A 55,640-nucleotide genomic window follows, 5' to 3' on the forward strand; every position below is an offset into this window, starting at 1 on the left:
AAGAGAGAACCTTTATTTGTCGCTTTGAGCAACCAGAAAGGCGGTGTGGGAAAATCCACGTTCACCGTGTTGCTCGCCAGTTATTTCCATTACCTGAACGGATATAACGTACTTGTGGTGGATTGTGATTATCCACAGCACAGCATCAGTGCCATGCGGGACTGGGAAGTGGGGAACATTGAAAAGAACGTGCATCTGCAAAACTTGCTGGTGGAACAGTTCGGAACAAGCGGCAGGAAAGCCTACAGCATCCTGAACTCCACCCCGGAGGAAGCCAGGGAGACGGCCGGCCTCTTTCTCGAAAAGTCGGAGCTGGATTATGACCTTGTCCTTTTTGACCTCCCCGGTACCGTGAATGTGCCCGGTGTCTTCCAATCCGTGATCAATATGGACTATGTATTCACTCCGATTACACAGGAAAGGATGGTAATGCGGAGCAGCATGTCTTTTGTCCTTGCCATCAGGGAATACATGCACCGGCATGCGGACGTACCCTTGCGTGGCATCCATATGTTCTGGAACCGGATGGACAAACGGGTGTCCAAAGGCCTGTATAACGGCTATACCGAAATTTTCCGCTCTCTGAAACTACCGGTGCTGGAGACCGTCATTCCCAGTGCGGAACGCTACAACAAAGATTCCGGGATGAAGGGGCCTCTGTTCCGCAGCACCTTGTTCCCTCCATCTTCCTCCGCACTGAAAGGCAGCAACCTGGACTTGCTAGTATCGGAGATGGAAACCATACTGAAACTTAAATAGATAATATTATGACTACCAAGAGAAGAATGGATTACCGGGTGGACGAGGATGCCTTGAAGCGCATGATGGCAGGGGATGTCACGGCATTGGAGGAAACAGTTCCACCGGCTGGGGCTTTGGAAAAAGAGGCCGTCCCTTTCCGGGAGACGCAAGATAAAAAGGCTTCTGTCAGTCCTTCTAAAAAGCAAACGAGGAAATTTCCGGATGAAGTAACCGGTACCAATGAATACCGGCTACGTTTTCTGGAAGCAAAGCTGGCGGGTACAAGAAGGCAGACCTATGTTAACGATACATTATACAGGACTGTTGCCAAAGTATTGCCGGTCATTGCTCCGGATATGTCCGTCCCGATGTTTTTAAACAGTGTCCTGTCAGACCATCTGGAAAGGTATCAGGACATCATCAACGAGATATATAACCAGGAAGCTACACAAAAACCGATAGAATGGAAGAAATAGTTTATTTATCGATACGGCTCGGCTGTACCGCTTATCTATTATATAAGGTATGGGAGCAGAAGAAGAGAATAGGTAAGATATGTGACCTGCTTTATACTCCCCGTAAGAAACCGGAAATGGAGAAGGACCACCACCGGAATCCGGAAAATGCGGCAGATGTGATGGGTGCCACTCGTTTTGTCTATCTGGATGAGAATGCAGGAAAGACCGTTGCCCCTTACATGAGCCAGCAATTGGAAATGGGAAGCGACCTTATCGGCAAGGATGAGGATATTCCGGAAGATGAAGTGGAATGCAAACTGCCTTTGGAGGAGATGAGAATGCTGAAAGACGAACAGGAAAAACTGGACAGCCGTTCTCCCGAGACGGAAGCCATTGTTCCGGCAGTTACTCCCGCCGACTTGCTCAATGTAGGTGACGTGCTGTTCAATTTGGATGGTGCCGGTTCAGATGAGAACAAATCATACCGGGCCGCCATGACACTGCGTGCCATCCAGGAAACGGACATGTTCGAGTTGTTCTCCTCCCAGATGGAGAACAAGAAACTGATAGAGGAGCTGATGGAAAAGTATGTGGATGAGGAAGGGAATGCTCTGCCTTTAAAAAAAGAGAGGAACGTTTCCAAACCTGTCGCAGACTGGAGGAAGCTGGTCTGAAAAGGCAATATCATGTCCGGAAAATCCTGTACGCGTTGAAGTGTACGGGATTTTTTTATCATGTGCAACGGGGGTATCCTGAATTTGACCGGCTTTGCCGCCCATATCCTTCTCCATTCACTTTACATAAAGCCGTACGATGGATGACATTTGATGACATCTGGTGACATATGATGACACCTCTGAATCACAGCGTATTATTCCCTTTTATCTTCGCCGTCGAATTCAAATTTATGTCTTACCCAAACGATTCGACAATGAAGAAAAGAATCCTTTTTTCAGTGATGTGCGCGGCGATTGCCGCCAGTGCTTTCGCGCAGGGCCAAGGCCAGGGCCTTGCCGGTATCAACGAGGCGACCAGCCTCATGACCTCGTATTTCGATCCCGCCACCAAACTGTGCTATGCCATCGGTGCGGTGCTCGGCCTGGTGGGCGGCATCAAGACCTACGGCAAGTTCTCCAGCGGTGATCCCGACACCTCGAAAACCGCCGCCAGCTGGTTCTTTGCCTGCATCTTTCTGATTGTAGCCGCCACCATCCTGCGTTCCTTCTTCCTCTAAGCGGTATGGAGTATCCTGTAAATAAGGGGGCGGGCAATCCCGTCGAGTTCAAGGGGCTCAAGTCACAATACCTGTTCGTCTTTGCGGGCGGTATGGTGACGGTGCTTCTGGCGGTGGTCATCCTCTACCTGGCAGGCGTGGACCAATGGATATGCATCCCTTTCGGGACCGTATCCGGCGGTCTGCTGGCATGGGCGGTGTTCCGGCTGAACGCCCGCTACGGCGAACACGGTCTTATGAAGCTGCTGGCGGAGAAACGCCATCCGCGCTACCTGATCCACCGCAAGAGAGTTTTCAGATTATTTGCAAAAAGAAAAAAACGACAATCATGAGAAATGTATTGAAAGCGGAAACGCTGGAACGCAAGTTCCCCCTGCTCTCGGTGGAGAACGGCTGCATCGTGAGCAAGGATGCCGACCTGACCGTGGCCTTCGAGGTGGAGCTTCCCGAGCTGTACACGGTGACGGCGGAAGAGTATGAGGCCATGCACTCCACCTGGATAAAAGCCGCCAGGGTACTGCCCGAACACAGCATCGTCTGCAAGCAGGACTGGTTCACCAAGGAGAGCTACCGTCCCCAAAACGGCGGGGAGGAACAGAGCTTCCTCTCGCGCAGCTATGAGCGGCACTTCAACGAAAGGCCGTACCTGAACCACCGCTGTTTCCTGTATCTGACAAAGACCACCCGTGAGCGCAACCGCCGGCAAAGCGACTTCAGCACCCTCTGCCGGGGATTCCTGCTGCCCAGGGAGATTACCGACAAGGACATGGCGGCCCGTTTCCTGGAAGCGGTGGAGCAGTTCGAGCATATCGTGAACGACTCCGGCCATATCCGGCTGCGCCGCCTGGAAACGGAGGAGATTACCGGCACGAAGGAACGTCCCGGGCTGGTGGAGAAATACCTCTCCCTCTCGATGGAGGACGAAACCGCCGTGCTGCAGGACATCTGCCTCAAGCCCGGACGGATGCGTATCGGGGACAAGCGGCTCTGCCTGCACACACTTTCGGATACGGAAGACCTGCCGGGCAAGCTCTCCACCGACATGCGCTACGAGCGTATGTCCACCGACAGGAGTGACTGCCGTCTTTCCTTCGCCGCACCCGTGGGGCTGCTACTCTCCTGCAACCACATCTACTCGCAGTACGTGTTCATCGACAACGCGCAGGAAATCCTGCAGATGATGGAGAAGAACTCGCGCAACATGCTCTCTCTGTCACGGTACAGCCGGAGCAATGCCGTGAACCAGGAATGGACGGAGATGTATCTGGACGAGGCGCATACCAAGGGAGTGCTTCCCGTCAGATGCCACTGCAATGTCATTGCCTGGGCGGAGGATGCGGAGGAGTTCCGCCGTATCAGGAACGACACGGGCAGCCAGCTTGCCATGATGGAATGCACTCCCCGGTACAACACCGTCGACACCCCGGTGCTTTACTGGGCGGGTATTCCGGGCAATGCGGGCGACTTTCCTGCCGAAGAGTCATTCTACACGTTCCTGGAGCAGGCGGTCTGCCTCTTTGCCGGGGAGACCAATTACAGAAGTTCGCCCAGTCCGTTCGGCATCCGCATGGCGGACCGGCAGAACGGCATTCCGGTGCACGTGGACATTTCCGACCTTCCGATGAAGCGCGGCATCATCACCAATCGCAATAAATTTATCCTGGGACCAAGCGGCAGCGGCAAGTCCTTTTTCACCAACCATCTGGTGCGTAACTATTACGAGCAGGGAGCGCATATCCTGCTGGTGGACACGGGCAACAGCTATCAGGGATTGTGCCGGATGATCCACGAGCGCACACGTGGCGGGGATGGCATCTACATCACGTATGAGGAGGACAATCCGATATCCTTCAACCCGTTCTACACCGATTCCGGACAGTTCGATGTGGAAAAGCGCGAGAGCATCAAGACTCTGATACTGACCTTGTGGAAACGGGAGGACGAGGCACCGAAACGTTCGGAAGAGGTGGCGCTCTCGGGAGCGGTGAACGCCTATATCCGTAAAATTACCGGGAATCGGGAGGCAAGGCCGGACTTCAACGGCTTCTACGAGTTCGTTGACGGTGACTACCGCCGGATGATAGCGGAAAAGAAGGTACGCGAGAAGGATTTCGACATCGACGGCTTCCTGAACGTGCTGGAGCCTTTCTATAAGGGGGGCGACTACGACTTCCTGCTGAACTCCGACAAGGAACTGGACCTGACAAACAGGCGGTTCATCGTGTTCGAGCTGGACAACATCAGCGGCAACAAGGTGTTGCTGCCTGTGGTGACGCTGATCATCATGGAGACCTTCATCGCCAAGATGCGCCGTCTGAAAGGAATCCGCAAGGTAATATTGATAGAGGAATGTTGGAAAGCCCTTATGTCCGCCAACATGAGCGGCTATATCCAATATTTGTTCAAGACCGTCCGTAAATATTTCGGTGAGGCCGTAGTGGTGACCCAGGAGGTGGACGACATCATCAGCTCCCCGATTGTGAAGGAGGCCATCATCAACAACTCCGACTGCAAGATTCTTCTGGACCAGCGGAAATATATGAACAAGTTCGAGCATATCCAGCGGCTGCTCGGCCTGACGGAGAAAGAGAAAAGCCAGATACTCTCCATCAACCAGGCGAACCATCCCGGACGTTTTTACCGTGAAGTCTGGATAGGGCTTGGTGGCACCCGTTCGGCGGTCTATGCTACGGAAGTGAGTGCGGAAGAGTATTTCACGTTCACGACGGAAGAGTCCGAGAAGCTGGAAGTGCAACGGCTTGCCGAGGTGCTGGACGGCAACCTGGAACTTGCCATCCGCCGGATGGCAGAGAGAAAACGAGAGGAACAAAGACAAGTATCAACCCCAAAAAGAGAACAATGAGAAACAAATCCCTTATGAGACTGGCGGTGTGCCTGATCGGTATGGCCGCCATGGTATTGCAAGGCTGCTCGGAGAGCGGCACCGACCGTGACAAGCTCTGCGGCTCGTGGAGCAGCGTGGAAGGCAAGCCGGACGTGCTGGTATATAAGGAAGGGGAAGCCTACAAGGTGACGGTGTTCGCCCGCAGCGGAAAGATGCGCCGTCTCAGGCCTCAGACCTACCTGCTGGTTGAGGAGAACGGGAACCTGTTCATCAACACGGGGCACCGCATCGACATCTCCTACAACGAGGCCGCCGACGTGCTGACCTTCTCCCCGAACGGTGACTATGTGCGGAAGGAGGAACGCCCATGAAAGCGAAGTCACTCCTGATCGGAACGGTACTCGCCCTGTGCGGCACCGGCGCCAATGCCCAGTGGGTGGTGACCGATCCCGGCAACCTTGCCCAAAGCATCATCAACATGTCTGACAACATCGCCCATACCTCGAAAACGGCGGTCAATACGGCCGACAGCTTTGCGGAGACGGTGAAGATTTACGAGCAGGCCAAGAAGTATTACGACCAGTTAAAGGCGGTGAACGACCTGATACAGGACGCCCGCAAGGTGCGTGACATCATCCTGATGGTGGGCGACGTGTCCGACATCTATGTAACGAACTTCGGCAAGATGATGAACGACGGGAACTTCTCGCCCCGCGAGCTGGACGCCATCGCCTTCGGCTACACCCGCCTGCTGGAGGAGAGCAACGGCGTGCTGCAGGATCTCAGGCAGGTCATCAACGTGAGCACGCTCTCCATGACCGACAAGGACCGCATGGACGTGGTGGACCACTGCTACTATGAGATGCGCCGCTACCGCAACCTGGTAAGCTACTACACGAACAAGAACATCGCCGTGAGCTATCTCCGTGCCAGAAAGAAGAACGACCTGGACCGGGTGATGCGGCTTTACGGGAATGAAACCTCCAAATACTGGTAGCCATGATGCCGTTGTCGATAGATTTTGCCAACCTGCATACCATACTGGCGACCCTGTATGACGATATGCTGCCCCTCTGCAAGGACATGATGGACGTGGGAAAGGGACTTGCCGGGCTGGGTGCCCTGTTCTATGTCGCCGTCCGCGTGTGGCAGTCGATGGCCCGTGCCGAACCGATAGATGTCTATCCCCTGCTGCGTCCCTTCGCCATCGGCATCTGCATCCTGCTTTTCCCCACGCTGGTGCTCGGCACGCTGAACACCGTGCTCAGCCCGATAGTACAGGGTGCGCACAAGATGCTTGAGGGGCAGACGCTGGATATGGAACAGTACAGGGCGCAGAAGGAGGAACTGGAAAGGGAGGCCATGTTGCGCAATCCCGAAACCGCCTACCTGGTGAGCGACGAGGAATTCGACCGTCAGCTGGACGAGCTGGGCTGGTCAACGGTGGACACCGCCTCCCGCCTGGGCATGTACGTGGAGGTGGGGATGTACAATCTGGAGAAGAAAATCCGTGACGCCTTCCGCAGCCTGCTGGAACTGATATTCGCGGCGGCATCGCTGCTGATAGACACCGTGAGGACCTTTTTCCTTGTCGTGCTCTCCATACTGGGACCGGTGGCGTTCGCCTTCAGCGTATGGGACGGTTTCCAGTCCACGCTCGGGCAGTGGTTTACGAGGTACATATCCGTTTATCTCTGGCTTCCGGTCAGCGACCTGTTCAGCACCCTGCTCGCCAAGCTCCAGGTGCTGATGCTCCAAAATGACATTCTGGAATTACAGAACAACCCCGACTACTCGATAGACAACTCAAATAGCGTCTATATCATATTCATGCTGATAGGGATTATCGGGTACTTCACCGTCCCGACGGTAGCGGGCTGGATCGTACAGGCGGGCGGAGCCGGAAACTTCAGCCGTAACCTGAACCGCACGGCCACGAAAGCGGGCGGTTTCGCTGCCGGGGCGGGCGGTGCCGTACTGGGGAATATCGGGGGAAGACTGCGGGGCAAATAGGCTCTATGGCAACCCGTTTCCGTGAGTCGGGCAACTTGGATTACCGGGTTGGGCGACTTGTCGGAAGGAGCCGCCCGGTCATACCGGAAACATTTATTTATTCATTCAAACCAATCATTCGCTAAATGGAATTCAAGTCATTGACCAACATTGAGAGCAGCTTCAGGCGTATCCGGTTGATGCTGGCTGTCTTTACCGGCTGCTGTGCGCTCGTCACCGGCTATGCGTTGTGGAGCTCGTACCGTTTCGCCGAGAAGCAACGGGAAAAGATCTATGTGCTGGATAAGGGCAAGTCGCTGATGCTCGCCCTCTCGCAGGATCTTTCACAGAACCGCCCCGCCGAGGCGCGGGAACACGTCCGGCGCTTTCACGAGCTGTTCTTCTCGCTCTCCCCGCAGAAGGACGCGATCGAGCACAATATAGGCCGTGCCCTGCAGCTGGCGGACAAGAGCGCCTATCACTACTATGTGGACTTTGCCGAAAAGGGATATTACAACCGGCTGATTTCGGGCAACATCAACCAGGTGGTACACGTGGACAGCGTGGTGTGCGACTTTGCCGCCTATCCCTACAAGGCGCATACATATGCCCGGCAGCTGATCATCCGTGAGAGCAACGTGACCGAGCGGAGCCTTGTCACCTCCTGTTCGCTCCAGAATACGGGACGTTCGGACGACAATCCCAACGGGTTCATCATCGAGCAGTTCACCATACTGGAGAACAGGGATATAAGGAGTGTGGAACGATGAGAAGGAAACCTGCCGTCTTAAAACGTGCGGACAGCCGTATCCGGCTGTTCTGCCGCCGGCTGACCGGAAAGCAGCGCATTGTCTTGACAAGTGTCGTCTCGCTTCTGTTCACGGCAGCTTGTCTGTACTCGGTTGTCTCTTCCGTGTCCCGTTTGGGGGAACGGAAGGGCGACATGAAATCCGGGCATATCCGGCCCGTCATGTTACGGCCGGAAACAACAACCATTCATTCAAACATCCAGAAACATGAAAATGGACTTTCAGAAAATCAGGGAACGGCTGGGGCTGTCGAGTGACAAGCCGCTGACTCCCGAGGAGAAGCGCCGACGCGCGAGGTATATTGTCTATCCGTTCTTCTGCCTGCTGTGCGCCGGATTCCTCCTGCTGGTATTCAGCCCGTCGGAAAAGGAGAAGGCGGAAAAGGAAAAGGGCAAGGGATTCAACGTGGAGATGCCCTCGCCGAAAGATTCGGAAATGGAGGGCGACAAGGTAAGTGCCTACGAGCAGGAAGCACTGGCGAAAAAGGAAAAATGGCGCAGGGGAACCTTCCAGGAGATGTCCGAACTGCTCAACAAGGACAGTCAGGATACTGCCGGCCTTACCGCAGGAAAAGCCAACACGGAACTTCCGCCGGAACTGGAAACGGGGAAATCCCCCGGCTCCGTCCATTCCTCTGCGGAAGCCTACCGGAATATGAACCGCTCGCTAGGTGCTGTATATACCCGGAATGAAAATCAACAAGATGCCGATCTGCTCCGCCGTATAGAGGAACTGGAAAAAGAAAAGAGAACGGCGGAAGGACAGCCGGAAGGACAGACCCTGGAAGAAAAGATGGCACTGCTGGAAAAGTCTTACGAGCTGGCCGCCCGGTACAACGGGAAGCAGCCGGATGCCCCGGCTGCCGTGAATGGCCGGAGCGCCCGGAAAGACAGGACAGCCGTCCGCCCGGTGAAACAGGTACAGAATCAGGTGGTGTCATCGCTTGCACAACCTATGGGCAATGAGGATTTCATCGCCGAATTTGCGGGAGAGAGGAATACCGGTTTCCACACCCCTATAGGCAGGACACTCCCTTCCGGCAGGAATACCATCGCCGCCTGTGTACATGGTACGCAGACCGTATCGGACGGGCAGGTGTTACGCATCCGGTTGCTGGAGCCGATGGCGGTGGACGACCGGCTCATTCCCCAAGGGACGGTATTGACCGGCGGTACACGCATCCAGGGGGAGCGGATGGACATCCTTGTAGAGACGGTGGAATACAAAGGCACGCTGTTTCCTGTGGAACTGGAGGTATATGATGCCGACGGACAGCAGGGAATCCTCGTGCCGAACTCGATGGAGTATGACGCAGCTCGTGAGATAGCCGCGGGTATGGGCACCTCAATGGGGAGCAGCATCAACATCTCGACGGATGCCGGGGCGCAGATTGCCTCGGACGTGGGCAAGGGGGTAATACAGGGCGTGTCGCAATATGTGGAAAAGAAAATGCGTGCGGTGAAAATCACCCTGAAAGCCGGACACCGGCTGTTGCTGCACTCTCCCGAAAAATGAAAAGAGAAAAGAAACCAACCATTTATTCACCAACCAATCAAGAACGCACATGAAGAAGATTCTGATGATGTTTGCCCTGATTATGGGCGCAGTGGCTGCATACGCGCAGCAAAGCAGCGGAGATTATTACGAGGGATTGAGCCGCAAGATCGGCTTCAACCAAATGATTCCCCCGCATGGTCTGGAAATCACGTATGACAAGACCGTACATATAATTTTCCCCTCTCCCGTAAGATACGTGGATTTGGGTTCCCCCAACCTGATAGCGGGCAAGGCAGACGGTGCGGAGAACGTCATCCGTGTGAAGGCGACCCGGAAACATTTCCGCAGTGAAACCAATATGAGCGTGATAACCGAGGACGGCAACTTTTACACATTCAACGTCAAGTATGCCGACGAGCCGTTGCTGCTGAACGTGGAGATGTGCGACTTCATCCATGACGGGGAGTCGGTTAACCGTCCGAACAATGCGATGGAAATCTACTTGCAGGAACTCGCCGGGGAGTCTCCCCGTCTGGTACGGCTGATCATGAAATCCGTGTATAGGCAGGACAAACGCAAGGTCAAGCACATCGGCAGCAAGCGGTTCGGGGTTCAATACCTGCTCAAGGGGCTTTACGCACATGGCGAGCTGCTCTATTTCCATACCGAGGTGAAGAACGCCACGCACGTGCCTTTCGATGTGGACTTCGTAACTTTCAAGATTGTAGACAAGAAAATCGTGAAGCGTACCGCCATGCAGGAGCAGATCATCTATCCGCTGCGTGCCTTCAACTATGTGACCCGTGTGGACGGGAAGAAGAACGAGCGGACGGTGTTCGCCCTGCCCAAGTTCACCATCCCCGACGGCAAGAAGCTGGTCGTGGAGATGTACGAGAAACAGGGTGGCCGCCATCAGTCGTTTGAGGTGGAGAACGAAGACCTGGTACGCGCCGGGACTGTCAATGAACTGAAAGTAAGATGAGTGCCATGAAAAGAAACTTCATCTTTATTATCCTCCTGCTTGCCCTCTTTACGGGGCAGGCGGAAGCCCAGCGCCGGCTGCCGGGGATGAAAGCCGTCCGCTTTACCGCTGAAATGGCCGACGGCTTTTACAGCCGGGCAGACCGCCATGATGCGGGCTACGCCTTTTCGCTGGCTGTTGCCACTTACACAAAGAAGGGGAACCAGTGGGTGTTTGGCTGTGAGATGCTACAACGTAATAACCCTTATCGGAACACGTATGTCCCACTGTCGCAGTATACAGGGGAAGGCGGTTATTATCATACAATCCTTTCCACATCCGGCAAGTCTTTCTTTCTGAACCTCGGCGCTTCCGCCTTGTTGGGCTACGAGGCCGTGAACAACGGAAACCGCCTGTTGGATGACGGAGCCGCCTTGCGCAAGTGTGAGTCCTTCATCTATGGAGGCGCGGTGACACTGGAAGCGGAGGGATACCTGTCGGACAGGATAGCCCTGCTGATACGCCTGCGTGAGCGTTTCATGTGGGGTGGCGCATCCGGCCGCTGCCATTTCCAGTATGGAGCCGGAATCAAATACATTTTCTAACCTTAAAAAGAACAGATACCCATGAAAAGAAGAATCCTTGATATGGTGATGGCCGCCTGCTGCATGGCGGTTTCCTTCCTTGGTCTTGCCGCTTGTGACAATGAACTGGACATTCAGCAGGAATACCCGTTCACGGTGGAGTCCATGCCGGTGGCGGATGAGATAGCCGATGATGAGACGGTGGAAATCCGTCTGGAAATCAAGCCGTCTGGAAATTTTACCGGAACGGTCTATACACTGAGGTATTTCCAGCCTGACGGAAAGGGCAGTCTGAAGATGGAGGACGGCACGGTACTGAAGCCCAATGACCGTTACCTGTTGAACGAATGGAAATTCCGGCTCTACTATACCTCGCAGAGCGACAAGGAGGCGCAGACCATTGACCTCTATTTTGAGGACAACTGGGGAAACTTGCAACAGCTGACGTATGATTTCAATGGAAAGGAAGCGGAGGAAGACAATAATAATACGGAGGCCGCATGAAAAGAATACCGGTTATTATGATTTTTCTGTCACTTGTTCTGTATGGCAAGGCAGAAAATCCCCCGTCTGACAAGGATAAGGCAGTAGCCTGCATCAAGCGGTGGGAAGGCTGGCACCGGGGGAAAATGCCTTACATCGGTTACGGACACCGCCTGCTCCCCCATGAGAAGCTGACCGAGAACCTGAGCGAGGCACAGGCGGACTCGCTTTTGAGATGCGACCTTGAACGGTGCCTGAAGGTATTCCGTAAATATGGAAAAGACTCGCTTCTTTTAAGTCTGTTAGGCTTTAATGTGGGCTGTTACCGTCTGGTTGGAGACGGGAAGATACCCAAAAGCAGACTGATTCAAAAACTGGAAAGTGGCGATCGGGATATTTACAGGGAATATATATCGTTCCGCTGTTATCGGGGAAAAGTCATTCCAAGCATAGAGAGAAGAAGGAAAGAGGAGTTTGAACTGTTCTATATACCTAGATTGAAATTATGCAAAGCCGTGAACGGACGCTTGCCATCGCCGTTCACGGCTTTAGTCTTAGCCACTCTTAATTTACCTTTACCCGGTTCATCAGCTGCCCCGATATTTCGTGCAGCTCCCGGCAGCGTTCCGGCTGCTGTTCCCTCGCAAAGGCGGTGATTCCCTGTGTCAGTTTCCAGAGCGTGGCCCCGCCTGTCACTCCGTCGTCAGGATTGTTGTTCATCAGCAGTTTTTCCACCTCGCGTCCTTCGTTTTTCAACAAGGCTCCTTTCTGCACCAGATTCTTCAGTTCCTTGTCGAAATCCACGTCAATTTCCGATGCGCCTTGAATTTCGATGGCCTTCTGCATGATGGTGTCTTTGCTGTACAGCCCTTTGGTCAGGTCGGAAACTGCCGATACGGTGGTCTGCGTGTCCAGTTCATAGGTCTTTTGGGAAAGGGACAGGGAATCCGGCAGTCTGCCTCCAAGGTGCACCTGCCGCATGACGGATTCCCGGACCATCCCGTTCAGGCACGCCCCGTTGAGCAGGAACGACCGCATGTCCACCGAGCCGTTGCCATAGTCGGATGTGGAGAAGCGTGCTCCTGCGAAGATGATGACCGTCCCGTTCTTACGGGTGGGTATCTCTATCGGAGTGGGCAGGATCGTTTCGCACCATACTTTCGTGTCGCTCATATAGGCGTCGGACACGACCGCCCCCTGTCCTCCCGCCTCACGGATGAAAGCGGTCAGGATGTCCACCGAGTTGAGCCGGCGGTAGGAGTCCGACAACACGCCCCGGACCTCCATGCCTACCGCACGTATCAGTACCCGTGTGCGCTCGGTCCATCCCGAATGTTCGTTCAGGATGGTGGCGCACAACTGTTTCTGCCAGGCATCTCCGGCGGAAAGCTCGCGCAGGTATTTGGCGGGAATGCCCATCTTCTCCGAAATCTGGCTTATGGCGTTGCCGTGCAGGTTGAAGTTCCCTTCGGGCATTGCCATCTGTACCCTTCCTTCCGCTTTGAAGGAGATAACGGGGCGTTCCTTGCTACGTTGGCTTACCCCGATGGGAGCGATGAAATCCTGTGCGATCCGCCCCTCACTGAGCAGACGGTTGATGGTGTCCATGACATCCCCCTGCCTGCCTTCTATCATTCGCCGTACCTTGTTGATGACTACCTGGTTGAGTCCCTGCTGTTTCTGTACCGGTGCAGTGGCCGGCATGACTGTTGCTTCCATATTTTTTGTTTTTAAAGTTGATAAATCACAATTTGTTCTTATGGCTTGTCTTGCTTGTTTTAGTAAATTCAGATCTGTACTCTTCTGACAGACGGATATAATCCTTTTCGCTATATCCGGCCGGTCCGAACAGTTCATAATATCCGGGGAAGGGTTTTCTTTCCGTTTCCGGTATATGCGTGCTGGTTTCCTTATGGCAACAGATGATGTGCCGGACAAACCGGTAGCACTTGCAAAGATCCGCCAGGATGGTGTACTCGTTGTCCGTATGAGGTTCATAATATCCGCAGGAGAGATTGACGCAGGATACTTCCAGCCCGTTCCTTTTCAAGGCCGCCACATCCGTAGCCAGTCCCTGTGCCGGCTTGTAGCCGTACCTCCGGAAATCTATAGCTGAAATGAAGTCATTGGAGCAGAGCTTCATTCCGTTGATTTGTGTTACCATATCCCCGTTCCCTTTCCGGTCACACTGAATCACGAAACGGCAGTCGGAAAAGAAGGACATATCGGCATGGCCGCTGCCTATGCATCCCACCTCCTCCTGTACGAAGAAGGCGCATTTCACCGCCTTGAAATCCTCCAGGCATTTCAGGCAGATCCAGATGCCGTTCTTGTCATCCGCGCCGATTCCAGTCATCCGTTTACGCTTGTGATCATAGCCGACAATCATCGAGTCCGCCACAAGATGGGCCGCATAGGAGCCTGTCTTGCGCCGGTGTACCTCGTCCATGTGCGCCACGACACAGGGGTAGCTTTCCCGGTTGCCTTTGACCGCGTAGATGTTTCCGTGCCGGTCTTGCCGGAAAGGAATCCCCATCCGCCTGAGTTCCCCGATGATGAACCCGGCTATCTTCCCCTCCTTGCCGGAGGGGGAGGAGATGTTGTAAAGAGCCATTAATTTTTCCATGATACTGACTTTTTAGGAGATGAACAACTTTTCGATTTGCAGGTACCGTCTGAACTCCGGTACGGGACGTCCCTTCTTGAAGAGGAAGGACGGATATTTCTTTCCCTTGTATTCCACCGACGTGCCTTTCAGTACTTTTCCGAATACGGTGAATATATAGAACATGTCCTGACAATTCTTGCAGAATGCCATATCCGGAAAGGGATGTATTTTTCCGCATTTGGGACATACATATTTTCTCCTGTTTGCGCACCCTTCCGTGCTCCGGCAGGAGGCTATGCTCGTGTCGCCCTCCGTATTTCTCAGTTCCAGGTTGCCGTCCGTTAGATGGAGGCTGTAGAACGTGTCGAGGTAAGGCACCCCTTTCTTGTGCCACCTGCAGGCGGGCACTTTCACCGTCAATGAAACCTGTATATTGTCTCCGACCGCCCATTCCTGCCCCTCAATGGGATTCAGTACGGTGAAATCTGTTGTATGTGTATAATCGTTGTATCTGCGTCGCAACAGGATGCCCGCCTCCTGCGCCTGCTTGCGGATCAGTTCGGCGACGAATGCGTGTGAGGAATAGATGCGGTCCAGCAGGGAGGCGGCAATCGGTGTGTTTATTGATTTCCACAAGGTTACCTCGTTCCATACGACAGCCCGTCCGAGTATGTTGTTGCTCTCGTCCCTTGCCACAAGGATTTTAGCGCCGGCGAAGTTGGTATAGAAGTCAGCGGCGTTGCGTGCCTTGTCCTCATACCGCATACAGGAACTGTGCAGGCTGGATGTGTCACTGTCGGCGATGGGGCTGTAGTTGCTTTCCAGATAGGCTTCCATGAAGTCGTTCATGCTTTCATGCAGCCTGACCGTGACCTTACTGTCCAGTGAAATGGCGCTACAGAAATAGCTGATCTCATCGGGCTGGTACGGTCCTAGGTTTTTGAACAGCTCGGCAAACGTAGACGGTTCCAGATCTGTTCGGTTCTCCGGAAACCAGGGTGCCTGCGGATTGTTCCGGTCCGGGAAATTGGGATGGCCCAAATCTTTGTTGCATGCCGTGAACACGATCCGGATTTTCTTGAACGTGCCGGCTTCCGTCCGTTTGCGTTTGGTGGAGAAGCAGTTGTAGGTACCGCGTATGATCTCTTCCACCGGTACGTTCTTTTTTACTTCCAAAAGGATGTCTTTGGCTATCACACTCCCGTTTTCCGCCGCATGCATCAGGCGGGATTTCAATTCATTGCTAACATTCAGTTTCATACATCATTCGGTTTATTGTTTATAAATTCTGCCATGTTTATATGGCGATTGTTTCTTGTCCGGCTGCATTTGGCGCAATTTCTCTTTCCGCTTTCTGAGCAGGTCAACGGACATGTTCCTGCTTGTCCGATATTCCTCCTCGCTCATCCGGCGAATGGAAGGAATGCCCGTCTGGGTCAGTGTATGGTTTACCATCCAGCCGTCCATGAAGTTTTCGGGGAAGAGGCTGTCATGGTGGATGACCTCACCTATGCAGCCATGTACGAGCATGTTGCAAACGGTCATCAGGCAACAGGTACGGTTGACATCTTCTGCAACCAGATAATTACCTAGGTGGCGTACATGATATGCCAGCAGTAGCCTTCCGCTTCCGCATGTCGGGTCACAGATACGTTTTCCTGTCGCTGTCTCCCCCGAATCGGTACATAAGACCATCAGGTCGCAGATATCCGGCGGGGTAAAGAACTGTCCGTTCACCTGCCGACCGATTTTGGAAGATATTGCCATGAAGAGGTCACCGAACGCATCAAACCATCCGCCGGATTGCAATTCCCGCTGCATGAGCCGTATCCATCCGGTAAGCATCTCCATAAAATGCCTGTTCTGCTGCCGTTTGTATTTCCAATCCATAAGGGGCGGTGCGCCGGGAGAGAACCCGTGAATGACATAACGCAGGAAATCGTTGAAAACGGATATCGGATCGTAGCCGTTCGAATAGGCGAAATCACAGATCGTTTTCTCAAGCGGACGTATCGCCTGCGGTGTGTTGTATGGTGCCATATTACTCTGATTTTTTATAGATTGTTACTATATGTCTTTTATGGTCAGTCTGTATCCTGACGGGAGAAATGTCAAGGAAAGAGAGATGGGTGTCCGCTTTCAGCATGTTCCATTCCCATGCGGGAAGTTCCTTCCATTCCATACGGTATGCCCAGAGTATGAACAGACCGGGACGGAATCCGTTGAAAAGTTCTCCGTGCAGAATCCCGACCAGCCGCTCCAGTTCTTCCCGCGAGTAAAGGGTGAATGACTCATTCCGATAGACAAAGGCATCAGCCGGTTCAATATCCGGCTGACACTCGATGATGTATCTCGTCCATTCTTTTGTGGTGTACTTTCCGTACAGAGGATCGGGTTCCGTGTATTTCCATGCCCTGACGAATGTGTGGAAGAGGACGGCACCGTTCTTGTGCCTTCCGGTATGCCCCCACATCCGGAACTGTTTGCTGCGTATGCCATCGGGAAGCAGCAATTCCGGACCGGTTATAACCCAAGGGCCTCCTTCCGTATTGTAACCGGTACACTTTTCATTTTCATGGCAGAAAGGTGTCTGTGGGAGAAGGCAAATATGGACTTCCCGGTCATCGCCCCTTTCAATGTGTGCCTGCGGATAATAGTCACCGCCACGGGTGATATAAGTGACAACATCTCCTGCGGTCGGTAAACTGACTCTTTCCCTGTCCTCCCGCATCCTTGAAATCAGCCGGTTCACTTTCTCCACATCACATTCCTTTATGGAGCAGGCACACCCTTCATGCCTGTTGAGCCGGGTCAGACTTTCCAGGTCATAAAAATTAGCGTACTTCATATTGAGATCGTTTTTGTTGATACAATTTGACCTGACGGGCAACCATGTCGCAGAACTTCTGTCCGTTCTCCTTCTCACTTCTGAAATAGGCAATCATGTCCCAGAGATTCTGCTTGAAGCAGCCGGTCCATTTTTCGTAATAGTGACTTCCATAGACCTTTCCGAACGTTTCCTCGAAAAGTGCGGGAGTCTGCCCTTCATCCCCATGGTGGTTGTATTGCCACAGGGAGACAAGCAGCAGCCGGTTATAATCCAGTGTTTCCATTTCTGTTCTTTTTTAAGTAAAACATCGGCCTACATGGGTAGGCATTTTTATTTCTTGATGTCTTTTCAGTCTGTTTTCCGGGGATTGCGGCAAGGCTTGGCGAAAGAAAATACCGCAGCGAAGCGAGGATGATTTTCTTTCAGCCAACCCAGCCCCTGAAAGGGGCCGCCTTGCGCAATCAGCCCGGGAAACAGCTATCTTTACAGCAAGAAATGAAAAAGCAGACCTCGGATTCTCTGTTCTGAAGTCTGCTTTTCGGTCATTGTCGAGTCTCATGTTTTTCAGGTATGTATCTGCCATCCGTGGAACGGCTGCAATGTCACGGCAAACGATCTGTCAGGTATTCCATGATAGAGCAGGCCGCCCACGATACCTGTCCTTCCGTCGGGATAGCGCTGTGTGAAGCCGAACGAGTACGGGGCATGGTCATAGTAGAGTGAGATTTCGCAGGGATAATCAGGGTTTTCTTCCCAGCTTTTCAACCGTTCCAGACATTTTTGAAGCGAGGTGTCACCGATGGATTCGGCATAACGTCTTACATTCTCGAAATGTTCTTCATTCAGGATTTTCATGACTTTTGTATTCTTATCTGTTAAACACGTCCGGCTCCGGGAGCCGGTATTTTTATTTCTCGCCTGCCTGACAGTCCCGTGGCCGTACCCGCAAGGTTTGGCGAAAGAAAATACCGCAGCGAAGCGAGGATGATTTTCTTTCAGCCAACCCCGAAGGGGCCTGACCTTGTACGGGTACACAGGACGCGGGACTACCTTTGCAGGGTGAGAAATAAAATATACGGTTGTTTTTTGTTGTGGGATTTTGTGTGGATTCCTTAGATAATCTTCCTGATTTGTTCGCCATTGCCGGACAAATGCTGTATTTTTGCAATTTCTAATTTCAGGATTATGGAAAACTATCTAAAGAAAGCGGCGGATGCTTTCCTTGTGGAGCGTCCGTATGGTATGCGTGTGGATTACAGGAAGAAAGGGTTCGTGCTGTTTAACCGCAACCTAAACGTATTGGGCAATGTGGAGCATGCCCGTCTGGAAGAGCTGCCTCTGGAGCGGTTCAATGTGGAGGAGATTCCGTTGGATGGTGAAATTGTGGAGGAACACGCGGGATTTACCGACGTATTCTTCTATACCGATCTGACCAGTCCCTATGCCGGATATGTGCTGAACCTACAAAAGCTTAAAGCCTATAACCGGTTGATGTTTCCGCTGGCGATGGCGCTGAACCGCGAATTGTGAGGCCGGAAGATGGCAGCGGTAACAGCCGCATGGAGCAGGCCGTTACCGCCAGGTTTTATTATTTGCCCTCTCTTGCTGTTATAAATGCAAGATAATCGTCCACGGCCTTATGACATCCGGTAAAGTCCGGAGTCCGGTGGCCTTTGATTTTCCGGTAGCTGATGGTTCCGTCCTTATTTATGCCCCTCACATGCCTGTAGAGTGTCCCTTTGGTTCTGATATGGATGTCAAAACCGTCCCTTCCGGTGATTTCAAGGAATGTTCCTCCCGTGATCCATTCCCCGTCCAGGAATTTCTGTTTCTGTTCATCGAGCAGCCGCTGATGTTGCTCTTCCCGCGCTCTGCGCTCTTCCGCCTCATTCTCCTCCCGCTCCCTGCGTTTCTGTTCCTGCCTCCTTTTGTATGCCTCACGGGCTTGCATCAAGGGTGCGGTGTCAAGTCCGAGAGCCTCGAACACGCGGACGGAGATCAACCTGACGAAGGCTCCTCTTTCCGCTCCCTGAAGCGTATCCGCGATCCAGTTCCTGCAATAGGCGGCGGCTTCCTCCCTGCGGTTTTCTCCGTTGAGGAACCGGCGTGAATACTGCCCGCTGGAAAAATAAACGTTTTCAATCCGGCAGACCACATGGAAACAGTCATCGTCCTCATTCCCATATTCGTTCTTTCTCGACAGGGAGAGATATACATTCTCCGCGTACGGCTCCAGTTCCATATAAGGAGCCACGACGGTATTCCCGTCAGACTTGTACTTGAATACTTTTGCTTTCATACTATCGCTCAGTTTGTCGGTTGTTGCATATTTCATCTATGATCTCTTTCCCGCTTCTTTCACCCTTCAGGAAAGCAAGGAAGCGCCTCAAAAAGAGCCGGGCACAGTCAGTTCCCAGCTGGGAGCTTTCACCGTCTTTGGTAGCGCATACCGCAAAACGCCCCAGTCCGAAACTGTCCTGTTGCGGTACGATGTGGTAAGACAGGTCCTCGCTTGCGTTGATGTGCAAACCACGACGGAAAACATAGAAAGTTTTCGGGATTCTTCTGTCGGTATCGATTCCCATACGCTTGTAACCGTGATGTTCCAATAACCGGACCAGTTCCCTGTTTGTCGGAATTGTATGTCCGATCCAGTCCGGCCAGCTTATATTTTCTAGTATGTGTCCGTAATTGTCATATAATATATTGAACTGATCCTGGTATTCATCGTAAAATTCCCCGCTCCCGTTGCACATTTCCTCCAACGCGATGCCGTTTTTACGGACAAGGGCAAGGTCGCCCAGTCCGCACGCGATTTCATTGAGCAGCGTGCGTTCCCCGTCCCTGTCCTTTGCCGTTCCGTAAATTCTAAGCAGGGAATACCGGTGTAGCGCCGAACGGGATGGCATATCCAATTTTTCCCATATCTCATCGTTTCCTATAGCCTGTCTGGTGTTTTCCGGAAGTCCGTACCACCACTTGTCCAAATTGTTTGTATCCATAATTTCTGAATCAGATTGTTTTCAAATTCTGTTTTGAGTACCATGCCTGATACGCGGCGGCATACTCCTGACGTTCCCGCTCCAGGGAATCTCTCATCTCAGGGGTGTACCCGAGCAGGCGGATGTATCCTCCGTTATAGCCGGTGAGTTCGCACCTTATTCCGGCTTCCTCCAGTTTGTCGATGCGTTTTTGGGCCATTTTTGCGCTTGAATATTCCTTCGGCCAAAAATAGAGTTCGCCCCGTGAGCCGAAACAGTCTTCCCCCAGAATTATTTCCCCGGCATACTTCCGGCTTTCGATGAAGCCGAAACGCGCTTTGCCCAATGCCCGGCGCATTGCCTTGTGTGCCGGACCTTCCGGATGCTTGAATACCTCCGGCTTGTCTTTGCTGCCGAGTTTGGGTGGTTCCACCTTGTACGGCTGTTTGTAACTTCCGATTCCGAGCGTCAGGTAAAAGTTGGTATGGAAATAGTCCGTCATGGGGTCGCTGTCATCGAAATTGTATGACATGATGAAATCGTAGATATTCATCATTACTTCTTTTGTCCTGTCTGTCAATGATTTGTCTGAAGCGATACGATAGTGGTTGACATCACCTTGAACTTTTCCGGACTCTTTGGTGAACGCCTCGAAATCCGCTTTCATCAACCGGATATGGATGGAGAGGTAATTCTCCCGTCTGACAGAGAACTTGTATCCCGGATAGGTCTCCTTGAGCCATGCCCGTACCAGTTCCACGATTTCCGGTGCGTGCTGTCCCTTGTAATTGCGGCCTTTCCAGCGATATTCGTTATACACGTACTCGGTGTATTCCTTTGCCGTGGCTCCCGGATAGTCATATTCATATCCGGTTGAAGTCGCAAAGACATCCGGTTTGTCTTTCCAAGCCTCAAAAAGCCTTTCAAACTCGGTGTTCACCCGTTGCATGATTGCGGTGTCGCCACCCTTGTCCGGGTGGTGCTGCAATGCCAGTCGGCGGTACTCCTTCTTCAAGTCCGCCAGAGAGTGTATGTTCTGAAAATAGGTCATAGCCATAAGTTTTTTATGCCCCTGCGAGGCGGTTGATAAAATATTCCCGGTAGTCAAGGTCAAGACCGAGGTTGAGACAGGCCGTTTCCATGTCATCTTCCCTCAAATCATCTGCCTCCTGCAATTCGCGCAGATACCGGATTTCGGAGTCCAGGTATTCCCGTGCTTCCGTTTGACTGCAACCGCATGAGCTGCCGATCAGACTGATAATGTTTCCTCGCATACTGTTTGATTTTTGGGGTTACTGTTCCTTTTTCTGAAGCGTCGTCCGTCATATATCGAGACGGCCCGTTCCACCAGAATCCTGCGGTTGTCTTCCGAGAGTTCCAGGTAGAACCGTTCCGCCGCGCCGAATGTGCCCTTGTCTGTCGCCACGCACCATTTTTCCCAGAAATGCGGGTACATGCCGCCATACACGGCTTTGCATTCCTCCTCGCTCCAGGCGTTCCACATGTAGTAGAAGAAACTGGAGACGGTATTTTCCGCTTGATATTTCATGGTTCTTCTATTTGTGATTCTACATTGTTTGTTTCTCTCAGTTGATGCCACACAGCCTCATACATCTCATGAAGCCAGTCTATGTTCTTTGCGCCGAGTTCAAACGGGCTGTGACACTGCACCTCGTCACCGCTTTCTTTCTCTTCGGCAAGGACGGTCAGGCTGTCCGCCGTTACCCGGAGTCCTGTCACCCTGCATTCATATGGTTCTCCGTTCTTGCCAAACCATATCACCCAGACCGGATCATAATCCTCTTCCGGAAGACGAATTTCTTTCATGCAGTGAGCATGGAGCAACTGCCGTATCGCGTCGATGATGTCCCCCCGCAGTTCCTTGATCCTGCCGCTGAAATCAACGGCTTCTGACGGTAAACTTCCTTTTCCGCCTCTTTCCTGCAAGGAGAGAATCCGCGTGTCGGGATGGATACAGAAATCCCAGTCCAACACTTCATCGTCATCGCGTGTCGTGTGGATATCGCCGCCCAAAACAAGACCGCAATCGTCATTTACCATTCTTTTTGCTTCATCGCGGTCTTCTGCCGCTACCGTGTAAGTGCCCTCGAAGGAATACCTTACTCTTATGTCATATCTTTTCATGATTCTTTCCATTTGATTGTTGATACCAGATTCATTGCCCGGAAGGATTACCGGATATTCAATATTGCGCTAAAGGCATGTGGGTCAAGCCTGTAAAACGTCGGAAGGTTAAGTGTGACCATCGGGTAGCTTACCCAGCCGCTCTGACGTCTATAACCTGTATCCTCAGCCAATTTGTTGGACAGAAGGAACTCCATGGCATCAGGATTGTTGTTGATGTCCACGAATGCCCTGTCAGGCAGTGAGAATGCCGCCTTATCTTCTAAGTTGACCGTCAGGACCGTGTATATCTCATGGGTCACGGGATCTTTCAGAGACAATGCCGGCCAGCCGTTATGGTACATTTCAATCACGATTGAGAGACGGCTTTCCTGATACAGGAAAGTCTCTTCCATGGACGGATGGTCGCATTTGACAATTTCAAAATCATCCTCCCCTTTGGTAAATGTCACCATCGGATAGGATACATCGACAAAACATTCCTCTTCCCGGTAACAGAGATGTTCTTTTCCCTCTGAACGGATTATAGCCAATCGGGTGTTCATATTCGTAACTGGTTTTAAAATTATTGACTTGCAAGTTAATTGGCCGGCATTCACCTGCCTGTTTCTTTAAACGTGTGATTGTCACCGCCTGCGGACATTTGGGAGAGTTGCAGTCTCACCGCCTTGATTTTCCCAATCAGTTCGTCCTCCCTTCGGAATGAGGGGGTACATTTGGTACGCCTCATCCCGGCTCCCCAGGGGATGCCGCCGCATACTTTTCTCAGGCGTGCCTTTTCGCTTTCCAGGGCCGACTCCAGACGGGCCGGCCTGCGTCGCAACGATTCTTCGGTCACAGTTCTCATGATCTCATTGTTTTTTTGTATGGTGACGGGTCGGAAAGACAGTCACCATACCGTCGTTATGTGTCACGTTATATTTTAGCTTTTTCCCTTTTGATGCCTCTCAGGACGTACAACAGGTGCAGGAACAGCTCCCTGTCGTAAATTCGGAAGAAGAACGGCTCGCCTGTTTCCCTGACCGTTCCGGTAAACGACACGGACTCCCGGTTCACGGGATATTGGAGGAAGTTGCCATTTGCCAGCAGGATGTGCTTTTTCTTCATCACTTCGCCTAGGAACTTGTCCATATCGTCGTTTTCCTCATAGCCGGAGAAGTAGAGGAAATGATGACGGCGCAGGCTTCGCAGGATTTTGGCGGTTTCCAGCCTTACATCCCTGCCTGACGATTCGTCCGTTCCTCTCATCAGGTTGCAGATGAACTTCTTCTCGCCATTTATGTCAAGAAACAGATAAGGAACTATAATTATAGAGGCATGCCGTGCGTGGTCAGAGATGACCATCGGCTTTTCTTTCAGGATGTCTCCTTTGAAGGTAATGTTCCGGTAATGGTTGTCCATCTGCCGTTCCAGTTCCTTTCTTGGCGTGGTAACGGAGCGGAGTCCCGTGAAGTAGCGTCCGCCCGCCCGGAAGCAGAACCGGTAGATGTCCGCATGATAAGGCTCTCCCAGGAAAAAGAAATTCCGGGTATGGCGGATGGGGGGCAAGACATCCATGTAGTCGAAATATCTTTCTTCCGTAATCTCACTGAACGGGGCGCAGAGGGATTGCAGGTGGATGCGTATCATCTTGCGGACGGTATTTCCGGACACGGCTATGAGGTACGGGTTCTTTTCCCTGTCCCTCAGTTCCTCCAGTGTCTCATGATGGTAGTCGCCGTGTATTCCGTCAGACATGGTGGTCACGCAGCTGCCGTCAAAACTGCGTGAATCGACTACGAATTTCAGTTTGTCGTTATTCATGGTTCAGATGTTTTGAAGGTTCAACACTCTCTTGGCGGCACTGAGGGCGTTGGAGGTGAGCTGCCGTTGCCATGCCTTGTTTCTGGGTGACCAGCGGAATCCGGAGGATTTCAGCTCCTTTCGTATGTTGTCTTCGGGAATCCTGTCAAACAGGATCTGAAGGCGGTCTTCCCCATAGTTCCATACAAGTGTCCCGCCCTCGAACGGCACTTCCTTGTTTTCCCGGCTTTGCACCGCTTTCAGCCTTTCGCGCATCCGTTCCGCAAGTTCCGGCAATTGGAAGAATTTGTTTCTTGGGGTGATGACGGGTTTCCTTACCCTTGCGTTATATTCGGAAATGAAGTCCACGGCCCTGCGGACGATTTCCACTTCCCCGTGATTGGCGAAGGTGGATACCTTGTTCAGGATGCTGCTGACGAACAGGGCACGGTTATAACCCCGGCATTGTCCGGTGTCAATCCCGTGGATGGTGTCGGCGCTGCTCTTGATGTCGCGTTTGAGCGTCTGCCATGCCTTTTCCAGTTTTTCTTCCTCCGGTCGTGCGGCTTCCTTTTTCCGTCTGACGGCTTCAAGAACCTTTTGCCGCCAATTGCGGAACTCCTCGTAGCGGTTCTGATAGCTTCTGTTCGTATTCTCCTGCCTGTGGTAATCAAATCCGCCCCGTCCCGTCACCATCGGGTTGGCGCAGCGTGAGAGGGCCGAGAGCTGGGCGGATAGCTTTTTCCGGTAGGCGGCGATGTATGTATCCCGTTCCTCTTCCTGCATGAGTTGCAGGTCGTTGTGCAGCTCCTCCCCGTAAATCATGATGTCCGTCTCGCCACGAATCTCCGGGTCGAAGGAACTCCAGGCGTATGCGTCGCAAGCCTGTTTCCACATATCCTCCAGATAGCCAGGATGTTTGAACGCTACGGCTTCCCAGTCTTTGAAGTCCCTGGAATGCAATTCATTCCGATCTTCCGGATTTCCGTACAGGTGTACATAGTTGCCCGTTCCATGATGCTCCTTTCTGAAATGGAACGGTACGGGAGGATGGTCCGTACCCTTTTCCCGGATCATCGTGACCCGGTGCGCATTCTCTGCGGTAAGGCCCGTTACTTGTTCTTCCCGGACCTTTGCTGTTGTTGTTTCAGTCATAACCGTTGCCATTCACAAATTATTTCTACCAGTTCTTCGTCCGCCAGTTTTTGGATTTCCTCGTCCGAGCAATAGCAGGCGATTTCCTCGTCCAGCTTGAAAGCTGCCGGGTCAAGGCTTCTGATGCCGTCCAGCAGTTCCGGCACCAGGCTGTCTGCGGCAATCGTATAGCTTCCGTCCCTGCCTTGTACCTTCCGTGCGGGATAGTTCCTTTCCCGATAAACCAACATTCTCATTTTCGGATTGGCACCCTGCTGTCCTTTGTGGACTTTGCTTGTTGTCTCTCTGTTCATACCTTCATTTTTTTAGTTTGTTTGACATGATCGGCTCCGTGGAGCCGGTTTTTCGGTTTCTTACTTGCCGGACTGTCCTTTGCCGGGGATTGCGCAAGGTTGGCAAAAGAAAATACCGCAGCGAAGCGAGGATGATTTTCTTTTAGCCAACCAGCCCCTGAAAGGGGCCGCCTTGCGCAATCAACCCGGCAAAGGGCTATATTTGCAGGTAAGAAATTGAAAGAATGGCTGGGATTTTCAATTTGTCGGATACAACATGTAATAAGTGTAATGAGCAAATTTAAAAGCATACAACGAAGGTTTTTCAAATATTTTCCAAACTATCGGATATCAATATCATATCGTAAAACAAGCGAAGGCGTGGCATTCCGGAATAAATACATATCTTCGCGTCAAAGGTGATTGATTGAAATGAATACATTCTCTGCTTTTGATACGGGTGTCATGGTAGCTCTCTTGCTGGGTATTGAGTTTCTTAGGAGTGATATCCAAACAATTCTCTATTGTAAAAGAAACGATCCCGGGATTTTTAAGAGCTGCCTGTATACATTGTTTATATTGTTGGCAAGTCTTTATTCCATTGTGGCCGGAGCCATGCTTAACCCCGAGCCCGTACCCGTTTATGAATTGATGCCCGGTTTTCAAATAGGAGTTTATGGTTCTTGCTTTTTGTTTATATTTCTTGTCATCGCCGGTCTTTACCGTAAAATATTACCTCTCGTCCTTTTGGGGTACGCTATGGTATATGTAATCGGTGTACTGATACCGTTACTTGGATATGTAGTGTCCATGATGAATTATTTCGCCAGTACAGGATGATTATGAAGACCAAAGATGTTTTCCAGAGAAAATGGATAACAGACAGTATAACAAAAAGAAGGTATCCTTTTCAGATACCTTCAATGACGGGCCGGTTGCATATTTACCATTCCAGACGTTCCTTCACATTGTTCATCGCCTCTTTCAGGCTGCTGTTCATGACCCGCGCATAATGCTGCGTCATGCGTGTGGAAGCATGTCCGAGCATGACGGACACGTCCTGCAAGGGTACATTGTTGGCGAGCGTGACGGTGGTCCCGAAAGTGTGCCTGGCAACGTGCGTGGTCAGATTTTTCTTTATGCCGCAGAAATCGGCGATTTCCTTGAGGTAGCTGTTCATTTTCTGGTTGCACATGACAGGCAGGCAGCATCCTTTCTTTACGCAGATCGGATGTTCCCTGTATTTCTCCAATATGGCCAGTGGAACGGGCAGCAGCGGGATGTTGCTGATGGAAGACGCTTTTCTGCGGTGTTCCAACTTGACCCTTCCCTTCCTTATCCACCAGTCACCGAGATTGTCCTGTACCAGGTTTTCACCACTCAGAGTGGCGACATCGGAGAACGCCAGACCAGTGAAGCACGCGAAGACAAATATGTCCCTGACCAGCTCGAGCCGTGGGATGGTGAATTTCTTTTTCATGACGGCCTGCAACTCGTCGTAGGTCAGGAATACCGGATCGGTCTCGTCCTGTTCCATCTTGTAACCGTAAAAGGGATTCTTGCGCATCCATTCCTTTGCCAATGCCATGTTGGTGAATTTCTTGAAACATTTCATGTAGCGGACTATCGTGTTACGGCACAGTCCCCCCTCCGTTTTCAGGTAAATGTCAAACGCGCGGATGAACTCCGGTGTCAGCTCATGGAAGGTGATATCCTCCTTGCCGTAATAAGAGGGGATAAGCCGCTGCAATTTCTTCACCACGTTCTTGTACCGGTTGATCGTAACGGGAGAGTAGTCTATGCCTGCCAGTGTTTCCATTTCCTTGATGCCATCCTGCATGGAACCGAGCAATGTACGCATTTCGGTGTCTTTCCCGAAAACACGTTTCAGGATCAGTTTCGGGGTAATCAGGGCCTGTTCCAATACCAGTTCCTTGTGTTTCTCAAGGGCACGTGCGTGTAACTCCGCAATATAGGTATTCAATGCGATGGATGCCCTGTCCCTGCCCTTGCTGCATCCTTTGGCCGCATTCCATAAGTTCAGAGGCACGCTTCTTTGGATACGGGCATCGTCGTAGCTCCCGTTGATGGTTATCCGCATCAGTACGGGGGCCTCACCGTTTTTCAACAATTTCGTTTTGAGCACGAAAAAAAGAATGTTCATTGTTCCTTGTTTCATCACTTTTGTTTTTTTAGAGGTGTTACATCCAATTGTTTCGTCAAAACCGGATGGCATGAGGACGTGAAACGAAATGTTAAATTCGGTGGCTTTTTTGAGGGACTTGTGGAATAGCCATAAAAATCCCATTTTTATCAGGTTCGAATTGCCTTTTGTATCCCGGGTTCGATTCCTTTTTTTATCCCGATGGGAAATACCGAATTTTTAAATTTCTTTCACATTTCTAACTCCATCCGGTCATGTGTGCAAAATTACTTTTTCACACCGGAGATTAAAATTGTCAAATAGTTGAAAAACAATGAAGTATGATGCATATTTATGGCTTTTTCAAAAGCCTTAAAAAAAGCCACTGAATTGGCGAAATCCAACTTCACAAATATGTAATGAAATGCGTAGCGAGGGTAAAAAAAGAACCCTTGAACTATCTCTAATTCAAGGGTTTTCATGCGTTAGAAGCAACTATGTACTTTGCTTTGGTGGTGCCACCAGGAATCGAACCGGGGACACAAGGATTTTCAGTCCTTTGCTCTACCAACTGAGCTATGGCACCTTTTTCGTTTGCGGGTGCAAAGATAAAGAGTTTTTTTTATACCGCAAGGCTTTTTGAGGAAAAATATCTAAAAAAGGTGCCTCTTACTCTATGGAGCGAGGCACCTTACTTCTAAAAATCATTTGTTATCGAAGAAATCAGTCGATATTCGGATTGATGCTGTGCCAGTCTTTGATGGCAGGCAGTACACCCATTTCTATCACCTCGTCACGAAGTTTGCAGAGATGGGCATAGCTTTCTTTCAGTTTGGCTTCTTCTTCGGGTGTGCCGTTTAGTTCCTTATAGTGTACACCGTCTTTGGTAATTTCAGTTTCCATTGCCATCATGATGTGGTCGAAGCCGTGGCTGTGTACATATGTACCGGCAGGCCAGCGGAACGGTTTGCCACCCATCGCTGCAGCTATCATTTCGATGGAGACGTATGCCGGGCTCTGGAAGGAAGAGCGTCCACGGAGGGCGATGATGTTGGCACCGCCTTTGGTTACCTTAGTCTGGATTTCGACCCACTGTTCTTTAGTCAGGGCAGGGGTGCCGATGATATCAAGTAACGGTTTGCCGTCCACCTTGGCGGTAGAGGCATATACAGCCATCTGTTCACCATGACCGCCGTAGGTACGGCAATTTTCGATTTTGTCGGGGGCGATGCCGAAGTGCTTGGAAAGTTCACTGCGCAGGCGGGTGCTGTCGAGGGCAGCCAGTGTGGTCACTTGTGAAGGTTTCAGGCCGGAATACAACAAGGTAATCAGACCGGTGATGTCGGCAGGGTTGAAGATGACAACCACGTGCTTCACATCCGGACAGTAAGCTTTTACATTCTTGCCGAATTCTTCGGCAATAGCGGCATTGCCTTTCAAAAGGTCTTCGCGGGTCATGCCGGCCTTGCGGGCGGCACCGCCTGATGATACCACATACTTGGCGCCGGTCAGCGCTTCTTTGATATCGGAGGTAAATGTGATGTTCATTCCTTCGAATCCGCAGTGGAACAGCTCTTCGGCCACACCTTCCAGTCCGGGGGCATAAGGGTCGTACAGACATAGGTTGGGAGTGAGATGCATCATGATTGCAGTCTGTGCCATGTTTGAACCGATCATGCCGGCTGCACCGACGATTGTCAATTTGTCATTTGTTAGAAATTCCATATTTTTTTTATTTAAAAGTGAATAATGCTTTTGCTTATTGATTGTCACGATACAAAGATAACCTTTTTTAAAGGGAGTTGTTCATAGAAAAAAGTTATCTTTTAGAGCGAAAAGTTATTTCTTTCTTTTCAGGCTGCTGCATTGTGTACAAATTGCTTATCTTTGTTGGAAAAACGAAGATAAGCAAGAAATTATGAGCATTGAGTTAGGAAAGTACAATACGCTGGAAGTGGTGAAGGCGGTGGACTTCGGCATGTATTTGGACGGTGGCGAAGAAGGTGAAATTCTGCTCCCGTCGCGTTATGTCCCCCAAGATTGTAAGGTGGGAGACAGACTGAACGTTTTTATATATCTTGATAATGAAGAACGCCTGGTTGCCACTACTTTAGCACCATTGGTGCAGGTGGGACAGTTCGCATGTCTGGAGGTTGCATGGATTAATCAGTATGGCGCTTTTCTCAACTGGGGATTGATGAAGGACCTTTTCGTCCCTTTCCGCGAGCAGAAGATGAAGATGCAGGTGGGAAAGAAATATGTGATTCATGCCCATTTGGATGATGAAAGCTACCGTATCGTGGCATCGGCCAAGGTAGACCGTTATCTTTCCAAAGAGAAGGCCGCCTATGAGCCGGGGCAGGAGGTGGATATCCTGATTTGGCAGAAAACGGACTTGGGGTTCAAGGCAATCATAGACAATGAATATGGCGGCTTGCTGTACGAGAGCGAGATATTTCAACCACTGCACACGGGCATGAGGATGAAAGCCTATGTAAAGCAGGTGCGTGAAGACGGCAAGATAGACCTGCTGCTTCAAAAAACGGGGCAGGCTAAAGTGGAAGACTTCTCGGCTACTCTGCTGGACTATATCCGTGGGCAGGGCGGACGGACAACCTTGAACGACAAGAGTCCGGCAGAAGAAATCTATGCAACTTTCGGTGTCAGCAAGAAAACCTTCAAAAAGGCTGTGGGAGATTTGTACAAAAAACATCTGGTTGTATTGGAGGAAGATGGAATCGGGATTAGGAATTAGTCCCGGTCATTAGGAATTTCCCTACTTGTAAATAGAGACAATCATTAGGGAGGGGAATTTCCTCTCCCTATTTTTGTCGTACAATAAAAAAAGAAAAGTCATGATACGTCATTTGATATTAAGTGTTTGTCTGGTCCTGGTAGCGTTTCCCGCAATAAAAGCGGCGCCCATAGACGGAATCCGTATAGAAAGTCCATACCGTAGAGTAGTGGTGCTGGTCGACGGACAGCAGGTTTGCCTGCCTACTTTCAGTTGTTTTGTAGCCAATCTGCACGGCAGCTGCCGGGTGGAGGTCTATGAAGAACCGTCCCGTGGGAACAATCCTCGAAGCGGGAAACTTCTGTATGAGGAACGTATACATTGTTCTATCAATGAAGTGAAAGAAATCTTCATTCCGGAGGGCAGCGGCCCGGTGATGTCACCCTCTGCCTTCGAGCAGTTTATGGGCTGATGGAGAAACAGAGCTTCGATTCTGACCGTAAGGAAGTTCTCGACCATGCTTTGCTGACTTCCTGGTTCACTACTGACCAATGCATCCGTCTGATGGATTTTTACCGTTTCGACAGTGAAAAGAAGCTGTTGATGAAGAAGATTTATCCTAAAATAGCCGATAAACCGAATTTTTATTATGCGATAGACAAGCTGACCTTTTCGTCGGACAAGAACGAGATAAATGCTTTCATCAAACAATATCATGAGAAGAATAACTAAAAAAGGAGGGATTATGAAACGGATTATATTTATATTTCTTGCCGCTATGATGAGTACAGCTGTTTGCAGTGCGGCAATGAGCAACAGCAAAGTACGTAAAGAGACCCGCTTTCTTACGGACAAGATGGCCTATGAACTGAATCTGAATACAGAACAATATAATGACGTGTACGAAATAAACTATGATTTTATTTCCGGTATACGCTATCTGATGGATGATGTCCTTCGGGGTGAGGAATGGGCCTTGAACCGTTATTACGACTATTTGGATGTGCGCAATGACGACCTCCATTGGGTATTGAGCAATAAGCAGTATAGCCGTTTTATGCAGGCGGCTTATTTCTACCGTCCGGTTTATGTCAGTGGCGGACGTTGGTCTTTCAGGGTTTACATAACCTATACCAATCATAATCATTTCTATTTTCCGCGACCATATCATTACCGCACGTATTGTGGCGGCCACTATCGTACGCATTATAGCAACAGCTATTACCGCGGGCGCTATCATCATCCGCACTATACCGGTTCGTGGAGTATCCGGAACAATAAGTCATACCACACTACCCGCCGTTCCGACTTCGGTGCTGTGAACATCCGTCCCAACTCTGGCCGTCGACCGGCCACCAGGGACGACGTCTACACCCCGCGGCGCAGCAACAGCAGCACCCGTAGCAATGGCAGGAGCAATACCCGCGAAAACGGTACTGTCCGCGAGAACAGCCGCCGGGATAACAGCCGCCGTGGCAACAGCAGCACTGTCCGCGATAACAGTCGCAGCAGCAATAGCGGCAGCCGCACTCGCAGCAAGGCGGGCAACAGCCGCCGCAGCTCCAGCAAGGAAAAGACGGAAAGCGCCAGGACGGAACGTACAAGACGCTGACCAAATCTTTGTTTCATTAGGTTCATCCCCTTCACCGGAGGAGGCGAAAGCCCTGTTCACGGGCGTTGCGGGTGAAAGTAAGCCGGAAACAGACCTTTCAGAGGGGCTTTCCGGCTTTCGCCTTGTTTCACCTCGGAGGAGCGGATGTCTCTTCTTCTTCTTCCCCGGGCAGCGTCCGCTCCCGTTCCAGCGTTTCGGGACGTAGCGCGTCGGCAGGGAAGTACTTGCTGAGCGGGTAGCGGAAGAAGTCCATCTCCGCAGCCAGTTCCCTCGTCAGCCCCCTGTCCGGCTTGAAGTAGATGCGCGACAGCCGCACCTGTCCGGGTGTCACGTCGTCGGGATGCTCAAACCCGTCGCTCGTCACCGCCACAAGGAAGGTGCCCAGTCCCTTGATGGTTACCGACTCGCCTTCCTTCAGCGCGTCCTTGATGAACTTCGGCAGGTCGAGCAGCACACTTTGCACGTCGCCCGCTGTAGTGCCCTTGCGCCGGGCCATGCGCCGGGCCAGGATGTCCGTCGTCACACCCCCGCGCGGCTGCAGGGTGCGCTGTACGGCATAGTACAGTTGCTTCATCCCCTCGGCGGTGTGGAAGAGCTTCTTCCTTACCAGATAAATCATTCCCATAATCAGTTTCCTTTCATTTTAATATCGACAACCTTGAGCCGGATGCACGGATTTCCCCTATACCCGGCACGCGGTTTTCCGGCAACTGCAATTCCTTTCCTCCGGCTTCGGCATATCTTTGCTTCAGCCCCGGCACATCCTTGCTTTCCGGGTGGAGGACTATTGTCTTGTCTGCACAAGATGGTATCTTATGCAACGTAAGATGCATCTTGTACGGTGTAAGATGCCATCTTGTGCAGCAAAGATAAGGTTTCTCGGGATGAAAAGCAAGGATATTACTGCCATTGAAGAAGGAGCTTATGATGGAGGCACTTATCTACTTCTGGTGCATAATGGGATTGGCTGTTGGGAGAGCCTTTGCTGTCTCCTCCCTCAGCACCACGTTACTGATGTCTATCTGCGCCGCTTCTCCCTCGCTGATGATTCCTTTCTTTACCAGCCTTTCCGCAATGAGGCTGAAGTAGTCTGCCTGGTTCTCCTTCAGCCGTCCGTCTTCGGTGAAAGAGTTGCGCCAGTGCTTGGGCTTGGGGATGATGGAGGCGAGGTAGATGCACTCCTCCGTACTGAGCTGTGAGGGGCGCTTGCCGAAGTAGAAGTCGGCGGCTTCACGGATGCCGTAAATCATCGGTCCCCATTCGGCTATGTTCAGATAGACCTCAAGCATGCGCTCTTTGGAGGTCAGCCGCTCGGTCTCTATCAGCCAGACTATCAGGGCTTCTTCCAGCTTGCGGGCGATGTTCTTGTTGCGGTTCAGAAACACGTTTTTTATCAGCTGCATGGAGATGGTGCTACCGCCGCGGGCAAAGCGGTGCTTTTGCAGGTCGTAGACGAGGGCTTCGCGCATGGCGTCGGGCAAGAATCCGCGGTGATGGAAGAATGCCCCGTCCTCGCTCTGCATGACCGACATCTGGAGCCGTTGCGGAATGCTGTCCAGTGACATGAAGTGCTCCCAGGACGGCCCGACGGGGAAGGTGCGCACGGGCTGGCCGTTCTCGTAGGCCGTGTATTCAAATTCGCCGGACATCTTGCCGAGGTTGGCCTTTCCATGGCTCTGGATGCGGAAGCCCTTTTCCTTCAGTTCCGATTCCAGCTTCAGGCTGTCAAGCCGGGAGAAATCAATGTCCAGCAGGAATTGGTAGGCCAGTTGCCCGGAAACCCGTATGCCTTCAAGATTGCCGAACAAGCCTTTCGGCAGGGAGCTGAACAGCTCTTCGGCCGGAAACCAGGGCTTGCGCACGGAGGCGGTGAAGTGCCATCCTTCCTTCCCCGTATCATCCAGCCGGACCCGTTCGGCCTTAAGATAAGGATGGAAAGTCAGACTGTTGAAGCGTACCAGGCTGGCGCTGTCCAGTTCCATGGCTTGCGGGGTGATGTTCAGACGGAAGTCCAGCTTTCCGTGGTCGAGATTGATGGGGGCAGGGGACAGCCGCTTGTGATGTACTTGCAGCCCGGATACTTCCGATTGTCCGGTGAGGCTGTTCGATTTTCCGCTTGCCTTCTCCTGGAACAGGCTGAATTTAAGGCTGTCGAACTGTACTTCGGCACCGAAGCGGCGTTGGATGTAAGGTACTGTCAGGCGGGGGGCGTATACGTTGACGCAGAGCCGTCTGTCAGAAGGGTTGATTTCTCCTTCTGTGTTCCATTGCTGTGTCAGCGTATCTTCCGTGATGGATATTGCGGAATGGAAATGGTGCTTGTCAATGCGGAACTCCGGTATGCGGAGGGTGACGAAGTTGCTGTCTTTGCGCTCGTTGATGCAAAGATGGGTCATGTTTCCGTCACCGGGCAGCAAGCCGAACAGCAGGTTGAGTATTGTATGGGTGTGCCGGGCATAGTCCGTTGGCATGTGTTCCTGGCCTGAGGGCTGTGCCCCTTCTGCAGACGGGGCTGTATGGGGAGGCAGGAAAAGAAAATCATAGTTTGCTGTGGAGTCTTGTTTTATGAAGTCCAGCTTGAGGCCGTCCATCTGTACATTCCTTACTTTGATGTTTCCCCAAAGGAGTTTCCACAGGCTGATGCGGACTTCGAGGGAGTGCAGGCGGAGAAGAGTGTCGCGGTGTTCGGGGACAACGGTAAAGCCGTGCAGGGAGACTGTACTCAGTCCTTTCATGGTCAGCTTGTCATAGGCTATGTCCAGCTTGTACCGTTGCTCCAGCCGGTCGATGCGTCGGTCTGCTACGTGTTGAAGCAGGCTTCCGCGACAAAGGTACAGCGTTGCCATTGCGAGGAAGAGCATTGAAACGATTGCTGCCGGGACAGCAATTCTTGTCTTGGGCTTAATCATCTGATTATTCAATTTTTGCGCCGCAAAGGTAACCAATTAAGCCGTTCCTTGTCCGATATTGCCGGGGAAATTGCAGGATAAAAAAACTCCCCTCCCGCCTGCATGAGGCAGGGGGAGGGAGAATCAAACACAACAACTAAAATTATACTTCGTCTGTCTATTCAATCGGTTCTCCCTTGTAGAAGTCCAGAATCTTGGTACGGAACAGATAGTCATACTTGGCTTGCAGTTCATCGCTCTGGGATTTCATAAGGTTTTGTTTGGCTTCATTGTATTCTACGGCATTCGCTTTTCCGTTCTCATACTTTTCGCTCATCAGCTTGAAGGACTCTTCGCTGGCAACGGTGGCTGTATGGCTGCTGGTATATTTGCTTTCGGCAGCAGCGGCGTTGTACCATGCTTGTTGGATTTCCTTATAAAGTGTCTTCTTGGCATTATCCAGTTGCAAGGCATAGTTCTCACGTTGCAGGCGTGCCGTGCGTACCCGGTTACGGTAGAGAGACGGTTGAAAATAGGCACGCTGAGGTTGAATCCTACATATTTGTTGAAGTTGTCGTTCATCTGCTGGCTGAAGGTACGGTCGATGGTAGAATAGTAATTCGTACCGAGACTGCCGTTCAGGCTCAGTTGCGGGTAGTAGTTGCTCTGGGCAATACGGATATTGTGTTTACTGCCTTCCAAGCGGAACTGTGCAGCTTGTATGGAAGCCTTACTCACCATGGCTGTTTGGAATATCTCATCCGGAGGAGTGAGAGGGACTAAATCCAGATTGACTGCCGGAGATTCCAGATTGAACCCTTCCGGTGTTTCCAGTTCGATAAGCTGGCTAAGGTCGAGCAGGGCCAACTTATAGTTGTTGTTTGTCTGCACTACATTCATCTCGTCTTGTGCCACACGTGCTTTGGCTTCTGCCAGTTCTGCCGGAGAGGCTTTTCCCAAGTCGGCAAGCCGGCTGATGCGGACATATTGCTCTTTGCTCAATTGCACTTGTCCCAACGCCACCTGGTGGAGCTCTTCATTGAACAGCACCTGCAGGTAGGCCGAAGCTATATTGATGGCAATGTCTTCCTTGGCTTTGTCCAGGTCGGCAATGGCAGCTTTGAGGTTTAGTTTGGCCAATGCATACTGGTGGGGAATTTCCAGACCGGTAAAGATAGGTATGCTGGTATTGACAGACATATTAGTGCCGTGGCTGCTGGTGTTGACGTATACAGTGGAATAGTCTCCCGTATCCTCATTTTTGATGGCTGTTTGCGTACGTCCCCAGTTCCAGCTCTGGCCGGCACTGGCATTCAGGTTCGGCAGTCGTGCCCATTTGGCTGTATTTACTTCGACAGCACTCTGTTCGGCAGCGTTGGCTGTTTGGCGGATACTGATGTTATGCTCGATGGCATAGTCTATGCATTGGCGCAAAGACCATCGTTCCTGCGCCTGCACTGAGATACTACCGAATATTGCGAGGTATAAGAATATCTTTTTATTCATATCGTATATCTTTTTAAGCTATTCTGTTTGTTAATCCTTTTTCTCTGCACCGCGAATCTTATCCTGGGCACTGATACCGCTTTTGATGGCAATCTTTATGCCGTCACTCATGCCGACCTGGATGGGACGGCGTTCGAACTTCTGTACCGGTACGCTGTCCGTCATTACATATACAAAGGTGCTGTCACCATTGAATTCAACGGTACTTTCCGGTACGGCAAGCGTTTTCTGGGCACGGTCCAATACGATTTCTGCGTTGGCAGAATAGCCGGAACGTATCTGTACGCTGTCCGGTGCGGCAATGGCAGCTTTGATTTCAAACTGGTTGGCACCGTTTTCTTCCACACCCTTCGGGGATATGTATTCCAGTGTGGCATCGAACGAAAGATTCTGCAGGGCGCCGATTGTCAGTTTCACCGGCATGCCTTCGTGTACACGGCCCACTTCCGTTTCGTCAATGTTGCCGCGGAAAATCAAATCGTTCATGTTGGCAACGGTAGCGATGGTGGTTCCGTCATTGAAAGTGTTGCTCATGATAACCGAGTTACCTACTTTGATGGGTACATCCAAAATCAGACCGGTAATGGTGGAACGGATCAGGGTACTACTGAAAGAGGCACTGTTCTTGGTGATGCCTTCCTTTACAATTTCCAGGTTATCTTTTGCTGTCTGCAGTTCCTCGCGTGCCTGCTTCACGCTTACTTCCCCTTTTTCGTACTCTTCAGCGCTGATAAGCTTGTCGTTGTACAGCTTCTGGGTACGGGCGAAATCCGTTTCGGCTTGGGCAGCGTTGATTTCCGCCAATCGTACGCGGCTTTCGGCAGAGTTCAATTGTCCCAGTTCGGGTATAACCTTTACTTTGGCAAGCACTTCCCCTTGCTTCACACTTTGTCCTGCTTCCTTGTATACTTCGGCAATGATACCGGAAATCTGCGGCTTGATAAGGACTTCATCTCTCGGTTCCACTTTGCCGGTGGCTACGGTAGTCTTTTCAAGGTCTGTCACTTCCGGAACTATCGTTTCGTATACTGTTACTTTAGGTTGGGACTTCTGGTACAGAAAAACGAATGTCCAAATGAATAAGGCAGCAATTACTACCAATAATGCGATTTTCAGAAACTTCTTTGTTTTCATCTTATATTTACGATTTAATTATTTACGATTGATATAGCCATTATTTCATGGCTTACGGTTAGTGGTCTCTCTATAAGTTTATTCATCCCTGATGGCTGCAATTGGCTTGATTGCCATGGCGCGATAGGCAGGTGCCAGTCCGGCAAGCACTCCTAATGCGATGAGGAGGATGCAGGTTCCGATAGCCAGTCCGAATGAAACCTGGTAGTGGGTTTTGATAACTCCAGGGTCATTGGCGGCCTTTTCAAGTATTTGCAGTACAAATACGGCAAAAGAAATACCTGCCATACCCGCTATAGTGGTCAGCACCATGCTTTCCGAAAGAATTTGTTGCAGAATGTCTTTAGGACGGGCACCTATGGCACGGCGTATGCCTATTTCCGTTGTGCGCTCCTTGACGGTTACCATCATGATATTCGATACGCCGATAGCTCCGGCAAACAGCGTCCCCAAACCTACCATCCAGATTAGAAAGCGCACTCCAATCATCAGGTTGTCCATCATGGAGAACATAGCTTCCGCATTCAGAAGCATGACGGCTTGTTTGTCATCGGGAGCAATGTAGTGCGCCGCTTTTACAAGACGTTCCACTTCGGGCTGCACATCTTTCACTTTTACTCCCGGTTTCATGATGAAACATACTACATGCAGTTTCTTTCCGAGGTTGTAGGTCTGTTGCATGGTGGAAAAAGGCAATGTAATGGCCTCAGAGGCCTGCCCTTGTATATTGACATTGCCTTCGGATGAACACATTCCGATAACCCGGTAATAGATACCATTCACCCGGACATATTTGCCGCAGGGGTCTTCACCGGGTTTGAAGAGGCTTTCATAAACACGTTTGCCGATTACACACACTTTACGTGACTCTTTAATGTCGACATCATTGATGAAACGTCCATAGGTCATCTCCTGATGTTCTATCTGTTCATATTCGGGATACAAGCCTTTCACACTACAGTCGTACTTGTTGTCTCCGTAGACAGCCACTTGTCCCCATAAGGCAATGGAAGGCGTAGCAAGCGCCACACCGTCCACATTGCGTACACGGTCCACATCTTCCATCTCCAAATCCCACCATCGTCCTTTGCGAAAACCTTTATAAGCCTCGCTTGTCTTTTGTGCAGCGATAAAGCCCGAGTTGGTTGCAAATCCTTCGAACTGGGATTTTAGTTCTTCCTGCATGCCCTGGCCGCCACCGATAAGCGCCACCAGCATAAAGATACCCCAGAATACGCCGAATGCTGTAAGCAGGCTTCTCGTTTTGTTCCTTGTTATTGTGATGAGGATTTCCTCACACGTATCTATGTCTATTCTCATAATCTTTAATCTGCTCTAAGTGCTTCAATAGGACTGATACTTACCGCTTTCTTAGCCGGGAAGAACCCAGCCAACGTACCCGCTATGATAAGGGTCAGGGTAGCTTGGATAGCAATACTGAGGTCTACGGTGGGATCGGAGAACATGGTCTGCTGGAACATGCCGGCATCCATCGTCTGGCTACCGAAAGCAGAGTTCATCCATTCTGTCACCCCGATGCCTGCCACCATACCAATATAACCGAATAGCGTAGTGATAGTCACGCTTTCCACAATAATCAGCCAAAGGATGGAGAAAGGTTTTGCTCCCAATGCCTTACGGATACCAAATTCCCGGGTACGTTCTTTCACGGTAATCAGCATTATGTTCGACACGCCGACAATCCCACTCAACAGTGTAAAGATACCGATAACCCAGATTGCAGTCCGGAGGATACCCATTGCATTCTGTGTCTGCAGATAGTTGGTGAAACGGTTCCATATCCATATGGCGCTCTCATCCGTGGGGTCAAAGCGGTGATTGGTGGCAATAGCCTTGCGGTATTCTTTTTCAAAGGCTTCGTTACTTTCTATGCTGTGCAGGTTCTTGGTCGTAAAGATGATGTTATTCAGCTTGTCTCCTTTATTATAGATGGTCTGCAAGGTGGAGAAGGGATATACGCTTCGTTTGCCTCGCGGTCTCCCTGGTCATTGTAGAGGCCTACTACTTGATAGGCCACTCCGCTGGCATTGACAAATTGTCCGATGGGATCGGTATGCGTTTTGCCGAAAAGGATATCTGCAGATTTCTTATGGAGGATGATGACTTTACGCCGGTCTTTCAGGTCGTTGTAGTTGATGAAACGTCCGTCCGCTGTTTTCACGGTTTCCACTTCGGTGTAGTTGGGATATACGCCCAGCAGAGAGATATTGATATATTCTTGTCCGAAGCTGACGTTTACATTACTTTGACGCACGGTGGCACCGGCACTGATGACATTTTCAGTGAATTGCTTCTCCGTGTCATCCATGTCCCGGTTGTCCAGTTGGACGCGGCGTCCTTCTTTCAGACCGTCGTATGACTTGGTGGTCCAGCCGGGGAAGATGCGGATAGAGTTCAAGGCACGCTCCGACGCATTTTGCTCGAAGGCATGTATGATACCGTTTCCGGCTCCGAGCAACACAATGAGCATGAAGATTCCCCATGCCACGGCAAAGCCCGTCAGGAATGTACGCAGTTTGTTGCGTTTGATGGTTCCGTATATTTCTTGCCAAAGGTCTATCATTGATAATTAAAAATTAAGAATTAAAAATTAAAGGGGGAGGGGGCTCTTCCTTTATTATTTCATGAATCCGTCTTTTCCGAACGGGCTTGCATCGTGGTTCAGATTCGTCTCGATGCTACCTATGATACCGTCCTTGATGTGGATAATCTTGTCCGTCTGGTTGGCAACACCGCTTTCGTGGGTCACGACTACGATGGTCATTCCCGTATCGTGCAGCTCCTTTAGAATCTGCATCACCTCTACGGAAGTCTTGCTGTCGAGCGCGCCGGTAGGTTCATCGGCAAGGATAATCTGCGGTTGGGTAATGAGGGCACGGGCGATGGCTACACGTTGTTTCTGTCCACCGGACATCTCATTCGGCATGTGGTGTGCCCACTCTTTCAGCCCCAGGCGGTCCAGATATTCCAGTGCCAGCGCATTACGTTTGCGGCGGCTCACTCCTTGATAAAAGAGGGGAAGCGCCACATTCTCCACTGCGTTCTTGAAGGAAATGAGATTGAAGGACTGGAAGATGAAACCAATCATACGGTTGCGGTACTCGGCTGCCTTCGTTTCGCTGAGGTTCTTGATGAGGGTACCGCTCAGATAATATTCCCCCGTGTCGTAACTATCCAGAATACCCAGTATATTGAGTAAAGTGGACTTTCCCGAACCCGATGAGCCCATGATGGAAACAAATTCGCCTTTCTGAATGTCGAGGTTGATGCCTTTGAGCACATGCAGCGGTGCTCCGTTGTTGTAGGTCTTGTTAATGTCTTTTAGTTGTATCACTGTTTTCCCTGTTTATTGCTTTACTCTTATTAATTTTCACTATTAGACGTAGCAATGCTACGAAAAGTTGCAAAAGTTGCAAACTTTTTTAAAAAAAGATTTTGCAGTGTCGTTTTTCTTTGTGATTTTTGTAACCACGAATGTGATTAACTAACCCTTTAAACAAAAGTAATATCATGAATTCAAACATGGAAAAGCCCTATGTAGTGGGCATTGACATAGGCGGAACAAACACCGTCTTTGGTATTGTAGACGCACGCGGAACTATTATTGCAAGCAGTTCCATCAAAACCGGAGCTTATGAGGACGTCAATGATTACGTAGACGAAGTTTGCAAGAATCTGTTGCCGCTCATTATTGCCAACGGTGGCGTAGATAAGATAAAAGGTATCGGTATCGGTGCTCCTAACGGAAACTATTACAGCGGTACTATTGAGTTTGCCCCGAACCTTCCCTGGAAGGGCGTAATTCCTTTGGCTGCCATGTTTGAAGAGCGCTTGGGTATTCCTACCGCTTTGACAAACGACGCCAATGCTGCCGGTATCGGTGAAATGACCTATGGTGCGGCTCGCGGTATGAAGGACTTTATCATGATTACGCTGGGCACCGGTGTAGGTAGCGGTATCGTTATCAACGGCCAGATGGTATATGGCCATGACGGTTTTGCAGGCGAGTTGGGACATACTATTATCCGTCGCGAAAATGGTCGCCTCTGCGGATGCGGACGCCACGGCTGTCTGGAAACTTACTGTTCGGCTACGGGTGTGGCGCGTTCTGCACGTGAGTTCTTGACTAAGAGTACCGAACCGAGTTTGTTGCGCGACATTCCGGCAGAAAACATTACTTCCAAGGATGTGTATGATGCAGCTGTGAAGGGGGATAAGATTGCCCAAGAAATTTTTGAGTTTACCGGAACCATCTTGGGTGAGGCTTTGGCAGACTTCATCGCTTTCTCCAGTCCGGAAGCTATCGTATTGTTCGGCGGTCTGGCAAAAGCAGGCGACTATATCTTCAAGCCTATCCAGAAAGCCATTGACGACAATGTATTGAATATCTACAAAGGCAAGACCAAGTTACTGGCTTCCGAGTTGAAGGACTCTGATGCTGCTGTGCTGGGTGCCAGTGCGTTGGGCTGGGAACTGAGAGATATCAAGTAATTGATAGTAAGTAAACTGATAAAGAATCCTCCTTCGCCACTTAGTGGTGTAAGGAGGATTTTTTTAAAAAAGAAATCCTTGATAATGTTTAATTATCAAGGATTTGCTGGCTTTTCGTTTTCTGTGAACCGCTTGGGGCTCGAACCCAAGACCCCAACATTAAAAGTGTTGTGCTCTACCTGCTGAGCTAGCGATTCAGACCTTATTGCTGTTAAGCGGGTGCAAAGATAGGCACTTTTGTTTAAAAAACAAATGGATTAAGGGAAAAAGTTTTGAGAACGACTTCTGCTTTTACTCTTCTTGTTGATTATCAGTCTGTTCAAACTTGTGAATTTTTTCTCTGTTTATGATGAAACGTTGATAGTAGGAGAGCATAAGGGTGGTAAGCGGAAGTGCTATAATCATACCCAGCATACCCATCAATGAGCCCCAAATTGATAAAGACAGTAGGATGATGGCAGGATTCAGGCCCGTAATCTTCCCCATGACACGCGGTACGATGAATCCGTCTTGAATGACTTGTACTATTATGAATACCGCAAGGGCCGATGCAATGATAATCCAGAAGTTCCCTCCCGTATCCGCTGCTTTCAGTATGGCCAGCACGATGGTAGGTATAAAGCCGATAATCTGCAAATAAGGCACTAGATTTAAAGCGCCGATGAACAAGCCGAGCCCAATGGCCAGTGGGAAATCAATAATCAGAAAACCTATACTGAACAGAATACCGACACACAATGCCACGAACGCTTGTCCGCGGAAGTATCTGTTCATACCGTCTTTTATATCGTTCATCACACTGACTACGAAAGGCCGGTATTTTTGCGGTACCAGGTGGTCCATCCTTCGGCAATGCTTTCGTAATCCAGCAATATGAAAACTATATAGAGAAGAATGAGGAAGAAAGTGAAGAAACTGAACAGCAGATTGACGGATTCTGACAACAAGGACCAGAGCCGGGGAACGGTTTCCTTGATGGCGTTCAGCATATTCTCTTCCTTGAACAATTGGGTGACGAACTGGGTGTCTATGTTCTCACGAAGGAATTCAGAGAGTGTTTTGGGCACATTGCCGTTGTGGGTTCCGTTGGAAAAGTAGTCTATTACCAAATCTTTTACCCTGACGAATTCGTCCATCATGGGAGGTACAAGCAGATAGAATGCGGTTCCTCCTACAATCAGAATACTGAACAAGGCGCAGAAGATGGATATGACCCGGTTCTTGAGCCTTAATCTGTACTGGAAGAAGGTGACCAGGGGGTATATCAGATAGGCAATGAGCCATGCGATGAAGAATGGCAGCAATACGCCGCTCAGACGCTTGAAGAGCATAAGGATGCCGATAATGATGACACCGAGTATGACACCGCGGATAAAACTGTCGAATGTAATCTTTTTGCGTTCCATAATGCTCTGCATGTTAGATTTGGCACATTGTGCGCCAAGGGTGGATTGGTCTTTTTTTCATATCCGTTTCTATCTCCTCATGTTCTCCTCCCTCTCATCTCCCTGTCTAAGAAGTGGGACCAAGTAGGGACTTGGTAGGGAGCGGGTAGGAGGAAGGTCGGGATTGTCTTTTTTTAATGATGGCTATTGCTCTCTGTCCTTGCTGATGGCGTGTTGATAGCACTCCCGGCATAGCGGTTCATACTCTTCGGTTTCTCCCAGCAGCACTTGCTTGTCATTCTTGACGGTGCGGTGGGAGAAAGAGGCGAGTTGGCCGCATTTCACACAGATGGCATGCACTTTGGAGACTTCGTCTGCAATGGCACACAGTCCCGGCATAGGACCGAATGGAATACCGCGGAAGTCCATATCTAGTCCGGCTACAATGACGCGTATACCATTGTTGGCAAGCTGGTTGCATACATCAATCAGGCCGCTGTCAAAGAACTGGGCTTCGTCAATGCCCACTACATCTATCTCTGAAGTGAACAGCAGAATGCTGGCAGACGAGTCGATGGGAGTGGAGGCTATGGAATGACTGTCGTGCGATACCACATCGGCTTCGGAATAACGGGTGTCTATGGCAGGCTTGAATATCTCTACGCGTTGTTTGGCAAATTTTGCCCGTTTCAGTCTCCTTATCAGCTCTTCGGTTTTGCCGGAGAACATGGAACCGCAAATGACCTCAATTCTTCCCCTGCGTTTGGTCTCTTGTATATGATCTTCTGAAAATAATACCATGCTTTCGAGTGTTATATTTAAGCGCAAAAGTAACACTTTTGTTTGCTTTCCGATATTTTTTCATTATTTATTTCTACATTTGTAGCGTTAACACGGACTGTGTAAAGGATATGCAAACCCTATTAAACGACATAGAATTAGATATTCAGGAATTGAAATGTTTGATGCAGGCCATTTCAAGTGATGCCAATCCGACATTGAAGATTGTGGCAAAACGGAATATCCAGCAGATGAAGGCACGCTTGGAGGCGTTGCAAGAACTGCTTGAGGAGGCGCCAACGGCTGTTGTGCCGCCCCTGGAGGAACTCCCTGCTGTTACTACTCCTTTGGCCGGACCGGTGTCTCCGGTCGAACCGGTCGTCCTGATACAGTGAAGATGGTATGTGAAGAACCGGAAACAGTGCCTATTTTGGCAGAACGCATCAAGCCTGCCAAGGACTTGAGGCATGCCATCAGTCTGAACGATTCATTCCGTTTTGTCCGCGAGCTGTTCGCAGGCGATGCTGCACGGATGAATGAAGTGGTACGCCGTTTGGGTGAGGCTCCTTCTTTGGACAAGGCTATGGATATTTTTGCTTCGGAAGTGCACCCGGATGAAGAAAATGAAGCCGCCGTCGATTTTATGGAACTCCTCAAAAAATATTTCAGCTAAACAACCGATAAGTATGGGAAAACTTTATGTAGTGCCTACCCCGGTAGGAAATTTGGAAGATATGACATTCCGTGCTATCCGGATTCTGAAAGAAGTGGATTTGATACTTGCTGAGGATACACGTACCTCCGGCATATTGCTGAAACACTTCGAAATAAAGAATGCGATGCAATCTCACCATAAATTTAATGAACATAAAACGGTTGAAAGTGTTGTTAATAGAATAAAGGGGGGAGAAACTGTAGCTTTGATTTCGGATGCAGGTACGCCGGGTATATCCGACCCGGGCTTTCTGGTAGTCAGAGAGTGTGTGCGTAACGGCATCGAAGTGCAATGCCTGCCGGGAGCGACTGCTTTTGTACCGGCATTGGTGGCTTCCGGACTGCCGAATGAGAAGTTCTGTTTTGAAGGTTTCCTTCCACAGAAGAAAGGAAGGATGACCCGCCTGAAGGCATTGGCCGAGGAGCGTCGTACCATGGTGTTCTATGAGTCTCCCCACAGATTGGTAAAAGCTTTGACGCAGTTTACCGAACATTTCGGTGCCGAACGTCAAGCTTCTGTTTCGCGGGAAATCTCAAAGATGCACGAAGAAACGGTGCGTGGAACGCTTATAGAATTGATTGAACATTTCACGGCGAACGAACCGCGCGGTGAAATTGTGATTGTAGTAGCAGGAATAGACGATTAAATAACTTCATTAACCAAACGTAAAACGAAAGCGTATGAAAAAGTTAGCAGTTTTAATTGTATGCGCGGCTGTAATGGCTTCGTGTGACAGCTTCTCTGGTGGCAGTAAGAACCAGCTGAAAGCTGAAAATGATTCTTTATTGATGGAACTGACTCAGCGTAATGCTGAATTGGACGAGATGATGGGCACTTTCAATGATATTTCAGAGGGATTCCGACAGATTAATGCAGCAGAGAGCCGTGTGGATTTGCAGCGTGGTGCTGTGGCAGAAGGCTCTTTGAATGCCAAGCAGCAGATTGCGTCGGATATTGAGTTTATCCGTAAGCAGATGGAAGAGAACAAGGAGCAGATTGCCAAACTGCAGTCCATGCTGAAGAACAGTAAGAATAACTCTGCCCAGTTGAAGAGGGCTGTGGAGTCTTTGACTCAGGAGTTGGTGGCAAAGACCCAGCGTATCGAGGAATTGCAGGCTGAGCTGGCTTCCAAGAATATCCGTATCCAGGAACTGGATGCTGCCGTAACCGGTTTGTCTACTGAGAAAGAAGCATTGACTGCCGAAAATGAGGCGAAGGCTCAAACCGTTGCCGAGCAAGATAAGGCACTCAATACAGCTTGGTTTGTGTTTGGCACAAAGAAGGAGTTGAAGGACCAGAAGATATTGACAAATACCGGACTTTTCAAAAAAGGCCAGGTGCTGAAAGATTCTGATATCAACAAGGACTACTTTACACAAGTGGATATCCGTACGACAAAAGAGATTAAACTATACTCTAAAGATGCTGATATCTTGACTACTCATCCGCGGCTCTTATGCGTTGGAGAAAGATGATAAAGGACAGCTGACTTTGAAGATTACAAATCCGAAAGACTTCTGGAGTGTGTCCAAGTATTTGGTAATCCAGGTAAAATAACTCTGTTATAGATTGATACAGAACGGACGCAGGTTATTGGAATTGATAATCTGCGTCTATTTTTATCTCTCTCTTTCCTCTAAATTATGGCATCCCGATATAAGAACCTGTTTTTTGACCTGGACGATACGCTTTGGGCATTTTCCCTTAATGCACGCGATACATTCGAAGAGATGTATCACAAGTATGATTATGACCGTTTCTTTCGTTCTTTCCGGCATTTCTATACACTTTATCAGCATCACAATGTAGAGCTGTGGGAAGAATACGGCAGAGGGCAGGTCAGCAAGGAAGAGTTGAACCGTCGGCGTTTCCTATATCCTCTGGAGGCAGTAGGGGCAGGGGATACTGCTTTGGCCGAGGCTTTTTCTGATGATTTCTTTTCGGTCATTCCCACAAAAAGTCGGCTGATGCCGCATGCGTATGAGGTACTGGAATATTTGGCGGGGAAATATAACCTCTATATCCTTTCCAACGGCTTCCAAGAGCTGCAATGTCATAAGATGCGTTCGGCAGGCATTGACCACTTTTTTAAGAAGATTGTTCTCTCTGATGACATCGGTATCTTGAAGCCTTGGCCTGAAATTTTTCATTTTGCCCTTTCTGCCACACAATCCGAGGTGCGTGATTCTTTGATGATAGGCGATAGTTGGGAGAATGATGTGGCAGGAGCCAAAGGAGTGGGTATGCACCAAGTGTTTTATAATGTAACGGGGAAGGAAGAACTGCCTTTCCAACCGACTTATCATATCAGTAATCTGAAAGAATTGATGCAGATTCTGTGACATTGAAATTTTTAGTTGTACTTTTGTCTGCAGAAACGTATATTATACAGCTATGGACACAATCTTACCTTTCGCTTTACTTTGTTTTACTTCCTTCTTTACGTTGACAAACCCTCTTGGCACCATGCCGGTGTTTTTGACCATGACGCATGGAATGACGGACCGTGAACGACAGTCGGTAGTATCGCGCGCCACTTTGGTTGCCTTTATTACGATTATGGTTTTTACGTTTGCGGGACAGTTCCTCTTTAAGTTCTTCGGTATCTCCACCAATGGTTTCCGTATTGCCGGTGGAGTTATTATCTTTAAGATTGGCTTTGATATGCTGCAAGCCCGTTATACCCCAATGAAGCTGAAAGACGAGGAAATCAAGACTTATGCCGATGATATTTCCATTACTCCTCTTGGAATTCCGATGCTTTGTGGTCCAGGTGCCATAGCCAATGCCATTGTGCTGATGCAGGATGCCCATACCATTCAGATGAAAGGAGTTCTTATAGGAATGATTGCCTTTATTTATCTGATTACCTTTTTCATATTGCGTGCTTCCACACGGCTGGTCAAAATCCTGGGTGAGACAGGAAACAATGTGATGATGCGTCTGATGGGGCTTATTCTGATGGTTATTGCCGTTGAGTGCTTTGTCAGTGGGGTGAAGCCGATATTGGTGGATATATTGAAAGAAGGAGTCCTCTTGAAGTAAAAAAGTCCATATCCAAAGTATATCTCCGGATACAGACTTTTCACACTTTATTACAACACACTTAAAAATCTGATAAATCTATAGATTCTATATTTACTAAATCTGTTATTTCCATTTGAGAGGCTCCCCAGGTTTCTATTGTAACACTGTGTGCTACTTCTTCAGGGTATGTATGTACCAATGGATTACTATAGGCTTCTGTTGTATTATCTCCCCAGTTGACTATTCCCGTGACATTGCCTGTACCACTTAATATAGGAGCTGATACGCTCTTTCCTGAATAGTTCACTTTTAACATGCTATATTGTCCCAGTTGTGAGGGTGTACCTTCTTTATTCAGAGAAATTTTTTCTGTCAAATCGGCTAATACTGTCATGCCATTATTGGTAATCACCAAATGAAAAACATATTTCATGCCTGCCTCAATGTCTGTCTTGGGCAGATTTATGCTATATTCTTTTCCATCTATCAGAAAAGTAGCCGTTATATCCTGACCACTGGATTTGAAGGGTAGGCAAAACATCTGCGGCAGGTCTTTAACCCATTCTGTATCTATTTGTTTGTTGGCAGTGATTGTGTAGTCTCCCTTTTCCGTACTGTTAATGATTCCGGATGCAACGTTCAGGGTACCTTTCACTGGAATATCTGCTATTTTTATGGAACTAAGTGCTCCTGCTCCTTCATATCGGTCTTTTGAGATGTTGAAGGCCAGTACGGATGAGGCATGTTGCATCTTTAAAGCTCCTTGTGGAGATGAATAAGATACTGAAACGGCATTGCCGGAATATAAATAATCTGTTTGTGCAGTGATGTCTACCGGAATGGCTTCCGGTTTTGCCAGATTTGCACTATAGGGATAAAAGGCGAACAGATAAGCTTTTTCATCCTCCTTTAGTTCAACGGTTGGCGATATGCTCCATTTGCCGTTTTCGTAAGAGGCAGAAACACCGGATACCTTATCTGTAGAAGTTACTGAAGATTCGCCCTTGACATAAAGGTTCATTTTATCTCCTGGAGCAAATTCTGTGATGACTGCTTTCGTCTGAATGGAGGTTGAAATGGAGAGTTGTGTACTTTGAGGTTGCGGCTCTTCTTTTTCATCACTACTACAGGCATTGAAGACAACGGTTAGCACCCATGCTGTCATTTTTATAGCTTTCAATGTTTTCATGGCTTTTATTCTTTAGCAAAGAAACCCAATACTGAAATCAGGCTGTCTTCTTTTTTCCACTTGATTTTATTTTCTTTCAAAAACTTTTTCCAATTGTCGGATTGGGATGCTTCCACTGTTTCTGTTACAGTCTTTTTATTCGCTTCAACCACCTTACCGCCAAGGATAAAGTAATAAGCTGTTTCTAAAGGTATTTCAGAACCGTCATTTCTCTCCTGGAGCATTTTACCAAGTTCCGGTTGGTTCAGTCCTCCCAAATCAAGAGAAGAAAGGTCTCGCGAAGCGGAAGAATTAAGGCTGGAACCATAAGCACCCGAACCGGAAGTCATGGAGTTAAAATCACCATATACCAACTTTAACAATGCACAGTCTCCTTTTTGTGCCATAACTTGCATCAGTTTATGATTGGCAAACCAATAAATATCATTGCCAATTTCTACCCGTATTACATCCTTGTCCGAACTTTCAAAGATTTTTCCATCTTGAGTAATATAATGTAGCGTATTGCCTAATAGATGTATATTCAGTTGGGCTTCACTTTTTTGATTCTTGGCAAAATAGATAGTCCCTTGACTGAAATTTTCATAGAGATAAGGCCAGCGGGTGTTGGGAGCAAACTGTGCATTTACCGATATTGTACATCCTAATAATATCATTAATAGTACTTTTTTCATAACGTATTTTCTTTTTTACCGATTATTAATTGAATGTTTTTCTTTCCACCGGCATTACTCAATTGTAGCGTGTAATTGCCTTCTGTAATGTCGCTTACAGAAATGGTCTCAGTGCCATTGGCGGTAATTTGTCCTTCGGCAACCACATCTTCTGTTTCTGTATAATAGAGTAGGTAGGATACTGGTTGAGGAGATTTCAGAGTCAGTTCCTTTTTAATCTTGTCATACTTCATTGATACTTTGGAAGCCGGTGTCTCTTCTGTTTCCGAGGTACTTGCTACATGAATTGTAAACTGCTTAGTGTAAGAAAGTTTGTTACTCACATTGGTAGCGGTAATTTCTATAATCCAATCTCCGTCCTCTTTGTTCAAGGTTTCTGTAGTTTTCAGTTCTCCGTTTTCAACAATAAATGGAGCCTTGATGTAATCGTGCAGGATAATACTGTATTCTCCTCTGACAGAATACTCATAAGTCGGGTTAGTGGCTTCACTTTCTACCGTAATTTTGCCGACAACAGTTCCTGCCGGTTGTTTCTCTTTCACGGTAGTATTGGACAATGCGATGTCACTTGGACTGTCCGAGGGCTGGCGGATACCTACCACTACTCCCTGCTGGGCTGTATAATCCATATCCATGGTGGCATCGCGTAGACCATCCAACGGGAAATAACCGTTGTTTGCGCCACCCCATCCCCAGTTTACGTGATAGAGGCTACCGTCGAATCCGTCCAGATTGAAACAGTGCCCGTATCCTTTTTTCAAATCGGCACCACTATAGCATACGACACGACCGGCTTTCAATTCATTCAAAATCAGTTGCTCCCAATCTCCGCTATAACCGGTACGTGAGTAGTATTTTACAGATGAGGGATAACCGAAATTTCGTATCAGTGCGGCTGGAATATAGGAAGTTTGTGTACCTGAGCCATCTGTTCCATAATCCATCTTAATCGAAACACCGCAATGGTAAAGTAAGCGTGCTACTTCTTGTTTGTTGTTTACTCCTGTTATGATAGCATTCCAATCATAGGCGAGTTCCTTGTCATAATTGATATACATACTTCCATAGTTGGCACTCGTATAGCTATATTCCCCTTGAGGTTTTGCCGGATATTTAGCCACGCTCATGGCTTGTGCCATGGCTACGGCAACACAGCCTACAAGGGCTGTACCGTTGCTATTGGAGGGGCAGTAAATGTTGTAAGGTTTTCCCTGATTCCAATTTACGGTAAGCAGAGGAGCAATTTTGTCGTTTGCGGCACGAGTGACAGGGCGACTATTTAATGTTTCCCAACCCTGATGTTTCTTACCGTTTAACCGCGAATTCCTTCGTATTTGCAGACTATAACCTTCCAGCCACGACTTTACATTGTCCGGCTGTCCGTTTTTCTTGTAGATTCCTTGTTCAGAATAACCTAAAAGTGGGGAAGACATGTCATCTGCTGCTATCAAAGTCCAGCCACCGGGTGTGAACTGTATGATATAGTAAGCAACCTCGTTCTCATACGTGACTGCTGTGACAGACTGCACACTTCCTTTGAAACCAGGAATTTGTTGTGCCATAATCTTTACGGCAGTTTTGGCAGCCACGTCTTTTGTCACTTCTTCGGCATAGGTTGCATTCCAAAGGAAAAGTGAGCAGATTAAGAATAGGATGTGTTTTTTAAGCATAATTAGTTCATATTAGTGGATAACAAAAGAGTCCTATTCTCCATCAATCTTGTCGGATGTGCATGGAAGAAAAGGACTCTATTTTATAGGTTAATTATTTGTTTACAGTGCCCAAAGACTCTATACCAGTAACTGCAACCTTGGTAACTTTTTTGTTGCCGCTAAATAATTGAACGGCGGTCCTGGTTTTGGCTGCCGGAGTGAGTGTCGCTGTTGTTGCTTTTTCCCACCATCCAAGTGCAGATACAAAATTTTCGTCACAGGCCACTACGCCAAAGTCCGTAGAAACAATGGTACCATCTGCATTTACAGTAAATGCTATTTCATCTTGTTCGGTCAGTGAATAAGTTATTAAGCCATAGTTTTGATCTTTTCCAGCCACAACACCGAGCTCATAAAACGAACCAACATAGAACTTACCCGTAGTAATGTCATAACGTCCGGGCAGTTCAGAACCATCCATATAAAGGTTTTTGATGATAACCCCATTTTCAGCCTCAGGATCTTCTATGATGGTAGCTATGCCGGCATCATACTTTTCTCCATCGTATGCAGAAACATAAGTGAAATTGAAATTACCCAGTACCATTTCTTTGGTCATGGCAAAAAACTTCCACCATACGTTTTCAGAGGAGTATGTATTGTTTTGATTACCATAAACATCCGTAATGGCACCTTCTTCCATGATTAAAGAGACAATATCTCCGCCTTGTGGAGCAGATGGCAAATGGAATGTAACAATTTTACCCGATACTGACCATTGGTTTTTATCAAGCTTTATGGTGGTTGAGCGTGTATCATTGCTGTAAACTACCGAAAGCGCCCCTGGCTTAACACTGTTTTCATTGCGGTAAACATCAAACTCAAAAGTAATTTTACCTTCAAATTTTTCCCATTCCGGGAATACGCTTTCTATTTCAGGTGCAGTGAAATAACTGTCTGCTACAGCAAAATTCTCTTTATCTGTTGCTACATAAACACCTCTAAACTTACCGGTATTAACGTTAATGCCACTGCTCATTGCAGTACATTTATTGCCGAAGCTGTCTACAAAGGCACCCGATTCCCAAGAGAACGTCAGGATAGAACCAGCCGGAGCTTTGGGGGCGGAGAATGTTACGACAGCCCCCTCAATACTTACTGTATACTCCTCTTCTGTGAGAGTTACGGCATTGTTAATGTCCCATTCTTTATAATATTGGGCAACGATGGCTCCGTTACTCCTTACTATAGCTTCAGAGAATGTTACAGCTGCAGCTTTTGCTTTGGTATCCGGATTAAAGGTCTTGGCTGCAGGCGCATTGCCGTCGGTTGTTGTCACGCTTACGTTGGTTACAGCTCCGGTAATACCTTTATCGTTGGCTGCCACTGCATAAATCTGATATGTAGTGTTAGGCATACAAAGAGGAGCACCTTTTACACGCATGTTGTTGGTGATTGTCGCGTTCTTTTCTGCACTCACTACTTCACCGGCTATTCCACCGGAGTAACCTCCCTTTAATAAGGTTGCACCACTCAGTTCTTTCGGCATATCTGCTTTCATTACTATATAAGAATAGTATTGTGTACCGTTTGCCGGACTTACTGTAAATGTAAAAGTCGAATCTGCTGTAGCTGTCACATCTATGGAAACGGCAGGGCCGTCTCCATATTTTTCTGTTACAGGGTCGTCAAAGTTGGTGCAACTGGTCATAAACAGACCGATGCCCAAAATGCTATATAATATCTTTCTCATATTCATTTATGATTAGGAGTTATTTTTTTGTTATAGTCTGATTACCGTACATCAAGTTCCACCAGCCGTCACTTGCAGCACCGTAAGCATTTTCTATTCTCAGTTTCGCACCATTCTCAAGAATTGTAATGGTTATATTTTTCCCACTGCTCAATTCTTCACTTTCATCAGGATCCGGACCGGTGAATCCTGCCAATACAACATCCACTCCATTGTCGGAATAACCGATTTTCTGTCCTACCGGAACACGGATTTCAGTTTTTTCTTCATTTACTGTACCGTAGAAGTAGTTCTTGGAAGGTGCGACAAATCCATTGGCTGCAAAATATGGTTCAAGATTACCAATCCAAACTTTATTCAAATCATCTGCATCACGTTCAATTGTAATATCCCAATCGAAAGAGCCGCGACTTGAAAAATAGGATTCTGCAGAAGCAGCATAGGTACCCAAGATGAACAACAATGGATGCTCATCGTCCTGAATGGTTACTTGGCATGTTTTGTTTGCCCCAAGATTTACACCTTGTGGCGTTTTCAAGGAAAAGGTAATAGTCTGGTAGCCCGGATTTGTAAATACATCGTCATTAATGATTTCTAATTTGATATATTGTGTCGGGGCATCTTTGGTAAATGTCAGAGATTTACCTCCGTCTATGGTATAGTGAGTTCCTTCTATTGCAGTGGAACCTTCTGCCACCACTTCAAAATCGACTGTGGTAGATATACCGGAGAGGGAAGTCAGCAGTACCGGAATTTCAAGTGTCCCTTTTTCTTCACCAATACTCATTGTTGCATTTGTGAATGCAACAAAAGCATCCTTATCGTCAAAGGTCGGCTCTTCGTTTATGTTGCAGGATGCAAACAGCAGTGCTCCTGCAGCCAGCAAACCATATATTGATTTTATTCTTTTCATATCTATATACTTCTATTTAATTAATAACCGGGATTCTGTTGCATGTTCGGATTGGCATCCGTTTCGCGTTTCGGGATAGGCATAGCCCATTTTTCGCTGGGGAAAGGAATGTCCTTATTGCTGATGCCGTCATAGTCTGTACGTACTAAAGAGGTTTTGGTACGTGCGTAGTCGTAGGCGATATGTCCCTCGAATGCCAGCTCTTTACGTCTTTCCGCGAAAATGGAAGTCGCAGAAGGAGATGGAGCCGTGGAACCGCGTTTTGCTGCAATAGCTTCCAAATCGGATTGTGCTGTAGCACCTGCAACGTGTGCACCGTTATAAAGTGCTTCTGCCCGGTTCAGGTACATTTCAGAAAGGCGAAGAACGATAATATTGTTTTCTTTGGGAATACCACTACCTGTCTTACCGGCATACTTGGTTGTAAAGTAATCATTTTCATTCATGGTGAACATTTCTCCACGAATATCGCCGTCTTCATAAAGGTCTACCAAATCTTTGGTGGCACTTACATCACCACTGCCTTCTGCTCCGGTTGTGATGTAAGAGATGCCTTCCCAGCCACTGCCGTCCCAATACTCATTCTTATTGGAACCATAAACCTCGAAAATAATTTCTCCGCCTTCCGGGGCAACGTTTGCAGTGAACATTTCTTTATACTTATCACCTTCGGCTAATTTGTATTTACCGTTGTTGATGACTTTAGTGGCATAGTCGGCGCTATTCTGCCAATCGCCCATATACAGATATACGCGTGAAAGCAGTGCCTGGATGGCTGGCTTTGTTACTGCAGCTGCTGCATCAGTAATACCTTGACGGGCATAACCGTCGGACATAATGCTTTCAGCGGTAGTCAAATCGGCCAAAATCTGGTCATATACTTCTTTCACAGTGTTACGTGCAGGCAATCCGTTTTCCGTAACCAGCACTACCGGTACACCCAGACTCTCAGGGGCGTAAGTATAAGGTTGGGCGTAAGTAATCACCAAGTCGAAAAGGCTTAATGCACGCATAAAAAGAGCTTCAGCTTTTGTATTGTTGATTTGCTGTGCTGTCACTTCTGTGCTTTCTTTACCTTCCAAATTATTGATGATATTGTTGGCACGTGATATCGTATAGTTGGCATAGGTCCAGATACTGGAGGTAGAACTTTCATTGTAGTCCCAGAATGGATCTACACGGTATCGTCCTGAGCCGGCGAGTGACTTTGGATTCTTGGCATTGCCACAACGTAACTCAGAAGCCAGGATGAAACTTGCCCCATACCATGTATAACTCTGCATTGGAGAATACAAACCGGCTGTTGCTGCATCCAAGCTTGTATAATTAGCTAAAGTCAACTCGTTGCTTTGCTTCAATACCGGTTCTTCATCCAAGAAGCCGCTGCAAGAAGTGGTCAATCCCGTTGCAAGAACCGCTAATCCTAATATTATTTTTTTCATAATTACAATTTCTTTTTAGCTGATTAATTAAAATGTCAAATCCAAACCGATAACGAACGTCTTGGTTACAGGATATATACCATATCCCAGACCATCGATGCCACGTTCAGGATCCCAAAAGTTTACATCATGGAATGTGTAAAGGTTCAATCCGCTGGCATACACTTTGGCATTTCCTAAACCGGCCTTTTTGATGAGCTGTGT

The 55,640-nt window shown here is 49.0% G+C and carries 59 protein-coding genes, 2 tRNA genes and 7 pseudogenes (2 of these 68 cut by a window edge); 29 read left to right on the forward strand and 39 right to left on the reverse strand.

Features of this window, described 5'->3' with window-relative positions:
* From JCM16496_RS06910 to JCM16496_RS21545, 16 genes and pseudogenes are all read left to right on the forward strand, one after another.
* A protein-coding gene (locus JCM16496_RS06910; protein ID WP_005789995.1) for a ParA family protein crosses the window boundary here: on the forward strand, positions 1–759 show its 3' portion. It extends 36 nt beyond the left edge of the window; the window shows 759 of its 795 coding nt (coding positions 37–795); the start codon falls outside the window, past its left edge; its stop codon occupies positions 757–759.
* An 8-nt stretch (positions 760–767) separates the two neighbouring features.
* A complete protein-coding gene (locus JCM16496_RS06915) occupies positions 768–1,217 on the forward strand; it encodes a DUF3408 domain-containing protein (protein ID WP_025830979.1) in 450 nt (149 codons plus the stop codon).
* Positions 1,205–1,873 carry a DUF4122 family protein gene (locus JCM16496_RS06920; protein WP_025830978.1) on the forward strand — a complete coding sequence of 223 codons (669 nt, stop codon included), beginning with the start codon at positions 1,205–1,207 and terminating at the stop codon, positions 1,871–1,873. Before JCM16496_RS06915 ends, JCM16496_RS06920 begins: the two co-directional genes overlap by 13 nt.
* Positions 1,874–2,130: 257 nt before the next feature.
* Complete coding sequence (locus tag JCM16496_RS06925) at positions 2,131–2,433, forward strand: DUF4134 domain-containing protein (RefSeq protein ID WP_025830977.1); 303 nt, start codon at positions 2,131–2,133, stop codon at positions 2,431–2,433.
* 5 nt (positions 2,434–2,438) lie between these two features.
* Positions 2,439–2,765: a DUF4133 domain-containing protein gene (locus JCM16496_RS06930; RefSeq protein ID WP_005789987.1), complete on the forward strand. Its 327-nt coding sequence runs from the start codon at positions 2,439–2,441 to the stop codon at positions 2,763–2,765.
* Positions 2,762–5,296 (forward strand): TraG family conjugative transposon ATPase, encoded by a 2,535-nt coding sequence (locus tag JCM16496_RS06935; protein ID WP_025833201.1) that lies wholly within the window; start codon positions 2,762–2,764, stop codon positions 5,294–5,296. Before JCM16496_RS06930 ends, JCM16496_RS06935 begins: the two co-directional genes overlap by 4 nt.
* The gene (locus JCM16496_RS06940; protein ID WP_005636939.1) at positions 5,293–5,649 is read left to right on the forward strand and encodes a DUF3876 domain-containing protein; all 357 of its coding nucleotides are present in this window, start codon (positions 5,293–5,295) and stop codon (positions 5,647–5,649) included. The genes JCM16496_RS06935 and JCM16496_RS06940 overlap by 4 nt, the downstream gene beginning before the upstream one ends.
* Positions 5,646–6,275: a DUF4141 domain-containing protein gene (locus tag JCM16496_RS06945; protein WP_025017638.1), complete on the forward strand. Its 630-nt coding sequence runs from the start codon at positions 5,646–5,648 to the stop codon at positions 6,273–6,275. Before JCM16496_RS06940 ends, JCM16496_RS06945 begins: the two co-directional genes overlap by 4 nt.
* A 2-nt stretch (positions 6,276–6,277) precedes the next feature.
* A complete protein-coding gene (traJ, locus tag JCM16496_RS06950) occupies positions 6,278–7,291 on the forward strand; it encodes a conjugative transposon protein TraJ (RefSeq protein ID WP_025017639.1) in 1,014 nt (337 codons plus the stop codon).
* Between the two features lie 179 nt (positions 7,292–7,470).
* The gene (traK, locus tag JCM16496_RS06955) at positions 7,471–8,040 is read left to right on the forward strand and encodes a conjugative transposon protein TraK (protein ID WP_244440274.1); all 570 of its coding nucleotides are present in this window, start codon (positions 7,471–7,473) and stop codon (positions 8,038–8,040) included.
* Complete coding sequence (locus JCM16496_RS21540; RefSeq protein WP_073314212.1) at positions 8,037–8,336, forward strand: TraL conjugative transposon family protein; 300 nt, start codon at positions 8,037–8,039, stop codon at positions 8,334–8,336. The genes traK and JCM16496_RS21540 overlap by 4 nt, the downstream gene beginning before the upstream one ends.
* Positions 8,287–9,594: a conjugative transposon protein TraM gene (gene traM, locus JCM16496_RS06960; RefSeq protein WP_025017642.1), complete on the forward strand. Its 1,308-nt coding sequence runs from the start codon at positions 8,287–8,289 to the stop codon at positions 9,592–9,594. Before JCM16496_RS21540 ends, traM begins: the two co-directional genes overlap by 50 nt.
* Positions 9,595–9,643: 49 nt before the next feature.
* Positions 9,644–10,558 carry a conjugative transposon protein TraN gene (gene traN, locus JCM16496_RS06965; protein WP_025830975.1) on the forward strand — a complete coding sequence of 305 codons (915 nt, stop codon included), beginning with the start codon at positions 9,644–9,646 and terminating at the stop codon, positions 10,556–10,558.
* Positions 10,555–11,142, forward strand: a complete 588-nt coding sequence (locus tag JCM16496_RS06970) for a conjugal transfer protein TraO (RefSeq protein ID WP_005789969.1) — start codon at positions 10,555–10,557, stop codon at positions 11,140–11,142. The genes traN and JCM16496_RS06970 overlap by 4 nt, the downstream gene beginning before the upstream one ends.
* A 21-nt stretch (positions 11,143–11,163) precedes the next feature.
* Entirely contained in the window at positions 11,164–11,625 is a 462-nt protein-coding gene (locus JCM16496_RS06975) for a DUF3872 domain-containing protein (RefSeq protein ID WP_025830974.1), read from the forward strand.
* Positions 11,622–12,098 (forward strand): annotated as a pseudogene (locus tag JCM16496_RS21545) (glycoside hydrolase family protein); the annotation flags it as partial. The gene JCM16496_RS06975 and the pseudogene JCM16496_RS21545, both read left to right, overlap by 4 nt.
* Positions 12,099–12,168: 70 nt before the next feature.
* Here the strand turns inward: JCM16496_RS21545 and JCM16496_RS06980 are convergent.
* The 7 genes from JCM16496_RS06980 to JCM16496_RS07015 all read right to left on the reverse strand — a co-directional run bounded on the left by JCM16496_RS06980 (position 12,169) and on the right by JCM16496_RS07015 (position 17,897).
* On the reverse strand, positions 12,169–13,323 hold the full coding sequence (locus tag JCM16496_RS06980; protein ID WP_005789963.1) for a hypothetical protein: 1,155 nt from the start codon (positions 13,321–13,323) through the stop codon (positions 12,169–12,171).
* Between the two features lie 25 nt (positions 13,324–13,348).
* Positions 13,349–14,230 carry a hypothetical protein gene (locus JCM16496_RS06985; RefSeq protein ID WP_025017647.1) on the reverse strand — a complete coding sequence of 294 codons (882 nt, stop codon included), beginning with the start codon at positions 14,228–14,230 and terminating at the stop codon, positions 13,349–13,351.
* Positions 14,231–14,242: 12 nt separating this feature from the next.
* A complete protein-coding gene (locus tag JCM16496_RS06990; protein WP_025017648.1) occupies positions 14,243–15,472 on the reverse strand; it encodes a hypothetical protein in 1,230 nt (409 codons plus the stop codon).
* A gap of 12 nt (positions 15,473–15,484) precedes the next feature.
* A complete protein-coding gene (locus JCM16496_RS06995) occupies positions 15,485–16,252 on the reverse strand; it encodes an N-6 DNA methylase (protein WP_025017649.1) in 768 nt (255 codons plus the stop codon).
* Between the two features lies 1 nt (position 16,253).
* Positions 16,254–17,060, reverse strand: a complete 807-nt coding sequence (locus tag JCM16496_RS07000) for a DUF4121 family protein (RefSeq protein ID WP_025830973.1) — start codon at positions 17,058–17,060, stop codon at positions 16,254–16,256.
* Positions 17,047–17,325 carry a hypothetical protein gene (locus tag JCM16496_RS07005; RefSeq protein WP_025017650.1) on the reverse strand — a complete coding sequence of 93 codons (279 nt, stop codon included), beginning with the start codon at positions 17,323–17,325 and terminating at the stop codon, positions 17,047–17,049. Before JCM16496_RS07005 ends, JCM16496_RS07000 begins: the two co-directional genes overlap by 14 nt.
* 281 nt (positions 17,326–17,606) lie before the next feature.
* Entirely contained in the window at positions 17,607–17,897 is a 291-nt protein-coding gene (locus tag JCM16496_RS07015; RefSeq protein ID WP_005789949.1) for a DUF4120 domain-containing protein, read from the reverse strand.
* A 330-nt stretch (positions 17,898–18,227) separates the two neighbouring features.
* Here JCM16496_RS07015 and JCM16496_RS07020 point away from each other — a divergent pair, with 330 nt between their 5' ends.
* A complete protein-coding gene (locus JCM16496_RS07020; protein WP_025017651.1) occupies positions 18,228–18,572 on the forward strand; it encodes a hypothetical protein in 345 nt (114 codons plus the stop codon).
* A gap of 58 nt (positions 18,573–18,630) precedes the next feature.
* Here the strand turns inward: JCM16496_RS07020 and JCM16496_RS07025 are convergent, their stop codons facing one another.
* From JCM16496_RS07025 to JCM16496_RS07075, 11 genes are all read right to left on the reverse strand, one after another.
* Positions 18,631–19,341 carry a hypothetical protein gene (locus tag JCM16496_RS07025; protein WP_005789944.1) on the reverse strand — a complete coding sequence of 237 codons (711 nt, stop codon included), beginning with the start codon at positions 19,339–19,341 and terminating at the stop codon, positions 18,631–18,633.
* Position 19,342: 1 nt separating this feature from the next.
* The gene (locus JCM16496_RS07030; protein WP_025017652.1) at positions 19,343–20,044 is read right to left on the reverse strand and encodes a hypothetical protein; all 702 of its coding nucleotides are present in this window, start codon (positions 20,042–20,044) and stop codon (positions 19,343–19,345) included.
* Positions 20,045–20,054: 10 nt separating this feature from the next.
* Positions 20,055–21,074, reverse strand: coding sequence for an LPD29 domain-containing protein (locus JCM16496_RS07035; protein WP_005789939.1), 1,020 nt, complete (start codon positions 21,072–21,074; stop codon positions 20,055–20,057).
* A 13-nt stretch (positions 21,075–21,087) separates the two neighbouring features.
* Positions 21,088–21,297, reverse strand: coding sequence for a hypothetical protein (locus JCM16496_RS07040; protein WP_005789937.1), 210 nt, complete (start codon positions 21,295–21,297; stop codon positions 21,088–21,090).
* Positions 21,273–21,572 (reverse strand): hypothetical protein, encoded by a 300-nt coding sequence (locus JCM16496_RS07045; RefSeq protein WP_005789935.1) that lies wholly within the window; start codon positions 21,570–21,572, stop codon positions 21,273–21,275. The genes JCM16496_RS07040 and JCM16496_RS07045 overlap by 25 nt, the downstream gene beginning before the upstream one ends.
* Positions 21,569–22,168, reverse strand: coding sequence for a hypothetical protein (locus tag JCM16496_RS07050; protein WP_007219083.1), 600 nt, complete (start codon positions 22,166–22,168; stop codon positions 21,569–21,571). The genes JCM16496_RS07045 and JCM16496_RS07050 overlap by 4 nt, the downstream gene beginning before the upstream one ends.
* 47 nt (positions 22,169–22,215) lie before the next feature.
* Positions 22,216–22,713, reverse strand: a complete 498-nt coding sequence (locus JCM16496_RS07055; RefSeq protein ID WP_025017653.1) for a DUF4313 domain-containing protein — start codon at positions 22,711–22,713, stop codon at positions 22,216–22,218.
* Between the two features lie 50 nt (positions 22,714–22,763).
* Positions 22,764–23,015 carry a hypothetical protein gene (locus JCM16496_RS07060; protein ID WP_025082009.1) on the reverse strand — a complete coding sequence of 84 codons (252 nt, stop codon included), beginning with the start codon at positions 23,013–23,015 and terminating at the stop codon, positions 22,764–22,766.
* 68 nt (positions 23,016–23,083) lie between these two features.
* The gene (locus tag JCM16496_RS07065; protein ID WP_025017654.1) at positions 23,084–23,971 is read right to left on the reverse strand and encodes a hypothetical protein; all 888 of its coding nucleotides are present in this window, start codon (positions 23,969–23,971) and stop codon (positions 23,084–23,086) included.
* Between the two features lie 3 nt (positions 23,972–23,974).
* Positions 23,975–25,117: a hypothetical protein gene (locus tag JCM16496_RS07070; RefSeq protein WP_033892262.1), complete on the reverse strand. Its 1,143-nt coding sequence runs from the start codon at positions 25,115–25,117 to the stop codon at positions 23,975–23,977.
* Positions 25,102–25,398: a hypothetical protein gene (locus JCM16496_RS07075; protein WP_025017656.1), complete on the reverse strand. Its 297-nt coding sequence runs from the start codon at positions 25,396–25,398 to the stop codon at positions 25,102–25,104. Before JCM16496_RS07075 ends, JCM16496_RS07070 begins: the two co-directional genes overlap by 16 nt.
* Positions 25,399–25,424: 26 nt before the next feature.
* Here JCM16496_RS07075 and JCM16496_RS24890 point away from each other — a divergent pair.
* Positions 25,425–25,618 (forward strand): annotated as a pseudogene (locus JCM16496_RS24890) (hypothetical protein).
* 191 nt (positions 25,619–25,809) lie between these two features.
* A complete protein-coding gene (locus JCM16496_RS07085; RefSeq protein WP_025017658.1) occupies positions 25,810–26,217 on the forward strand; it encodes a hypothetical protein in 408 nt (135 codons plus the stop codon).
* 103 nt (positions 26,218–26,320) lie between these two features.
* Here the strand turns inward: JCM16496_RS07085 and JCM16496_RS07090 are convergent, their stop codons facing one another.
* The 3 genes from JCM16496_RS07090 to JCM16496_RS07105 all read right to left on the reverse strand — a co-directional run bounded on the left by JCM16496_RS07090 (position 26,321) and on the right by JCM16496_RS07105 (position 29,245).
* Positions 26,321–27,556, reverse strand: a complete 1,236-nt coding sequence (locus JCM16496_RS07090) for a site-specific integrase (protein ID WP_025830972.1) — start codon at positions 27,554–27,556, stop codon at positions 26,321–26,323.
* A gap of 474 nt (positions 27,557–28,030) precedes the next feature.
* A tRNA-Phe gene (locus JCM16496_RS07100) sits at positions 28,031–28,106 on the reverse strand.
* Between the two features lie 137 nt (positions 28,107–28,243).
* The gene (locus tag JCM16496_RS07105; RefSeq protein ID WP_025833211.1) at positions 28,244–29,245 is read right to left on the reverse strand and encodes a malate dehydrogenase; all 1,002 of its coding nucleotides are present in this window, start codon (positions 29,243–29,245) and stop codon (positions 28,244–28,246) included.
* 193 nt (positions 29,246–29,438) lie between these two features.
* On the opposite strand from JCM16496_RS07105, the gene JCM16496_RS07110 reads away from it, so the two are divergent.
* From JCM16496_RS07110 to JCM16496_RS07120, 4 genes are all read left to right on the forward strand, one after another.
* On the forward strand, positions 29,439–30,275 hold the full coding sequence (locus JCM16496_RS07110) for a CvfB family protein (protein ID WP_025833213.1): 837 nt from the start codon (positions 29,439–29,441) through the stop codon (positions 30,273–30,275).
* Between the two features lie 100 nt (positions 30,276–30,375).
* Positions 30,376–30,726 (forward strand): DUF8447 domain-containing protein, encoded by a 351-nt coding sequence (locus JCM16496_RS23555; protein WP_244440272.1) that lies wholly within the window; start codon positions 30,376–30,378, stop codon positions 30,724–30,726.
* Entirely contained in the window at positions 30,726–30,986 is a 261-nt protein-coding gene (locus tag JCM16496_RS23560) for a proline and serine-rich protein 1 family protein (protein ID WP_244440273.1), read from the forward strand. The genes JCM16496_RS23555 and JCM16496_RS23560 overlap by 1 nt, the downstream gene beginning before the upstream one ends.
* A gap of 13 nt (positions 30,987–30,999) precedes the next feature.
* Positions 31,000–31,866, forward strand: a complete 867-nt coding sequence (locus JCM16496_RS07120) for a hypothetical protein (RefSeq protein WP_025833215.1) — start codon at positions 31,000–31,002, stop codon at positions 31,864–31,866.
* A gap of 127 nt (positions 31,867–31,993) precedes the next feature.
* On the opposite strand, the gene JCM16496_RS07125 is transcribed toward JCM16496_RS07120, so the two are convergent.
* The 8 genes and pseudogenes from JCM16496_RS07125 to JCM16496_RS07160 all read right to left on the reverse strand — a co-directional run bounded on the left by JCM16496_RS07125 (position 31,994) and on the right by JCM16496_RS07160 (position 40,749).
* On the reverse strand, positions 31,994–32,491 hold the full coding sequence (locus JCM16496_RS07125) for an HU family DNA-binding protein (RefSeq protein ID WP_025833223.1): 498 nt from the start codon (positions 32,489–32,491) through the stop codon (positions 31,994–31,996).
* 13 nt (positions 32,492–32,504) lie between these two features.
* Positions 32,505–32,699: a hypothetical protein gene (locus JCM16496_RS07130; RefSeq protein ID WP_025833225.1), complete on the reverse strand. Its 195-nt coding sequence runs from the start codon at positions 32,697–32,699 to the stop codon at positions 32,505–32,507.
* 108 nt (positions 32,700–32,807) lie between these two features.
* A complete protein-coding gene (locus JCM16496_RS07135; protein WP_025833226.1) occupies positions 32,808–34,775 on the reverse strand; it encodes a biosynthetic peptidoglycan transglycosylase in 1,968 nt (655 codons plus the stop codon).
* A 157-nt stretch (positions 34,776–34,932) separates the two neighbouring features.
* Positions 34,933–36,260 (reverse strand): annotated as a pseudogene (locus JCM16496_RS07140) (TolC family protein).
* Positions 36,261–36,290: 30 nt separating this feature from the next.
* Positions 36,291–37,394, reverse strand: coding sequence for an efflux RND transporter periplasmic adaptor subunit (locus tag JCM16496_RS07145; protein WP_025833228.1), 1,104 nt, complete (start codon positions 37,392–37,394; stop codon positions 36,291–36,293).
* 78 nt (positions 37,395–37,472) lie between these two features.
* Positions 37,473–38,714, reverse strand: a complete 1,242-nt coding sequence (locus JCM16496_RS07150; protein ID WP_025833230.1) for an ABC transporter permease — start codon at positions 38,712–38,714, stop codon at positions 37,473–37,475.
* 5 nt (positions 38,715–38,719) lie between these two features.
* Positions 38,720–39,978: pseudogene (locus JCM16496_RS07155) on the reverse strand (ABC transporter permease).
* 54 nt (positions 39,979–40,032) lie between these two features.
* The gene (locus JCM16496_RS07160; RefSeq protein WP_025833232.1) at positions 40,033–40,749 is read right to left on the reverse strand and encodes an ABC transporter ATP-binding protein; all 717 of its coding nucleotides are present in this window, start codon (positions 40,747–40,749) and stop codon (positions 40,033–40,035) included.
* A gap of 176 nt (positions 40,750–40,925) precedes the next feature.
* On the opposite strand from JCM16496_RS07160, the gene JCM16496_RS07165 reads away from it, so the two are divergent.
* Entirely contained in the window at positions 40,926–41,906 is a 981-nt protein-coding gene (locus JCM16496_RS07165) for an ROK family protein (protein WP_025833234.1), read from the forward strand.
* A 124-nt stretch (positions 41,907–42,030) separates the two neighbouring features.
* On the opposite strand, the gene JCM16496_RS07170 is transcribed toward JCM16496_RS07165, so the two are convergent.
* The 3 genes and pseudogenes from JCM16496_RS07170 to JCM16496_RS07180 all read right to left on the reverse strand — a co-directional run bounded on the left by JCM16496_RS07170 (position 42,031) and on the right by JCM16496_RS07180 (position 44,092).
* Positions 42,031–42,103 (reverse strand) — tRNA-Lys (locus JCM16496_RS07170).
* Positions 42,104–42,197: 94 nt separating this feature from the next.
* Positions 42,198–43,324, reverse strand: a pseudogene (locus JCM16496_RS07175) (AI-2E family transporter).
* Positions 43,325–43,495: 171 nt separating this feature from the next.
* A complete protein-coding gene (locus JCM16496_RS07180; RefSeq protein WP_025833235.1) occupies positions 43,496–44,092 on the reverse strand; it encodes a thymidine kinase in 597 nt (198 codons plus the stop codon).
* Positions 44,093–44,202: 110 nt separating this feature from the next.
* On the opposite strand from JCM16496_RS07180, the pseudogene JCM16496_RS07185 reads away from it, so the two are divergent.
* From JCM16496_RS07185 to JCM16496_RS07205, 5 genes and pseudogenes are all read left to right on the forward strand, one after another.
* Positions 44,203–44,744, forward strand: a pseudogene (locus JCM16496_RS07185) (DUF8457 domain-containing protein).
* Between the two features lie 13 nt (positions 44,745–44,757).
* The gene (rsmI, locus tag JCM16496_RS07190; protein ID WP_025833236.1) at positions 44,758–45,432 is read left to right on the forward strand and encodes a 16S rRNA (cytidine(1402)-2'-O)-methyltransferase; all 675 of its coding nucleotides are present in this window, start codon (positions 44,758–44,760) and stop codon (positions 45,430–45,432) included.
* A gap of 34 nt (positions 45,433–45,466) precedes the next feature.
* A pseudogene (locus tag JCM16496_RS07195) lies at positions 45,467–46,343 on the forward strand (Cbp1 family collagen-binding glycoprotein adhesin).
* An 86-nt stretch (positions 46,344–46,429) separates the two neighbouring features.
* Positions 46,430–47,128 carry a YjjG family noncanonical pyrimidine nucleotidase gene (locus JCM16496_RS07200; protein WP_025833238.1) on the forward strand — a complete coding sequence of 233 codons (699 nt, stop codon included), beginning with the start codon at positions 46,430–46,432 and terminating at the stop codon, positions 47,126–47,128.
* A 52-nt stretch (positions 47,129–47,180) separates the two neighbouring features.
* Positions 47,181–47,831, forward strand: coding sequence for a MarC family protein (locus JCM16496_RS07205; RefSeq protein WP_025833240.1), 651 nt, complete (start codon positions 47,181–47,183; stop codon positions 47,829–47,831).
* A gap of 61 nt (positions 47,832–47,892) precedes the next feature.
* Here JCM16496_RS07205 and JCM16496_RS07210 read toward each other — a convergent pair whose 3' ends face one another.
* The 7 genes from JCM16496_RS07210 to JCM16496_RS07240 all read right to left on the reverse strand — a co-directional run.
* Complete coding sequence (locus JCM16496_RS07210; RefSeq protein WP_025833243.1) at positions 47,893–49,002, reverse strand: fimbrillin family protein; 1,110 nt, start codon at positions 49,000–49,002, stop codon at positions 47,893–47,895.
* A gap of 5 nt (positions 49,003–49,007) precedes the next feature.
* Complete coding sequence (locus JCM16496_RS07215) at positions 49,008–49,676, reverse strand: hypothetical protein (protein ID WP_128809484.1); 669 nt, start codon at positions 49,674–49,676, stop codon at positions 49,008–49,010.
* On the reverse strand, positions 49,673–51,346 hold the full coding sequence (locus JCM16496_RS07220) for a C10 family peptidase (RefSeq protein ID WP_025833249.1): 1,674 nt from the start codon (positions 51,344–51,346) through the stop codon (positions 49,673–49,675). The genes JCM16496_RS07215 and JCM16496_RS07220 overlap by 4 nt, the downstream gene beginning before the upstream one ends.
* A gap of 94 nt (positions 51,347–51,440) precedes the next feature.
* Entirely contained in the window at positions 51,441–53,081 is a 1,641-nt protein-coding gene (locus JCM16496_RS07225; protein WP_128809485.1) for a hypothetical protein, read from the reverse strand.
* Positions 53,082–53,100: 19 nt separating this feature from the next.
* Positions 53,101–53,994 (reverse strand): Calx-beta domain-containing protein, encoded by an 894-nt coding sequence (locus JCM16496_RS07230; protein WP_128809486.1) that lies wholly within the window; start codon positions 53,992–53,994, stop codon positions 53,101–53,103.
* A gap of 20 nt (positions 53,995–54,014) precedes the next feature.
* Positions 54,015–55,436: a RagB/SusD family nutrient uptake outer membrane protein gene (locus JCM16496_RS07235; protein WP_128809487.1), complete on the reverse strand. Its 1,422-nt coding sequence runs from the start codon at positions 55,434–55,436 to the stop codon at positions 54,015–54,017.
* 27 nt (positions 55,437–55,463) lie between these two features.
* Positions 55,464–55,640 carry the final stretch of a TonB-dependent receptor domain-containing protein gene (locus JCM16496_RS07240; protein ID WP_128809488.1) on the reverse strand. 948 nt of this gene lie beyond the right edge of the window, so only the last 177 of its 1,125 coding nucleotides appear in the window; its start codon lies beyond the right edge, outside the window; its stop codon occupies positions 55,464–55,466.

Source organism: Bacteroides rodentium JCM 16496 (genome assembly GCF_000614125.1).
Lineage (GTDB): Bacteria > Bacteroidota > Bacteroidia > Bacteroidales > Bacteroidaceae > Bacteroides > Bacteroides rodentium.

Coding starts and splice junctions, on each gene's coding strand:
- JCM16496_RS07165 (WP_025833234.1), top strand. CDS start 40,926: ATGAATTCAAACATGGAAAAGCCCTATGTAGTGGGCATTGACATAGGC.
- JCM16496_RS07050 (WP_007219083.1), bottom strand. CDS start 22,168: ATGAAAAGATATGACATAAGAGTAAGGTATTCCTTCGAGGGCACTTAC.
- JCM16496_RS06930 (WP_005789987.1), top strand. CDS start 2,439: ATGGAGTATCCTGTAAATAAGGGGGCGGGCAATCCCGTCGAGTTCAAG.
- JCM16496_RS07085 (WP_025017658.1), top strand. CDS start 25,810: ATGAATACATTCTCTGCTTTTGATACGGGTGTCATGGTAGCTCTCTTG.
- JCM16496_RS06985 (WP_025017647.1), bottom strand. CDS start 14,230: ATGGAAAAATTAATGGCTCTTTACAACATCTCCTCCCCCTCCGGCAAG.
- JCM16496_RS07090 (WP_025830972.1), bottom strand. CDS start 27,556: ATGAAACAAGGAACAATGAACATTCTTTTTTTCGTGCTCAAAACGAAA.
- JCM16496_RS07105 (WP_025833211.1), bottom strand. CDS start 29,245: ATGGAATTTCTAACAAATGACAAATTGACAATCGTCGGTGCAGCCGGC.
- JCM16496_RS07150 (WP_025833230.1), bottom strand. CDS start 38,714: ATGAGAATAGACATAGATACGTGTGAGGAAATCCTCATCACAATAACA.
- JCM16496_RS07110 (WP_025833213.1), top strand. CDS start 29,439: ATGAGCATTGAGTTAGGAAAGTACAATACGCTGGAAGTGGTGAAGGCG.
- JCM16496_RS06945 (WP_025017638.1), top strand. CDS start 5,646: ATGAAAGCGAAGTCACTCCTGATCGGAACGGTACTCGCCCTGTGCGGC.
- JCM16496_RS07135 (WP_025833226.1), bottom strand. CDS start 34,775: ATGATTAAGCCCAAGACAAGAATTGCTGTCCCGGCAGCAATCGTTTCA.
- JCM16496_RS06990 (WP_025017648.1), bottom strand. CDS start 15,472: ATGAAACTGAATGTTAGCAATGAATTGAAATCCCGCCTGATGCATGCG.
- JCM16496_RS07000 (WP_025830973.1), bottom strand. CDS start 17,060: ATGAAGTACGCTAATTTTTATGACCTGGAAAGTCTGACCCGGCTCAAC.
- JCM16496_RS06915 (WP_025830979.1), top strand. CDS start 768: ATGACTACCAAGAGAAGAATGGATTACCGGGTGGACGAGGATGCCTTG.
- JCM16496_RS23555 (WP_244440272.1), top strand. CDS start 30,376: ATGATACGTCATTTGATATTAAGTGTTTGTCTGGTCCTGGTAGCGTTT.
- JCM16496_RS07210 (WP_025833243.1), bottom strand. CDS start 49,002: ATGAAAACATTGAAAGCTATAAAAATGACAGCATGGGTGCTAACCGTT.
- JCM16496_RS07030 (WP_025017652.1), bottom strand. CDS start 20,044: ATGGATACAAACAATTTGGACAAGTGGTGGTACGGACTTCCGGAAAAC.
- JCM16496_RS07180 (WP_025833235.1), bottom strand. CDS start 44,092: ATGGTATTATTTTCAGAAGATCATATACAAGAGACCAAACGCAGGGGA.
- JCM16496_RS07205 (WP_025833240.1), top strand. CDS start 47,181: ATGGACACAATCTTACCTTTCGCTTTACTTTGTTTTACTTCCTTCTTT.
- JCM16496_RS06970 (WP_005789969.1), top strand. CDS start 10,555: ATGAGTGCCATGAAAAGAAACTTCATCTTTATTATCCTCCTGCTTGCC.
- JCM16496_RS07220 (WP_025833249.1), bottom strand. CDS start 51,346: ATGCTTAAAAAACACATCCTATTCTTAATCTGCTCACTTTTCCTTTGG.
- JCM16496_RS07055 (WP_025017653.1), bottom strand. CDS start 22,713: ATGAACACCCGATTGGCTATAATCCGTTCAGAGGGAAAAGAACATCTC.
- JCM16496_RS06975 (WP_025830974.1), top strand. CDS start 11,164: ATGAAAAGAAGAATCCTTGATATGGTGATGGCCGCCTGCTGCATGGCG.
- JCM16496_RS07035 (WP_005789939.1), bottom strand. CDS start 21,074: ATGACCTATTTTCAGAACATACACTCTCTGGCGGACTTGAAGAAGGAG.
- JCM16496_RS07120 (WP_025833215.1), top strand. CDS start 31,000: ATGAAACGGATTATATTTATATTTCTTGCCGCTATGATGAGTACAGCT.
- JCM16496_RS07020 (WP_025017651.1), top strand. CDS start 18,228: ATGGAAAACTATCTAAAGAAAGCGGCGGATGCTTTCCTTGTGGAGCGT.
- JCM16496_RS07060 (WP_025082009.1), bottom strand. CDS start 23,015: ATGAGAACTGTGACCGAAGAATCGTTGCGACGCAGGCCGGCCCGTCTG.
- rsmI (WP_025833236.1), top strand. CDS start 44,758: ATGGGAAAACTTTATGTAGTGCCTACCCCGGTAGGAAATTTGGAAGAT.
- JCM16496_RS06980 (WP_005789963.1), bottom strand. CDS start 13,323: ATGGAAGCAACAGTCATGCCGGCCACTGCACCGGTACAGAAACAGCAG.
- JCM16496_RS06940 (WP_005636939.1), top strand. CDS start 5,293: ATGAGAAACAAATCCCTTATGAGACTGGCGGTGTGCCTGATCGGTATG.
- JCM16496_RS07025 (WP_005789944.1), bottom strand. CDS start 19,341: ATGAAAGCAAAAGTATTCAAGTACAAGTCTGACGGGAATACCGTCGTG.
- JCM16496_RS06935 (WP_025833201.1), top strand. CDS start 2,762: ATGAGAAATGTATTGAAAGCGGAAACGCTGGAACGCAAGTTCCCCCTG.
- JCM16496_RS07065 (WP_025017654.1), bottom strand. CDS start 23,971: ATGAATAACGACAAACTGAAATTCGTAGTCGATTCACGCAGTTTTGAC.
- JCM16496_RS06920 (WP_025830978.1), top strand. CDS start 1,205: ATGGAAGAAATAGTTTATTTATCGATACGGCTCGGCTGTACCGCTTAT.
- JCM16496_RS06995 (WP_025017649.1), bottom strand. CDS start 16,252: ATGGCACCATACAACACACCGCAGGCGATACGTCCGCTTGAGAAAACG.
- JCM16496_RS07230 (WP_128809486.1), bottom strand. CDS start 53,994: ATGAAAAGAATAAAATCAATATATGGTTTGCTGGCTGCAGGAGCACTG.
- JCM16496_RS07040 (WP_005789937.1), bottom strand. CDS start 21,297: ATGCGAGGAAACATTATCAGTCTGATCGGCAGCTCATGCGGTTGCAGT.
- traN (WP_025830975.1), top strand. CDS start 9,644: ATGAAGAAGATTCTGATGATGTTTGCCCTGATTATGGGCGCAGTGGCT.
- JCM16496_RS07130 (WP_025833225.1), bottom strand. CDS start 32,699: ATGCATCTTACGTTGCATAAGATACCATCTTGTGCAGACAAGACAATA.
- JCM16496_RS07015 (WP_005789949.1), bottom strand. CDS start 17,897: ATGAAAATCCTGAATGAAGAACATTTCGAGAATGTAAGACGTTATGCC.
- JCM16496_RS07075 (WP_025017656.1), bottom strand. CDS start 25,398: ATGAACAGAGAGACAACAAGCAAAGTCCACAAAGGACAGCAGGGTGCC.
- traM (WP_025017642.1), top strand. CDS start 8,287: ATGAAAATGGACTTTCAGAAAATCAGGGAACGGCTGGGGCTGTCGAGT.
- JCM16496_RS07145 (WP_025833228.1), bottom strand. CDS start 37,394: ATGAAAACAAAGAAGTTTCTGAAAATCGCATTATTGGTAGTAATTGCT.
- JCM16496_RS07200 (WP_025833238.1), top strand. CDS start 46,430: ATGGCATCCCGATATAAGAACCTGTTTTTTGACCTGGACGATACGCTT.
- traK (WP_244440274.1), top strand. CDS start 7,471: ATGCTGGCTGTCTTTACCGGCTGCTGTGCGCTCGTCACCGGCTATGCG.
- traJ (WP_025017639.1), top strand. CDS start 6,278: ATGATGCCGTTGTCGATAGATTTTGCCAACCTGCATACCATACTGGCG.
- JCM16496_RS07225 (WP_128809485.1), bottom strand. CDS start 53,081: ATGAGAAAGATATTATATAGCATTTTGGGCATCGGTCTGTTTATGACC.
- JCM16496_RS07215 (WP_128809484.1), bottom strand. CDS start 49,676: ATGAAAAAAGTACTATTAATGATATTATTAGGATGTACAATATCGGTA.
- JCM16496_RS07070 (WP_033892262.1), bottom strand. CDS start 25,117: ATGGCAACGGTTATGACTGAAACAACAACAGCAAAGGTCCGGGAAGAA.
- JCM16496_RS07125 (WP_025833223.1), bottom strand. CDS start 32,491: ATGGGAATGATTTATCTGGTAAGGAAGAAGCTCTTCCACACCGCCGAG.
- JCM16496_RS07045 (WP_005789935.1), bottom strand. CDS start 21,572: ATGAAATATCAAGCGGAAAATACCGTCTCCAGTTTCTTCTACTACATG.
- JCM16496_RS21540 (WP_073314212.1), top strand. CDS start 8,037: ATGAGAAGGAAACCTGCCGTCTTAAAACGTGCGGACAGCCGTATCCGG.
- JCM16496_RS07235 (WP_128809487.1), bottom strand. CDS start 55,436: ATGAAAAAAATAATATTAGGATTAGCGGTTCTTGCAACGGGATTGACC.
- JCM16496_RS23560 (WP_244440273.1), top strand. CDS start 30,726: ATGGAGAAACAGAGCTTCGATTCTGACCGTAAGGAAGTTCTCGACCAT.
- JCM16496_RS06925 (WP_025830977.1), top strand. CDS start 2,131: ATGAAGAAAAGAATCCTTTTTTCAGTGATGTGCGCGGCGATTGCCGCC.
- JCM16496_RS07005 (WP_025017650.1), bottom strand. CDS start 17,325: ATGGAAACACTGGATTATAACCGGCTGCTGCTTGTCTCCCTGTGGCAA.